The organism is Streptomyces sp. PH9007, from assembly GCF_059813725.1.
On the sequence record NZ_CM187440.1, the window covers coordinates 6,249,102 to 6,306,772 of the forward strand.

Here is a 57,671-nt window from a genome sequence, read left to right on the forward strand (position 1 = left end):
TCGGCTTCACCCACGCGATCGACGGGGTGATCGCCGGGCTGTACGCGAAGTCGCGCTGGCCCGACATCATCGAGGGAATCCGTGAGATCGGGGACGGGCGCGGTGACACCCTGATAGGGCTCTACGACGGCTATTACGAGCGGGACGCCGATGGCAGCTACAGCAACTCCATCGAAGCCACCCAGGCCATCAACTGCCTGGACGAGGACCGGCACACCGCCGAACAGGAGACGGCGCTCCTGCGAGCGACCCTCGCCGCCGCCCCCTTCCTCGACCCAGGCCTGCCGGTCGCCGAGACGCGGAACATGTGTGAGGCGTGGCCCGTCGAGCCGACCCTCGGCTACCCCTACGCCATCGAGGTCGAGGGGCTGCCCGACACCCTGACGGTCACCGTCACCGGCGACCCGGTGACCCCGTACGAGGGCGGCACCCGCCTGGCCGAAGCGCTGGGCGGCAGCCTGCTCACCGTCGAGGGCGAGCAGCACGGCGTGGCCCTGATCGCGGGCAACGCGTGCGTCGACGACATCGTCGCCGACTACCTCATCAACCTCACCTCCCCGCCCGCCGACGCCCGGTGCACGCTGGAGTGACCCACGGGACATGAGCCGCCGGGCCCTCCTCCCTCGCACCCCGCACCCGGGCGAACATGCCCGAGGTGCGGGGCGCGAGCGGTCGTGAACGGCGTGCGTACCCGCCGGCCCACGGCACCGGCGCGGGGCCACGTCCCACCCCCGCCCGCACCCCCGAGACCTGACCGCCCTGAAGGCGCCGCATTACCGTGGGGCGGGAACGAGCGGCGGACAAGGACACGGGAGGGGACACCCATGAGGGCCGACACGGGGCGGCGAGGGGGAACGTGGTGGTGGCTGGCGCCCAGTCTGCTGCTGCTCGGCGGCATGCTGGCGTGGGGGCTGCTGCGCTACCCGGAGATACCCGACCGGGTCCCGCAGCACGTCGGACCGGGCGGCGTGGACGCGTGGTCCGACAAGAGCGTGGGCAGCGTCTTCCTGCCGGTGTTCCTCTACGCGGGGCTGACCGCGGTCATGGCCGGCTGCGCGGCCGCTGTCGTACGCAGCACGCCGCTCGACGCGCTGCCCGCACCGCGGGACCAGTGGGCACGGGCAGCGGCCACGACGAGTGGCCGCCCGGCCACCGCCGCTTCCGCCCGCCAACTGGCCAGGGCGCTGCTGATGACGAACGCTCTCCTCGGTGTCGCCCTGCTGCCGCTGTGCTGGGTGCAGTGGCGCGCCGTGCAGACTACGGAGGTCGCCGCCTGGACCTGGATCGTGGCGCTGGTCGCCTTCCTGCTGTCCCTGGTGCCTTCGGGCCTGGCGTGGTGGTCGGACGCGCGGGAGCGGAAGACGGCCCCTCGGACTTCCTGACCGGCCTCGCGAGCGACTGCGCACGGCGGGGCGCCGCACCGTGAACGGCGACGCCCCGGCCCCGGCTCCGGTTTCGGCTCATGATCGCCCCGGGCCAGGTGGCGGACGGGGAGACCCGTCCGCCACCGTGTCACCGAGCAGCGGCGCTGACGCGCCCCGCGGGTGCGCCCGGGTGGGCCACCCCGGCCACTCGCCGCCGAGCGGGCCAACCCCTAGTCACTGGTGCGCTGTTGCAGCTTCCACAGCGACTGGAAGAGGCCGGGTTCCCGGGTGAGCCGGTCGTACGTTCCCTCCTGAACGACGCGACCCTCGTCCAGGACGACGATCCGGTCCGCGACGGCCACGTTGGCCAGCCGGTGGGTGATGAGCAGCACCCCCCTGTCCTTGGCCAGCTCCCGCAACCCGGTGAAGACGCGGTGCTCGGCACGGGCGTCGAGCGCGGCGGTCGGCTCGTCCATCACCAGCAGCGACGTCCGGCGATAGAAGGCCCGGGTGAGGACGATGCGCTGCCACTGCCCGCCGGACAACTGCTGCCCGCCGAACCACTCGGAGGTCAGCAGCGTGTCCAGCCCGGACCGCAGCTGGGGGAGCATGCCGTCCGCGCCGGACGCCTCGCACGCCGCGAGCACGGCGGCGTCGCTCGCGTCACCCTGACCGAAGGTGACGTTGTCCCGCATGCTCAGCGGCAGGCAGGTGAACCGCTGCGGCACCAGCGCCACGTGCTTCCACGCCTCCCACGGATCCAGCGCGGTGGTGGCGGTGCGGTCCCACGCGACGGTTCCCGACGTCGGCAGCAGCAGACCGCACACCAGCCGGGAGAGCGTGCTCTTGCCGGATCCGTTCTCCCCCACCAGTGCGACAATCTCGCCCTTGCGTACCTGGAGGGACACGCCGCGAAGGCTGTCCCGGGACGCACCGTCGTACCGGTAGGTGACATCGCGCACCTCGAACCGCTCCGGAGCCGCAGGCAGGACGGCTGTGCCACGGGAAGCGGTCATCGCCTGGCCGTGGGCGTTGTCCAGAAAACGCTGCCAGTCCTGCACGTACCAGCCGGTGCGCACCAGCCGTGCCCCGCCCTGGATGACGCCACGCACCGAACCCGTCGCCGTCTGGAGAGCGAGGACCGCGCCGCCCCCGGACGCCAGGTCCATCCGGCCCGTCGACAGCAGCCACAGCAACGCTCCCCACACGGTGGCCGAAGCGACGCCGCCGGCCGCCGCACCGCCCAGCCTCATCCACGCACCGGTGTCGGCGGCACGGCGCTCGGAGGCGTTGACGGAGGCGGCGAGCCGCCGGTAGCGGCCGGTGAGGAAGGGCCCGGCCAGACAAGCACGCATCTCCTCGCTCGATTCCATGTAGGCCATGTGCCAGCGCAGCTTGGCCAGCATCCGGCGCCGGCCGGAGGTCTCCAGACCTGCCAGGTACAGCACGCGCGCGGCCCGTACGTACGCGGCGGCCTGGGGCAGGCAGGCCAGCAGCAGAAGGGGCAGGAGCACGGGGTGGAGGATGGTCAGGACGGCCGCACCGGCGGCGAGCGTCGCCGTGGAGGCCAGGACGTCCTGGGCCTCCTCGATCAGGTCGGGGGTGACCTGGGCGCCCCGGTCGGCGATGTCGTAGGCGTCGTTGTAACCGGGCCGGTTGTTCGCCGCGAACTCGGCGCCGAGGGCGGCCTCGATCATGGTCAGCTCCGCGGCCCGGGCGAGCACCGGCCGCAGGCGCCCGGTCAGCCAGGTGACCGCGACACCCAGCAGCGCGCGCAGCCCCGCCGCCGTGGCGATCACCGCCAACTGGGGCGCCGCCTCCCACAGTCGGTCGGTGATGTCCCCCGAGGAGATCAGCGCGGTGATCGTCCCGGTCACCGCCAGCAGCCCCATCGCCGCCAGCACCCCCGTGCCCACCTGACAGACCAGCAGCCCGGCCGCGGCCACCCGGTCCACCTCCCACGCCATCCTCAAGGACCGCAGCACCAGCGCGGGAAGGCGCCGCGCCATCGTGCCGGTGGTCAGTTGAGCGCCCGCCCGGAGCCGGGACTCGTCCCGGTACAGAAACTCCTCCTCCGGCACCGTGCCCGCGTGCGCCGCGGGTACGGCGGTGGCCGGGGCGGAGGGTTCTCCTTCAGGATTCTTCGCTGTCCTTGCCGAGGTCACATCAGCCTCCCGTTCGTCGGTCGTGAGGCTCAACGACATGCCCCGACTTTCGAACGCCTGTGTTTGAGTCGGACTCGCTGTCCGCGCCGCCCCGGACATCGGAGGGCGACGTCCGGCTGCTCCCTTGCGGGACAAGGGCGCGGCGGCCCGGCCGAGATGGCCGAAAGGCAGACCTTCGGGGTCATGACCCGCCATGTCGCATGGAGGCATGACAACGCCTGCCCCCCACAGGCCGCGCCGGTCAGGCCGCGTGGGCGAAGAGGAGTCCCAGCCAGAGCCAGCCGGTGACGATGACGACGCGTTGCACGAGACCGGTGCGGGGGTGATCGTCCTCCCACGCCTGCCCGAACAGACCCGCTCCGACCAGGACGACCAGCGCCGTGAGGACCGAGTACCCCTTCCACCCGGCACCCGGCAGGACGAACACGGCGATGATCACGGCGAGGGGCAGCAGCCCGAAGACCGCCGCGCCGGCCCAGTCGTGCCGCTGGTGTGCCGTTGACGTGTGGTCGGGGGTTCCCTCCGCCGTACCGGGGGGATATCCGCGCATCGCGTCCATGGGATAGATCCCGGACGCCACCAGCGCCACCCCGAACAGGGCGATGACCAGGGCGAGCAGAACGCTGTCGACGGCCCCCGCGAGTGCCACCGCGCCCGCTGTGACGGTCACGCCGCAGACGATGAAGTTGGCGTTCTGGATCCAGCCCCGGTCACCCAGCGCCAGCGCGCTCACCGCATGCCGCACGGGCCGGTACCCGGGACGGGTCCAGCCGTCGACGAGAAAGGTGACGACGAACAGCCAGCACCCGAGGGCGCCGAGCCACAACAGGAAGGTCACAGGGTTCCTCACCCACGGACGGCGGACAGCCGCCCGCGGTGTCGACGGCGGAGCGCGGCGGCCCGGGACGGTGCGGCGGCATCTTCCCGGTGCGCGGTGGGGGCAAGCGGTCGAGGAGCGGGCCGGACCGCCCGAGCGATCCCGAGAACCTCCCCCGGATCACGGCCATCACAGCGCACTGCCCGACACGGACCGCCGTCCGCGCCGCTGCCGAGCGCACGCTCAGCCACCCATGCCGTAGCCCAACTCCTCGGCGGCGACACACCAGAAGGAATTCTCGTCGGCGACCGCCGCCGCGTCCAGTGCCGCGAACCGTTCCAGCAGCGCGTCGGTGAGGGCGTCAGCGGCCTGCTCGGCCAACTCCTCCCCCTCCTCGCCGTCTTCGTCGGGGCCCTCGTACGCGTCGGCCTCGGCAGCGGCCTCCTCGTAGGCCCGGGTGAAGGCGACGAACGCCTCCACGCCGGAGTTGACCAGATGGGGCACGCCCTCCTCCGGCAGGCCCCACAGCGAACCGTCGGACCGCCGTACGCCCAGCGCGCTCAGCCCCGGATCGAGCGCGACCACGCCGTAGCGCACGCCGCCGACCGTACGCTCCGCGAAGGGGGAGCCCTGCCACGTACCCGGGTACGGGCAACTGACGCACCCGGCCAGGGCCGTGGCCATCTCCGTGTCATCCATGCCGGAAACCTAGCTCCCGCCACTGACAGCGCCGCCCGCGCCCGCACCGCAGGTCGCACGCCTGTCGGGAAAAGGGGCGGACGGAGCGGGGGAGGGGCCGGCCGCGCGCCCTTCGCGGCCCCCTCCCTCGCCCCCTCACCCCCCGGCCGTCACCGGCCGCGCGCGAGGCCCCGAGGCCCTGCGCCTACAACGGCAACGCCCGGATGGTGTCCCCGACATGGACGTAGAGGCGATCCTCCGTCACCACGGCGCTCACCTCGGAGGAGTACCCGTCACTCTCCATCAACTGCCAGCGGAGCTCGCCCGTCTCCCCGTCGAGCGCGACCAGGGTGAGAGCGCCGGAGATCGTCGGGAAGACCAGACCCCCCGCGGACACCGGCCCCGCGGGCGGCGGCTCCATCCGCTCCCGGTCGGATTCAGGTACCCAGGTCCAGCTGGTGCCGTACGTGGTCAGGTCGATGGCGTGAACCGCGCCCATCTGGTTGAGGTAGGCGGTTTCGCCCACCACACACGGAGTCCCGTACCGCGCCCGGTCCGCATACCCGTACCGCTCGGCGGCCTCCGCCAGGTCGGGGTCCTCGTCCGGGACCAGCGACCAGCGGGAGTCACCGGTCGCGGCGTCGAGGTGGAGCAGCCCCCGGCCCGCGATCAGCACACTGTCGTCGGGCAGGGCCGTGATCCTGCGGTCCGGCGGCTCACTGTAGAACCGGTCCCCGCCGGCCATGTGGTCCACCAGGCCCGCGCCCAGGTCGCGTTCCCACCCGAGACGGCCGTCGGACACGGCGAAGGCGTGCACCCGGTCCCAGCCCAGCAGGATGAAGTGGCCGCCGGCCGCGACGCCTTCCACCCATCCCTCGCTGATCATCGGTACCTCGGCCCGCCACAGCACGGAATCGCTGTCGAGGTCGTAGGCCACCACCGGCTGCGGACGCAGCCGGGCCTCGTCCTTGTCCGCGGCGTCCGGGTCGTGCCCCACGACACAGACCGTGCGCCCGGAGACCGCGACGACCGGTGTCCGGTTCATGAAGAACGTGTTGATATCCAGACCGGTCGACACCCGGGTGCTCCCCGTCCGCGCGTCGACCAGCCCGAGCCCTCCTCCGGCCCCGGGCAGCCGCTGCACGATGACGGTCTCCCCGTCGGGGGTGACCACCGGCTGGTCACCGCCGACATCCGTCACCGTCCACCGCACCGAGCCGTCGTCGGTGGCCAGCCCGTACATCTCCCTGCTGAAGATGCCGGGGGCGGTGACCAGCGTGCCGTCGGCCGGCACCGGCCGTCCCCAGGTGTCCAACCGCCCCCGGTGGGTCCACAGCGGCGCGGGAGCGGCCCACTTGCTGTCGGCGGAGGAGGGCGAGGGGGACGGGGCACCGGGACCGGCGCCCGCCGCCGTTTCTCCGGTACCCCGGGTGAGCCGCCCGGCGGCGTACGCGACGGCCGTGCTCCCCGCCGAGACTCCCAGGACACCGGCGGCCCCCAGCAGCACGGAACGCCGTGACGGGCCGCCGCCCCCGTCCGGGACGACCGTCGCGTTCTCCTCCACCCGCAACGGCCGGGGCAGGAGCGCGTCATGAGTGGCCCGCAGCCTGATGTCCGTCAGGACGGGCGGCGGCAGGCAGTCGGCGAACGTCATGGCGCCCGGCCCGCCGGACAGTTCCCGCCCCAGCTCGCCGGCGGTGGGTCGGCCTTCGGCGGCCGGGGCCAGGCACCGTGCCAGCAGGGACCGTACGGCGTCGTCGTCGATGCCGTCGAGACGGGGGGCCTCGTGCCGGGCCCGGAAGATCAGTTCCTCCGGCCGGCCCTCCCCGAAGGGCCCGCTGCCCGTCGCGGCGAAGACGAGCACCCCCGCCAGGGCGAAGACATCGCCGGCCGGGGTCGCGGGCCCGCCCTCGGCCTGTTCCGGCGCCAGGTACCCGGGGGAACCCAGCGCCTGCCCGGTATCGGTGTGCCGCTGTTCGCCGGCGAACGCGGAGATACCGAAATCGATGAGCCGGGGTCCGTCCAGCGCGGCGAGCACATTGGACGGCTTGATGTCCCGGTGCACGAGACCGGCCCGGTGAACGGTCAGGAGTGCGTCGGCCAGCTCAGCGCCCAGGATCCGCACCGCCGGGAGCGGCCACCGGCCATGCCGTTCCACCGCTTCCCGCAGCGTGGGAGCCGGTACGTACGCGGTGGCCAGCCAGGGCCGCTCACTTTCGGTGTCCGCGTCGATCACCGCGGCGAAACGGCGCGAACCCGGCGCCGATCCCTGGAGATCACGCATCGCCCGTACCTCGGAGCGGAACCGCTCCCGCGCCTGTGGCCGCGCGGCGTGCGCCGGGTGGACGGCCTTCAGCGCGGCCGTGCGCCCCTGGGGCGAGCGGGCCAGATAGACCGTGCCCATGCCGCCCGCGCCGAGCCGGGCCAGCAACCGCCACGGGCCCAGCCGCTCGGGGTCGGTGGACAGCGGCAGCAGCCGCCCCGCGGTACGTGTGTGGTGAGTCGTCATGGTCCGTCCCCTCACCGCACCGGCAGCCCGAGGGCCACCCAGCCGTTCCAGGCCACCGACATGTCCTCGGCGGGAAGTGTCTGCCACACGGCACCCGTCGGGGCCGGCGAGGTGACCCCGAAGCGCCACCGCGGTGCGCCCGTCAAGGTGTCGAAGGCGAGGATCTCGGACGTGAGACCGACCAGCAGCGTGGAGCCGGAGGCGCTCGCGTGCAGGTGCGGAACGCCGGGCTCCGTCTCCGGCGCGGCGACGGGGTGCACTTCGGTGCGCCACAGTTCCCCGGGATCGTCCAGGTCGAAGCCGAACACCGTCCGGTCCTCGTGCGTCAGCAGCAGGATCTCCCGGGTCCCGCCGTCCTCCTGGTCGACCAGGATGGAGCGGTGCATGCGTGGCAGGACGTCGTCCGCGCCCAGCCGGTGCGCCCACAGCTCCTCGCCACCGTCCAGGTCATGGGCGCGCAGTTCGTTGCCCAGCAACGTCAGGATCCAGCGGCGTGCCGCGTGGACGGAGAACGTGTCGAAGTCCGGGAAGTCCGGGAAGGTCCGCTCGCTCTCGAGTTCCCCGTCAGCGACCCGGTGCACGTTCACCTGGAACTCGCCGGTGAGCATGCTGAGCACCACGACCATGTCGCCGACGATGCGGAACTGGGTCTGCCCTGCCGTCCCCCGCAGGACCAGGTGCCAGCGTTCCGCCCGCTCGGCGACGTCGTACCCGGCCAGTCCATGCGTCTCCCCGCTCCCGTCCCCGTCGGTGACGACGAGCAGCAGCGTGCCCTCCTCGTGGGCGCTGTGGAGCGACCGTACGCGGTGTCCGTAGAAGCCTTCCGAGGCATCCGCGTAACGGTCCTCCGCCCAGCGGGGGCTGCCGGTCGCGGGATCGAAGACCGTGATCCGCTGATCGCCGCCGACGGTCGCGATCACACCGTCCGCGACCTCCACCAGGTGGGTGTCCGCCACCAGGGACTGTGCCGCACCGAGGTCGTCGCGGCTCCACAACTCCTCACCGGTGCGCAGATCCACCCCCGACACGACGGAGGTCCCGGCGAACACGGCGACACCGCTGTCGTGGATCAGCGGATCGGTGGAGGTGTCGGCCGCGCTGCCGTCGTAGCGCCACAGCGCCCCCGGGGCCGTGCCCTCCGGCGGCTCGGCCACCACCGGGGCGTCGCCGTCGACCGGGTAGGGGTCGGTGAGCGCCCGCATTCCGCCGCCGCGCCCGACGACCCAGCCCGCCACCGTACCGGCGCCGGCCAGCAGACCCGCGGCGGCGGCCGCCGCGAGTACGCCCCGCCGGGTCCGGCCCCGCTGCCCGGCGCCCCCATGGCCGGCCGGCCCTGGTACCGCAGTTCCCTGTCCGTCAGTGGTCGTACCGTCAGTTGTCGTACTGTCGGCGGTCGTACCGCCGGCCGCCGGTCCGTCCGTGTCCGGACCGGCCGCGCGGGGTGCCTGACGCGGGGGCGCCAGCTCGTAGGACGTCACGTCGGCCGGGGCCTCCTCCGGCGCTCCACCGGAATGCGGCGCCCCCTCGTTCAGGGTCCGCTCCGCATGCTCCGTCAGCAGGGAGACGACCGCCGGAGGCAGGGGCACCGGCGCCCCGACCTCCTGGTGCCGGGCCGCGAGTGCCGAGCGGAACTCCGCCAGATCCGGGCGGGACGCGGGCTCTTCCCGCAGAGAGCGGGAAACCAGGGCGCCCAGGGGCGGCGGCAGCGTCTCCGGCGTCGTACCGCCGGTGGCGGCGAAGACGAGGAGCAGCCCGAGATCGCGGATGTCGTCGGCGGTGTTCCGCTCGGCCCCCGCCGCGCTCAGCCCCGTGAGCCGTGGACCGTCGGCGGCGAGCGCGACCGTCGAAGGGCTCAGGATGCCCAGGCCCAGGCCGGCGCCGTGCAGCGGGGCCAGCGCGTCGGCCAGTGCCACGCCGAGGGCGGCGGCGGTGCTCGCCGGAAGGGGCCCGTCGGCGTCGACCACCTCGCGCAGCGGCAGAGCGGCGGCCGGATGGCACGCCACCCAGGGGACGTCCGCGTCGAGATCGCTCGCCACGATTCCCGCCACCCAGGGGGAGGCGTTCGCGGTCAGGGTGATCAGTTCCGCCTCGCGGCGCAGCAGATCACGGGTGTTTCGCTCCCCGTCACCGCCGGGTGCGGCGGTGAGGAGCGTGACCCGGTGCCCGTCCCGCCGGGACACGGCGAGGTGGCGCCGCACTCCCTCGACGGGCAGCGGATCGTCGGCCAGGATCCGGTACCCGCCCGGCGTTGCTGGCGATCCCGGCGTCCCGGGGGGTCCTGCCGCGGGCGCCGCCGTGCCCCCGTTCCCCCGGCCGTCGTTCTGTGATGCCTCCGTGGTCATCCATTCCCCCTACGTGTGACGCGCCGAGCGCGTTTCTCATCTCCCGGGCCACGTCGGGATGGTCGGTCCCCCCGCGGCACGGTGTCTTGTGGCGGTTCCCCGCCCGGTCACAGCACCGGCATCGCCATCAGGGTGCCGTCGTGCAACAGGAACACCCGGTTGTCCGCCCCGGACATCCGCCACTCGCCCGCCCCCGGGCGGGCGAGCGACCAGGCGTTCATGCCGTCGCTCAGCCTGGCCGCCGTGACGCCCGCTCCGTCCGTCGGGTCCCACACCGCCCACACGCTGTTGTGCTGCACCGTCGGAGCCTGCGGTTCCGGACCGTGGAAACCGATGGCGAGGACCCACAGCTCGCCGCCGTCCTCCCGGCGACGGCAGGTCAGTTCGGCACCGTGCCCGGCGTACAGGCGGTCGTTCGTCACCGTCGCCGAACCCCACGACTGTTCCCCGCGCGCCGCGTGGGACCACTGTTCCGATCCGTCGGCGAGCGCGACCGCTGTCAGGGCGGAGCCGGCGAGATAGGCCGTTCCCCCGTGCACCGCCGGAACGGGCACGGCACCGGAGACCGCGTCCGGCCGGCTCCACACCGCCCGGCCGGTCCCCGTCGCGAGCGCGGAAACCCCCGAGACCCCCGACACCAGCAGCATGCCGTCCCCGGCCACGGCCGCCAGGTTCTCCGCGTCCCAGTCGCCGGGGGCCGCCGACGCGAGCGGTACCGTCCACAGCACCTCCCGCGTCGCGAGCTCCACCGCCCGCAACTGCCCCGACCCGCTCAGGCAGTAGACGGCGGTGCCGTCCACCGCGAGCAGGCTCTGTGCCCCGGTGTCCGCCGTCCAGGCCCGCTCCCCGGTGGCGCCGGCGAGCGCGATCAGGGCACCTTGCCCGTCCGTCGCCAGCAGCAGCGGCCCGCCTTCTCGCTCCGCGTCCCCCACGACGAGCAGCCCGGCGGCGGGGTCGGCGCCCGGCTCCGTCCACGCCTGCTCTCCGGCACCCTGGACCCGGTAGGCCGCGAGCCCTCCGCCGGGCGCGGCCACCGCCACCACATCGTGCACCGGGACGGGCGCAGGTGAGGCGGTGTCAGCCGCCTCCGGCAGCGTCCAGTACGGATCGGGGGGACTGCCCGTCGCGCCCTCACCCAGCGGCTCGGCCCGCCACGGCGGTCCGGCCGGCCCGCCGGCACCCGTGCCGTCCCCGCGCGTCAGCCACCACGCGGCGGCCCCTGCCGCGACCGCCCCACCGGCGGCCAGCGTGGTGAAACGGCGCCGGCTCAGGCCCTTGACGTCGGGTTCACCCCGTCCCGCACCGCTCTGCCGCACCGCCTCCGTGCGTGCGGCGATGTCGGCCGCCAGCGGTCCGGTCAGCCAGGGACGTGCGGCCCGGCGTGGGGGCGCGAGTTCCCGGATCAGCTCCGGCAGGCCGGGCCGACGGTCGGCGTCCTTGGACAGACACCGCTCCAGCACCGGGCGCAGCGCCTGCGGCACCCCCGTCAGATCCGGTTCGCCGTACACCACGTGGTACTGGATCGCCGCCACCTCCTCGCCGGTGAAGACCGGCCGGGCACTGGCGGCGAAGGCGAGGACGACCCCCAGGGAGAAGACGTCACCGGCCGGACCGGTCCGCCGGCCGAGCACCTGCTCGGGGGCGGCGTACCCCGGCGTCGCGGGAATCCGTCCGGCGACCGTGAGCGTCAGCCCGTACTCGGGTCGCGCGATGCCGAAATCGATGACCCGCGGGCCCTCGGAGGTCATCACGATGTTGGCGGGCTTGAGATCACGGTGCACCAGGTTCGCCCGGTGGATGTCGCGCAGGGTGGCGGCGAGGTCCGCGCCCAGCCTGCGTACCGCTGCCTCGTCGAACGCGCCGTGCCGCACCACCGCCTCACCGAGCGTCGGCCCGGCCAGGAACTCGGTGGCCATCCAGACCCGGCCGTCCGCGCCGGTCCCCGAGTCGAGGACCCGTCCCACGCCGCGACTGCGGACCGCCCGGGCCGCCCATGCCTCGCGCTGGAAGCGCCGTGCCGCGCTCTCCTCCTGGGCCAGTTCGGGCAGCAGCACCTTCACCGCCACGGGGCGGTCCGAGCCGTCCCGGCCCAGATAGACCTTGCCCATGCCGCCGGCCCCGAGCACCCCGACCATCCGGTACGGCCCGAGCTGCCGCGGGTCATCGTCTCCCAGCGCCGGAACATCACGATCCATCAGGTCATCATAGGAAGCGCGGAGCTGGCTTCTCCCACCCCTCGACCTTCGCTCCACCGGGCTGCCCCGCAGGCCCGCCCTCCCCGTCCCGCCGTGCACCGGCGGGCAGCGGTCAGAAGGCGAGGACCGGCGACGGTGCCCGCGTAGATCACGATCAGCAGCACCCCGTCGAAGCCCAGCCGCCACCAGCCCCGCTCCTGCCGCACCAGCAACCCGCCGAGCAGCACGGTGGTCATCACCAGCGCACTGGCCGTCAGAAACAGCTCGTCCGGCTGCGCCGTGTGGAAGAGCGAACCACCCCGGTACGCGATGTCGCCGATCACCAGGTTGAGAACGGCGAGGCAATTGCCGCCGATGACCGCCGCAATTCACCATCGCGCCATCACGCCACACCGATTGACGGCATGGGGCCCCTTCACTATGTTCCGGACATCGCCGTGGAAGCGCTCCCACGCAGGTGGTGACCCACCCCGCCGCGCACCCTCGGCCGGATGCTCCGCCACACTCCCAGGTCTTCGGCGCGCTCAGGAATTGAAAGGATTCACCTCCCATGGTCGCTCCCGCCGTGCACCTCTCGGACCATCCCCCCGGCCGCGCCGCCCCCCGCCGGCGGCTGGCGCACCTGCTGGCCGCCGGACTGCTCCTCGTGACCGCCCTGCTCACCGGCGCTCTCCCCGCCGCGGCCACGCCCTCGGCGGCCGCCGTCCCCTCGGACGGCGGGGTCTACCGGCTCGTCGCCTCGCACAGCGGACGCTGCGTCGACGTCCCCGGCGCCTCCCGGGACAGCGGTGCTCCCCTCCAGCAGTGGAACTGCACGGAGAACTCCACCTGGCAGCAGTTCACCCTGACCCCCGCCGGCTCGGGGCGGTACCAGCTCGTCAACGTCAACTCCGGGATGTGCGTGGACGTCACGGGCGGTTCGACGGCGGCCGGCACCCGGCTGCAGCAGTGGGGCTGCGGCGCGGGCCAGACCAACCAGCAGTGGACACTGACCGCGACGGGCGGGGACACCTACCGGATCGCCTCCGTCCGCAGTGGCCTGTGCCTGAGCGCGACGGGCTCCGCCGCCGCCAACGGGACCGCGATCACCCAGGAATCCTGCACCTCCGACGCGGCCCGCCGGTGGACCTTCCTGCCCGTCGCGAGCGCCTGGCCGGACCGGCCGGAGGGGTTCGCCTCGACCAATGGTGGAACGACCGGGGGCGCGGCCGGCAGCACCGTCACGGTCACCACCTTCGCCGACCTCAACCGGTACGCCACCGCCTCGGAGCCGTACGTGATCCGGGTGGCCGCGCCGATCACGGTGACTCCGTACGGGCACGAGATCCGGGTGGCGTCCAACAAGACCGTCATCGGCGTCGGAACCCAGGGCCACATCGTGAACGGCGGTTTCTTCCTGGGCACCGGCGTCAGCAACGTCATCATCCGCAACCTCACGATCCGGGACACGCGGATGCCCGACGACGACCCGGGCGACGACCTCTACGACTACGACGGCATCCAGATGGACACCGCCGATCGGATCTGGATCGACCACAACCGGATCGAGCGGATGAACGACGGGCTGATCGACAGCCGCAAGGACACCACGAACCTGACCGTGTCCTGGAACATCCTCAGCGAGGGCAACAAGTCCTTCGGGATCGGCTGGACCGACAACGTGAGCGCCCGCATCACCATCCACCACAACTGGATCCGCGGCACCAACTCGCGCAACCCGAGCATCGACAACGTCGCGTACGCCCACCTCTACAACAACTACATGCAGAACGTGACCGGCTACGGAAACTACTCGCGGGGCGCCTCGCGCACGGTCATCGAGAACGGGTACTTCGAGAACGTCAAGGACCCCTACTACCGGGACGCGACCGCCTCCCTCACCCAGACCGGCAGCATCCTGGTGAACTGCACGGGCAAGCAGCAGACCGGCGGGACCACGTTCCGGCCCGGTGACCACTACTCCTACACCCTCGACCCGGCGTCCGAGGTCCCGGCACTGGTCCGCGCGGGCGCGGGCCCGCAGAGCACGATCGGCACCTGACGGCACGGCGCCGGGATCCGGGACACCACTCCGGATCCCGGCATGCCGCACCGCATCCCGGCACGCGGAGATCCGCACGGCGGCCGGCACACCGCACCCCCGTCCGACGGACGGACACCACACGGCCGGTCTCCGGGACGAAGAGCCCCGTTCGGGTTCCCACCTGCCGGGTAGCCATTAGGGTGGAGGGAGACTTCAGGTCGAAGGGAGCGCGGGCGTGGACATTTCCAGGACTCCGGATCCGACGGTGGCCGAGGTGATCGCCATGCAGGATCCGGGCGACCGCGAGGCCTGCCGATCCGAGCTGGAGGCAGCCACCCCGGCCACCTTCTCCAAGATCTACCGTCGCTGGTGGGCGTACGGGCTGCTCGCCCAGCGGGACGGACGCGTCGAGCGGTACGTCCAGGCCCACCGGGGCGGCGGCGACTGGCGCGAGATCAGCGCCGCGTGACCGCACGCTGGGACATCTACACCGACCCAGAACTCGAACGGCAACTGGCGAAGGAGTCCGGCCCCGCGTGGGCCGCTCTGCGCGCCCTGGTCACCGAACTGGAATGGCGGGCCGAACACGTCGGCCGCCCCCTCGGCTATCCCTGGCCCCAGGAGATCCGGCGCGCCCCGATAGAGGACGACACCATGGTCTTCGGTGCCATCGAGTACGTCCTGGAATCCCGCAGCCGCCGCATCGCCCGCATCCTCGACATCCGCTGGCTGCCCACCGTCCCGTGATCCGTGGCCGGACCGCCCGGCCCCACCACGGCGTCCACGCCGTCCGCCGACCTCCGCAATCGGCCGGAACGTGACCTCGCCCAGGCGGCCCGGACCCCACCGATCCGCTGACAAGCGGCCCCCGCGCGCTGTTGGCACACCCCGGAAACGGCCCGCCGTGACGGGGACCCTCCCCGGCTCCTGTGTCCTCCTCATCACCCCGGAGCCCCGTACGAGCCGGACACCCCCAGGGGCACGAGCACCGTCCCGGCTGCGTCGCGATCACGAGCTGACCGAGCCGGGGGAGCGCCGGTCCCAGGACCGCCGCGACAGCCGGCGATCCCGGCATCGCCCGCGCGACGCCCCTGTCGTTTCCGTCCAAGACGACCGGCGCGAGCGCGAGCTAGCGTGAACGCACCAGCTCACCCGATCATGAGGAGTCCGCACCATGCGTCGCCTGGTCTACACCGGTTTCATGTCCCTCGACGGCGTCGTGGACTCGCCCGGCGGCGGGCCGGGGGAGGGGCACCGCAGCGGCGGCTGGGTGGTGAACGACCTCACGTTCGTTCCCGAAGCCTGGTCGCTGAAGGGCGAGGAACTCGCCGACACGACCGCGCTGATGTTCGGCCGCCGCAGCTACGAGGCGTTCGCCCCGGTCTGGCCCGGCTCGGCCGACCACGCCGACTACAAGGAACTGCCCAAGTACGTGGTGTCGACCACGCTGTCCGACGACGCCCTGGTCGACGGGTGGGGGCCGACGACGATCCTGCGCTCGACCGAGGACATCGCCGCGCTCAAGCAGAGCGAGGGCGGCGCGATTTTCGTCCACGGGAGCGCGGAACTGGCCGCACGGCTGTCGGACGCGGCCTGATCGACCAGTACAACCTGCTCGTCTTCCCGGTTCTGCTCGGTGCGGGCAAGAGCCTGTTCGGCCGGGCCGACCGCGACAAGCAACTGCTGACCCTGCGGGAGTCCGAGAGCTACGCCAACGGGATCCTGAAGCTGGTCTACGACGTCAGGCGCTGATCCAGGTCGAGAGCGATCGCACCACCGGCCCCTTCGCGCAACTGCCTGCCGGTACGCCCGACATACGTGCGCAACGCCCGGGCCAGGTGCGGCTCGTCGAAGTAGCCGAGCCGGGCGACGACATCGGCGGCCGGCGTGCCGGCGGCCAGCAGCTCCGCCGCCGAGCGGACCCGCTCGATCTGCCGCACCGCTCCCCGAGTCAGCCCGGTGACGGCACGGAACCGGCGTTCGACCGTGCGCCCCGACATGGCCGGACGGTCCCCCCGCAGCACGTCGGCGACCAGCGGGTCACGCCCCACGACACCGGCCCGTACGAGACGCCCGACCAGGGCCTCGGCGTCGTCGGGGCCGGGCGTCTCCCAGCTTGCGCCGTCCCACCGGAACGCCCGCCGCGTCGTGTCGGGGAGCTCGATGCCGCCATCGACAAGCGCCGGCGTGGGCACGGCGCGCAACGCGGTGCCCACGGCGAAGTCGATGCCCGTGAAGGTCGCGCCCTCCGGCACCGGCGCCGTGCCGGCCCGGGTCTCGGGACCGGTGATGCCCGCGTGGGCTCGCCCGTTCCGTTCCCAGAACACCAGGCCCCAGCGCACCCCGGCGACGGACGTCATCGCCGTGACCCGGTCGCTGGTGCAGGTCCACACGGAGTCGACCCACGGCGAGTCGGACCCGCGCGTTTCGAATCGCAGCTCCACGGGCGGCAGACTACGCGGCGCCGGGAGGCCGCCGGAGCTCACCGCTTCAGCCGGCCCCCGCCCGATCCGCCGGCGTACCCACACCGGAGCACCGGAGCCCATGCCCCGTCCGCCGTTGTGCACGCCCCGGGCAGGACTGAGAGTCCCCACCCCCACCAGGGCGAGAACCGGCCACGGTCGACGCGGGCGCACCTAGGCCGGTGTGTGGCTACCAGCCGCCACCGGAAAGCGCGGGCCCGGCCAACATATAGCCCCCGTACGGCGGATTGCCCACCTGGCCCGGCGCGCGCTGGAGTGATGACCCCACCCGCCGGACCTCCCGGCCGGGGCCGGTGAAGGAGGACGCGATGCACTGTTTCGAGACGGGCCGGACCGTCGTACGGCGTGAGGTGCACCGTTCCGGACGGCTGTGGAACGAGCAGGCTCTGCGCGTCATCGAGGACACCGGCGAGGCACTGGTGACGGCCTGCACGCCGGGGGCCGAAGCCCGGTGGCCCGCGCTGTATCTCAAGGCCCGCAGCGACGGCGACCGTTCGGTCCGCACGGAGGCATTCGACGCGATGGCCACCGGTACATGGGATCTCGCGCCCGCGGCGTGGCAGGACACCGACCTGCTGCTGTGGAAACCGCCCGGGGCCTGGTTCAGCGTCAACGCCTTCTACCGTTCCGACGGCCACGGCCGGCGGCTGCGCAACTGGTACGTCAACTTCGAGCGGCCCACCGTCCGTACCGCGTCCGGGTTCGACACCTTCGACCTCACCGTGGATCTGCTCATCGCCCCCGATCTCACCAGCTGGACGTGGAAGGACGAGGACGAGTACGCCCACGTGCGGCGGCTCGGCATCGTCTCGGACGCCGAACACCGGGCCGTGGACGCCGCCCGCGCCGAGGTCCTCGCGATGCTCGCCGCACGCACCGGTGTCTTCGCACACGCACAGCAATGGGCCCGGTGGCGGTGGCAGCCGCGGTGGCCCACACCGCGCCTGCCGCAGCGCGCCGCGGCCGGTGAGACAGCGGTACCCGAAAGCCGCTGAGACACGGCGGAACGATCGCACCGACCCGCAGCGGACGCCCCCGGTTCGGACGCCCATCAGGGAACGGGGGGCGCCGGAGTCACGGGGCGCCGACGTCAGGAGTGGCGCGCGGCAGGCGACCCCACCGTACGTTCGCGGGCGGAGGACGCGCCGGACCCACCGTCCGGGGACCGGTACGCGAAGACGGGGACGAGGTCGGCGCCCGTGCGCACGTTGAGGAGCGCGGTCCCGGACACCCGGCAGATCACGCCGGCCGCACGCTGGTCGTAGAGATACGGATCGGTGCTCTCGCCACACGCGCTCAACCGCATCCGTCCATCGCTGAGCCGGGGGTAGAGGGCGGTGGGCAGGGGGACGCGTTCCTGCAGCACATACGGACTCGCCACCGCGCGCTCCAGGGCGTCGTCCCACTCCTCCCCGGCGGTACGCCATCCGCAGACCACCCCCGTGCCGCCGTAATCGTCATTGGGTTTGAGAACGAGTTCCTCCCGGTGACGGCGGGCGAAGGGCAGGAGGTCGACTTCACGGTCGCGAAAGGTGGTGATGCCCGGCTCGACCCGTCGCGTCCACGGAACGTACGCACGCGCCACGGCCACCTGCCCCGGGTCGATGAGGCCGGCGGTGCGCGGATCGCTCAGCAGGGCGAGGACGGACTTCTTGTGCGCGAGCAGACTCGCGAGAGGATTGACCATCACACACACTCCCGCCGCCCAGCCACGCACGAGCGGGTGATCGGTGAACGGCGCCGGGCCGCGGGCCAGCAGATCGGCGGTCACCGCACGCCGGTGGACGACGGTGATCCGCCACGGCCTGCCCGCCCGGTCGCGCGTGTGCAGTCCGTGCCCGGTGTCGTGGCGCAGGTCATCGGGCGAGCACACCACCACCGGCACACGCTGCCGCCGCAGTTCGGCGGCCAGCGAGCGGAACTCCCATGCCAGGCCGTCCTCCCAGTCGACGATCGCCACGCGGGGCACCCCGCCGGGCCGGCCGCCCCGCTCCCAGGCATCGATCAGGCTGGACGCCATGGTCCGGTGGGTGGGCTCGGCGCGGACCGGATGGTCCTGGACGAATGCGCGCATCGCCGGCGAGCCCAGGTGGATGCCGGCCAGCGTTTCCTGCGAGAGGACGCCGCCGGGGCTGTGGGCGTTCAGCTCGACGAACACCGGGGCCCCGCCGGTGAGAAAGCCGTCCAGGCGGGCGTGAGGACTGAGCACACCGGTGACCCCGTGCCGCGCGGTCATCTCCACCAACTCCCGCTCCGCCGGGGTCAGCATCAGGATGTCGCGCACCACCCGCCCCTCCCGGCCGGGCTGCAAGGCGATCGCGGCCAGACCCTCCAGGGCCCCGGCCACCACCGACGCCGCGACGCCGGTCCGCCGCACCGTGGCCGCGTCGACAAGTCGCGGTCGCAGAAGCCGCGACAACGGCCGCCCCCGGGTGTGGAGCCCCGCCGCCCGCTGGGCACCGACCAGGTGCCGGTGCGTGGCCCGCGCGAGACCTGCGTCCCCGAGCAGCTCATGGAACCGGTCCACGAGCGCGTGCCCCGTGGGAACGGCGGAATCCTCGGGCACGGACACGGAAGCTTCCCCCTCCACCGAGCAACTCCGGGCTGTGCGGGCACGGCAGTCGCTGACAGCACGGCCCTGTGCAGCGTGCACGTCGCTCGCCTCCCGGGACGGAAGACCTTCCCGACCGCACCCGAAAGGGTGAACCGGACGTTGTCGTCACCCCGTTCCCCGAAGTCCGCGTCCAGGATCGCGACGCGTCCGTGAACCAGAGGCCCCCGCCACACAGGAGTTGACCGCCCCATTGACACGAACAGTGGTCTGGACCAACCTGAGGACCCATCGGTGGCCACCGTTCCTCCCGTATCCCCCACACTCGTTACGGAGGCAGGAGTGGACAACACCCGTACCGTCGGCGCTCGCCCCACGCGTCGCCGACCGCTCTCCCTGGTCCTGGGTGCCGGCGCGTTCGCCGGTGTCCTGGTCACCACCGCGCTGAGCGCCGGAGCCGGCGCCACGGAGCCGGCCGGGCAGTCCCCGGGTGCCCAGCAGGTGCCCGGGCACGCGGTGACCGGCTACTGGCACAACTTCGACAACGGCTCGGTGCTCCAGCGGCTGGCCGACGTGCCCGACGACTTCGACATCATCGCGGTGTCCTTCGCCGAATCCACCGCCGTCCCCGGCGAGATCGAGTTCCATCTCGATCCGGTGCTTGGCTACGCCTCCGACCAGGAGTTCAAGGACGAGATCGCCTCGAAGCAGGCCGACGGGAAGTCGGTCATCATCTCGGTGGGCGGCGAACTCGGGAACGTGGCCGTCAACGACCCGGCCTCCGCCGACGCGTTCACCCGCAGCACGCTCGCCCTGATGGACGAGTACGGCTTCGACGGCGTGGACATCGACCTGGAACACGGCATCAACGCCACCTACCTGACCCAGGCCATGGAGGGCATCCACGCGGCCACCGGCGACAGCCTCGTGTACACCATGGCGCCGCAGACCCTGGACATGCAGTCCACCGGCTCCCAGTACTTCCAGCTGGCGCTGAACACCAAGGACTTCCTGACGGTGGTCAACACCCAGTACTACAACAGCGGCACCATGCTGGGCTGCGACGGCCAGGTGTACGCCGCGGGCACGGTGGACTTCCTCACCGCCCTGGCGTGCATTCAGCTGGAGAGCGGGCTCGACGCCTCCCAGGTCGGGCTCGGCGTCCCCGCCTCGCCGAACGCGGCGGGCTCCGGCTACGTCGCCCCCGGGGTCGTCACCGACGCACTGGACTGCCTCACCCAGGGCGTCAACTGCGGAAACTTCGTGCCGGACCGGACCTACCCCGGCCTGCGCGGAGCGATGACCTGGTCCACCAACTGGGACGCCCACAGCGGCTACGCCTGGTCCTCCGTCGTCGGACCGCACGTCCGGGGCCTGCCCTGAGCTGACCCGGTCCGACCACCGCCCGCCGAAAGCGTCCGACATTGGTGTGGACCTGTAGGCGGGCGGTGCTCGGATCACGTGCCATCACCACTGCCGCCACCGAGGTGCTCCCCGCGCGACGAAGGTCGTGTGCGGTGACGCCGACCAGGAGTCCCGCGAGCCGCGATGAGTTCGGCGGCGTCCGCCGGTCATACTGTCGACCCCGTGACCGAGGAGGACTTCTGGTGCGCAGCGTGACCTACTCGATGAGCGTCTCACTCGACGGCTACATCGTCGGACCGGACGGCGGCTTCGACTGGACGACACCCGACGAGGAGATCTTCCGCTTCTGGATCGACGAGATCCGGGACGTCGGCGTGCATCTGATGGGCCGCCGGTTGTACGAGACGATGCTGTACTGGGAGACCGCCGACCAGGATCTGTCGCTGGACGCGGCGTCCCTGGAGTGGACCGCGTTGTGGAAGCCGCTTCCCAAGGTCGTGTTCTCCAGGACGCTGTCGGAGGTGCGGGGCACGGCCCGGCTGGCCTCGGCCGGCCCGGCGGAGGAGATCGAGCGGCTGCGCGCCGAGCCGGGGACCGGCGACATCGCGATCGGCGGCGCGACCCTCGCCGCCGAGGTCGCCGACGCGGGCCTGATCGACGAGTACCGGGCCATGGTGCACCCGGTGCTGGTCGGCGGCGGCGTTCCGTTCTTCCCCCACCACGAGCGCCGGGTCGATCTCGAACTCGTCGAGACCCGCACCTTCAGCTCGAAAGTCGTCTACCTCCGCTACCGCGTGGCGCGGTGACCGCTCATCGTCCGTTCCCGCGGTCGCATCGCCGGCTTCCGTGCTACTCGGTTTCTCCGGACCGCTGTTGTGCGGCGAGGTCGTCCTGGAGGAGCGGATGGTGCCCCGTCTGCTGGGTGCGGTAGGCGACCCGGGCGACCAGGTGGGCGGCGACGGGGCTGGTGAGGAGCTGGAAGAAGACGACGAGGGCGAGGGTGGCGGCGTCGGTCCACGAGCGGAGCCTGAGCGCGACACCGGCCGTGAGAAGGAGGATGCCGAGTGTCTGGGGGTTGGTCGCGGCGCTGGAGCGGGTGAGGACGTCGGGCAGGCGGAGGAGTCCGATGACGCCCGACAGGGCGACGAGGGCGCCGGCGAGGAGCAGGAGCGAGCCGATCAGGTCGGCCACCTGGTGCCAGGTGTTCACGGTGCCTTCTTGGTCTGCGGGCGGTCGCGTACCGCGATGAAACGGGCGATGCCGACGGAGCTGGTGAAGCCGAGGAACGCGATGACGAGCATGATCGACAAGTAGTAGCGGGTGCGGGTGGACGCGGCGTTGATGCCGATGCCGGCGACGATCAGCGCGGCGGCGACATCGATGGAGATGGCCCGGTCGAGCATGGAGGGGCCGCGCCAGATACGGATGAGGAGGAGCGCGCCGGCGAGCAGGATCACGCCGAGGGCGGTGTTGAGGAGGATGTCACTGGCCTGGGTCATGGGCGGGGTTCCTTGTGCTGTGGGGGGTCGGTGCGGATCCGTTCGATTTCGGCGCGGGTGCCGAAGGCGCGTACGACGAGCGCCTCCAGGCGCCACACGTTGCGGCGGGAGCGTTCGATCCTGCCGGGCTGATCGGCGTCGGAGATGTGCAGGAACAGGGTCGCGGTGGTGCCGTTGACCTCGACCAGGGCACCACCGGGCACACAGGACACCGATACGGCGCAGGCGGCGATCATGAGATCGGTCCGGCAGCGCAGGGGCACCGCGATGACCGCGGCCGGGCGCAGCCGCCGGCTTCCGGCGAGGGACTGCCGCGTGACGGTGACGCTGGAGACCGCCATGTCGTACAGGAGGTATCCGGCGAGTTTCACGATGCCGATCGCTCGCAGCCGCAGATCGAGTTCGACCGCGGGCAGCGGGAACACGAGGCACAGCAGAACGGAGACGAGGACGCCGCTGATGAGATTGCCCCAGGTGGGCCCGGACCACAGCAGCATCCAGATGACCGTGAGCCAGGCGATCAGCGGGAGGTCCAGCCGCCGGTGGCGGGGGGCGGGCGGCACGGGGGGAATCACGGGTTGAGGACCGCCTCGATGTAGGGGGAACGGGACAGGAGTTCGCCGGCCGCCCGGTCGGCGACCGCGGTCAGGGGGGTGGCCAGGAGTGTGTAGGCCAGTCCCAGTGCCACGGCGCCCGCTGTGGCGCTCGTCATGATGAGCGGTACGCGGGAGGTGGTGCGGATGCAGGCGCCGGTGGGCGTCGCGCCGCTGCCGGCCGGGCCGGTGGGACCGGCGGGGCCGATCGGGATGTGGGGGCGTTCCTCGTCCTCCTCGGTGTCCTCCAGGACGACCCCCTCTGCGGGCAGGGGAGCGGGTTCGGCACGCCAGAAGGCGAGGTTCCACACCTTGGCCATCACGTACAGGGTGAGGACGCTGGTGACGGCGATGGCGCCGAGCAGGATGTAGGCGTCGGCGCCGCCGTCCGCCGCGCCGGCCCGCATGAGGCCGAGTTTGCCGAGGAACCCCGACAGCGGGGGGATCCCGGCGAGGTTCATGGCGGGGATGAACCACAGCACGGCCAGCAGCGGTGCGGTGCGTGCGGCGCCGCCCAGGCGGGTCAGTTCAGTGGTGCCGTAGCGCCGCTCCAGCAGTCCCGCCGCCAGGAACAGCGTGGTCTGCACGGTGATGTGGTGGGCGGTGTAGACGATGGCGCCGCCGATGCCCGCGCGGGTCCCCAGGGCGAGTCCGAAGAGCATGAAGCCGATGTGGCTGACGAGGGTGAAGGACAGCAGCCGTTTGAGGTCGGTCTGGGCGACCGCGCCGAGAATGCCGACGAGCATCGACGCGAACGCGATGGCCATGAGGACGAGCGTGAGGTGGTTGCCCGGGAACAGGAGCGTCTCGGCGCGGATCATGGAGTACACGCCGACCTTGGTCAGCAGTCCCGCGAAAACGGCGGTGATCGGCGCGGGCGCGGTGGGATAGGAGTCGGGCAGCCAGGCGGCGACGGGAAAGACCGCGGCCTTGACGCCGAAGACGGTCAGCAGCAGCACCTCGATCAGCATCCGCACGCCCTCGGGTACTTCGGCGAGCCGTACGGACAACTGGGCGAAGTTGACGGTGCCCGCCGCGGCGTAGGCGACGGCGATCGCGGCGAGGAAGACCAGGGAGGACACGAGGGAGACGACGACGTACGTCGACCCCGCGCGCAGCCGTGGCTCGGTGCCGCCCACGGTGAGCAGCACGAAGCTGGCCATGAGCATGATCTCGAAGCCGACGTACAGGTTGACGAGGTCGCCGGCGAGGAACGTGCAGGAGACCCCGGCGACCAGGACGAGGTAGGCCGGGTGGAAGACGGGAATCGGGGCCCGCTCCTCGCGGTCGGCCATGTCCTGGCCCAGCGCGTAGATGAGGACGATGAGGGTGACGGCGCCGGAGACGGTGAGCATCAGGGCGGAGAGCCGGTCGGCGACGAGGGTGACGCCCAGCGGCGGGGCGAAGTCCCCGAGGTGCACGGCGAGCGGCCCGGAGCGGTCCGCCTCGAACAGCAGGATGACGTCGACGGCGAGCACGATGGTGAGGACCGCGATACTGATCAGACGGTGCAGCGAGCGCAGCCTCGGACCGATGAACAGGCTGAGGCCGCAGGCGGTCAGGGGCAGGACCACGGGCAGCGGGACGAGGGCGTTCACCGGGTGTCGTTCTCCTGCCGGGAGGCGGGCTGGGGCGGAGGCGGGGGCGGGTCGGCGCCGAGGATGTCGTCCCACAGGTCACCGGAGGCGTCACGCGCCCGGGCCTGGAACGCGCGGTCGGCCCGCAGCCGGCGGCGGTGCTCGCGACGCTGGTCTCGCCGGGCCCGCCGGCTCGGTTGCCCGTGCTGCTCGCGCAGTTCGGCGCGTTCGGCGGAGATCACCGCACGCAGCACGATGCGCCGGTCCTCGACGTCGTCGGGGACGAAGTCCGAACCGGTCAGCTGACCACTGCGGTAGGCCATCGCGAGAACGAACGCCGTGGTGGCCAGCGTGATGACCACGGCGGTCAGCACGATCGCCTGCGGCAGCGGGTCGGTGACCCGGGAGTGGGAGACGCCCGGGTACAGCAGCGGGGGCAGTCCGGCGCGCCCGGTGGCGGACAGGACGAACAGGTTGATGCCGTTCCCGCACACGATGATCCCGATCAGAACGCGGGTCAGGGCCCTGGTGTGGATGAGGACCACCCCGACGGAGGTCAGTACCACGGCGCAGATCAACAGGGTCGCGCTGACGGTCATGGTTTTTTCGCCTCTCCGTGCAGGGCCAGCCGGGCCGCGTGTTCGGTGTTCTGGTCGATCTTCGATCCCAGGGCCCGTACGACATCCAGGACCGCGCCCAGCACCAGCAGATACACCCCCAGGTCGAACAGGACCGCCGTACCGGCGTGGAAGTCGCCGATGCCCGGCAGGTGCCCGTGCCAGGTCCAGGCGTGCAGCACCGTGCCGTCGATCAGCCCGATCAGCGCGATGCCGGTGAGCACGGTCAGCCCGATGCCGGTGAAGAAACCCGGGTGGACGGGTGCGGCGGCCGCCAACTCGTAGCGCCCGCCCGCCAGGTAACGGATCATCAGGGCCACCCCGGCGACCAGACCGCCCACGAAGCCGCCACCGGGCAGGTTCTCCGCGCACAGCAGCAGATACACCGACAGGATCAGAATGGGGTGGAACACCAGCCGCGCGATCACCTCGAACACCACCGAACGGTGCTCGGGCGCCAGGGTGTTGCCGGCGGCCAGCCAGCTGCGCCCGGGGGCGCCCTGACCGTACCTGCCGCCGGTGGGGCCGGCCAGCGACCAGGCGGTCACCCCACCGGGCAGGGTCGGCGGCGAACCGGGTGCCGGGCCGGGCGCCGGGCCCTGGCGGCGATGCACGTACAGCAGGCTGGTGACCCCCAGGACCGCGACCGCGAGCACCGCGGATTCGCCCATCGTGTCCCAGGCCCGGAAGTCCACCAGGATCGTCGCCACCACGTCCTTGAGACCGTGGTGGGCGGTCTCCTCGGTCAGCGCGTCCCCGGCCGGCGCCTCACGGCGGGCGGCCGCCGCCAGCCACACCGCGCAGGCGACGGCGGCCCCGCTGCTGAGCCCCAGGAACCAGCTCGCCACCCGCCGCGAGTTCGGCATGGTCTCCCCGAAATACACCGGCAGCCCGCGCAGCACGAGCACCAGCACCACCGTCGCCACCGTCTCCACACCGAACTGCGTGAGCGCCAGGTCCGGAGCACCGTGCACGACGTACAGCAACGCCGTGCCGTACCCGGTCAGCCCCGCGAGCACGGCGGCCTTCATCCGCCGCCGCACCACCAGACACATCAGGGCACACGCGCAGGTCAGCGCGGCCACCGCGGCCTGCCACGGCGAGTCCCACACCCTCGGCCCCGGCACCCCGTCCCACGGCTGCCGGATCGCCAGCACCGCCAGCAGACCGGCGAGCATGACACCGAGCACCGTGGCGACATAGGCGGGCAGCGAACCCTTCTGCACGACACCGGTCACCTGCAGCGCCGAACGTTCCAGGCCCAGCACACCGCGCCCGAACATCTCGTCCGCCTTGGGCCAGGCCAGGCGCCGCCCCAGCAGCACCGTGCGGGAGCGCAGCACGAACAGCGCCGCACCACCCGCCCAGGCCAGCACCGACAACCCCAGCGCCGCGCCGAAACCGTGCCACAGCGCGAGGTGGTAGGGGTGCGCGGGCACGGGGTACTGCTGCGCGTACGCCTCGAACAGCCCGGCCGTCCAGCCGACGCCAGGGCCCAACACCAGGCAGCCGGCGGCCAGCAGCGCCGGCGCCGCGAGGAACACCGGCCCCACCGGCCGCACCGCCGTGTCCTCCTGCCCCGGCTTGCGGACGAAAGCCCCCCACACAAAACGCAGCGTGTACGCGGTGGTCAGCGCGGAGCCGGCCACGATCAGACCCAGAACGACCCGCTCGGCCACGGTCCCGTGCAGCAGCGCGTCGAAAGCCGCTTCCTTCGCGGCGAATCCGAACAACGGCGGCAGCGCCGCCATCGACGCCCCGGCCACCACCGCCGTGACGCACACCCACGGCAGGCTCCGCCCCACCCCCGACAGGCGCCGCAGGTCCCGGGTGCCGGCGGCACGGTCCACGATCCCGATGACCAGGAACAGCGCCGCCTTGAACAGGCCGTGCGCCAGGATCATCGCGACAGCCGCCAGCGCGGCGCCGTAGGAACCCGCACCCGCCAGGACGATGAGGAAGCCCAGCTGACTGACGGTGCCGTAGGCGAGCACGAGCTTGAGATCGTGCAGCCGCAGCGCACGCCACCCGCCCAGCAGCATCGTGGCGGTGCCCAGCGCCAGCACCAGCGGCTTCCACGGCGCCACCTCCGCGAAGGCGGGCGCCAGGCGGGCCACCAGATACACCCCCGCCTTCACCATCGCCGCCGCGTGCAGGTAGGCGCTCACCGGTGTCGGCGCGGCCATGGCGTTGGGCAGCCACAGACTCAGCGGCCACACCGCCGACTTGGCGAACGCCCCGAACAGGATCAGCACCAGCGCCGCGCTGACCACCCCGCTGCCGGCGGGCGGTGCGTCCAGGATCTCGGAGATCCGGTACGTACCGGCGGCGTTGCCCAGCATCAGGAATCCGACGAACATCGCCAGCCCGCCGGACGCGGTCACCGTCAGCGCCTGCAGAGCGGCACGCCGGCTGCCGCGGTTCTCGCTGTCGTACCCGATCAGCAGGAACGACAACACCGTGGTCAGTTCCCAGAACACGTACAGCACCATCAGGTCATCGGCGAGCACCAGCCCCAGCATCGCCCCCGCGAAAGCCAGCAGATTCCCCCCGAACGCCCCCAACTGAGGCCCCCCGGAAACGAAATAGCGCGTGCAGTACCACAGCACCAGCGCGCCGATCCCGCCCGCGAGCAGCACCATCACCAGTGCCAGCGCGTCCAGCCGGAACGCCACGTGGACGTCGTAGGTACGGATCCACGTCCACACCTCAACGCGCGCCCCGCCACCGGCTGTCACCCCCCACTGGCACAACGCCCACACCATCGCCGCCGCGGGCGGCAGCGCGAGCACAGCGAAACCCCCCGCCCCGACACGCCGGATGAGCGGCGCGGCACAGAGCGCGAGCACGAAGTGAGCCAGGACCAGCACGGTCATGGACCCATGCTTATCGGCACCAAAGGCATATACGGGCGGGACGCGCCGATCCACCCTCAGGGACCACAGCACCCCCTCAGCCCCGGCACCGCCGCCCAGACCCTCCACACAAAGTGGTCACACCCTCGTCGCCCCGCCCGGCCGACCCCACCCCGGCACCGCCCCACAGCCACCACGAACGGCCCAACGAGCACGGCCCGCCGTCCTGGCCCGCTCCTCCCCGCGACCGGCCCCTGGCCTGTGGCGGCGGCAGGTTCAGCCCCGGGGCGTCAGCGCACGCAACCGGCTGTCGAGATCGCTGCGGTAGAAGTCGAGGAAGCCATCGGGGTCCGGCCCGGCGTTCTGCATCACCAGATGGTCGAACCCCGCGTCGACGAACGGCTGAGCCACCTCGGCATACCGCTCCGGGTCCGGGCCGCAGGCGAAGTGCTTCAGGACGTCCTCTTCCCGCACGGTGGCGGCAGCGGCGTCGAAGTTCACCGGGTTGGGCAGCTCACTCATCACCTTCCACCCGGTCAGTGCCCACCGGCTGGTCTTCAGCGCCGCCCGCACGGCCGAGGACTCGTCCGGCGCCCACGCCATGGGTACCTCGGCGTAGCGGGGGCCGTTGCCCCCGGCGTCCCGGTAGGCGCGTACCAGTTCTCCCCGGGGCTCGGTCGCGAACAGCCCGTCACCCAGCTCACCCGCCATCCGGGCGGCGTCCTCGCCCCCGGCCGCCACCGCCAGCACCGGCGGGCTCGGCGGGAGATCGAACACCCGCGCGTCCTCCAGCCGCAGGTACCGGCCCTCGTAGGAGCGGTAGCCGCCCCGCCACAGCAGCCGGATGATCTCCAGCGCTTCCCGGAGCATGTCCTGCCGTACCCGGACCGAGTCCGGGAACCCGCGGCCCACGACATGCTCGTTCAGTCTCTCCCCGGAACCGACGCCGAGCGTGAACCTGCCCTCGCTCAGCAGCGCCAGCGTGGCCGCCGCCTGCGCGATGACCGCCGGGTGGTAGCGGACGGTCGGACAGGTCACCCCGGTCGCCAGTCCGATGCGCTCGGTACGGGCCGCGATCGCGCCCAGCACCCCCCAGGCGAACGGGGAATGGCCCTGGTTGTCCAGCCAGGGGTGGAAGTGGTCGCTGATCTCGACGAAGTCGAACCCGGCCGCTTCGGCGGCCACGGCCTGCCGCACCAATTCGGTGGGACCGTACCCCTCCGCCGCCAGCTTGTACCCGATCTGCATCCGAACCCCTCACTCGCCCTGGCCCTGGCTCACCGTCCTGCGGCACGCTGCCAGAGACCGCACAAGGGTCCCGCCCCGACAGGCCGCCCGGACAGCCCGCTCCTCCCAACGGCCCACGCCGCCCACGACGCCTCCCGGGGCATGCTCCGGCCCGCCCCGTACACCACGGAAACCGGAGCGGACACATTCCCCTCCTACGAGGCGGCAGCGGCTCGCGCGGCCAATCGCCGGGTGGCGTGCGCCAGTTCAGACGGACCCTCGATCCGGTAGGGGAGGCCGACCGCGGCCAGCGCTCCCGCCAGCCACTCCCAGTCGTCCGCACCGGTGACGTACCGGCAGCGGTCGGCGCCGGCAGGCTCCAGCGTGCCGGCCCGCGCGGTCAGCCGCTCCGCCACCGTCTCGACCGGCGCCAGGAACAGCACGGCCCCCTCCGGCTCCCGGGGCGCAAACGGCTGGGTGTACTCCCTCGGGAGCGGACGAGGCGCGAACGTCGTGCCCGGCACCCGCAGCCGACCGATCCGGTCCACCCGGAAGCTGCGCCAGTCCGCCCGGTCCTCGTCCCACGCCAGCACGTACCAGCGGTGTCCCTGGAGCAGCAGACGGTGCGGCTCCGCCCGGCGCGGGCTGGCGGTTCCCTCCCGCGAGGTGTAGTGGAAACGCACCCGGGAGCGCAGGCGCGCGGCTGTGGCCAGTTGCTCCACGACGCCGAGATCACCCCCCTGCGACGGCGCGGACGGTACCGTGCTGGCGGCCGTCAGCGCCTCCACCGGGCGGCGCAGCCGAGCGGGTAGCGCGGCCTCCAGCTTGCGCAGGGCGGAATCCGCGGCGCCGGGCCCGTCCGCTCCGTACGTCGCGGCGGAGTGCCGCAGTCCCACCGCCGTTGCCACCGCCTCCTCCTGGGAGAGCAGCAGCGGCGGCAAGCCCTGCCCGGCCGGCAGCCGGTAGCAGCCACCGGTGCCGCGCGCCGACTCCACCCGGTAACCGAGCTGCCGGAGCCGCTCCACGTCTCTGCGCAGCGTGCGCGGTGACACACCGAGCCGCGCCGTCAGGTCTGCCCCGGTGCGCGGCACCCCGGTGGCCAAGAGCGACAGCAACTCCAGCATCCGCCCGCTCGGGTGATCCATGCGCCCACTCTCGCACCCTTGCGGCCAGGATCCGGCCACAAGGGCCATTACGGTGCACCGACTGCGCGGCAAACGACACCGAGGAGATCCATGACCATCGCCGTCACCACACCCACCGGCCACGTCGGATCCCGGGTGGTCCAGCTACTGCTCCAGGCGGGCGTGCGACCCCGAGTTCTGGTGCGCGACCCGGCCCGGCTCGAGCCGGGTGTCCGTGCGCGGGTGGACGCCCAGCGCGGTGACCTCACCGACGCCGGCTTCGTGCGCCAGGCCCTGGCGGGAGCCACCGCTGCCCTGGTGGTGGATCCGACCCCGCACACCGTCGAGGACCCGGTGGACACCTCACGACGCACCGGTGCCCACCTTGCCGCCGCCGTGCGGGACAACGGGGTACGGCGTGTGGTGTTCCTCAGCAGCGTCGGCGCGGAACTGCGGCACGGCGCCGGCCACATCGACGGCTTGGCCGCCATCGAGGAACAACTCGACGCCACCGGAGCGGATGTCCTGCACCTGCGCTGCGGCTACTTCTTCACCAACCTGATCCTCAGCCTCGACGACCTGGCAGCCGGCCGGCTCAGCGCCGCCGACGACCCCGACCGGCCCCTTCCCTGGGTCGACCCTCGCGACATCGGGGACATCGCTGCCGCGCGTCTGCTGAACGACGGCTGGCACGGCCGTGTCGTCCAGGGCGTCCACGGCCCCCAGGACTTGTCGTGGCGGCACGTCGCGCGGATCCTGTCCGCCGCGCTCGGCCGCGACATCCGGGTGCGCACGGTGTCCGACGGAGATGTCCGCGAGGCGCTGAGCGCGGCCGGGCTGCCGCCGGGCGCGGTCAACGGCATCGTCGGCATGACCTCGGGCACCCGCGAACTGACCCCGGAACAGCCGAGGGGCACGTTCACCACCACCCCCACCGCCCTCGCGGGCTGGGCCCACGCCCACCTGCGGCCCCTGCTGGCCGACTCCGCGCGGTGAGGCCGCTGTCCCCGGAGCCCGTCACCACGTCAGCGGGGGCCGTACCGGAGGCCCCTTTACACCGCCTGGCCGTCTTCATCGCCTCGTCCCACGGAGAAGATTCCGGGTACGGGCGGCTGGCCGCCGGCGTCGGAACGGAGCTGGCCCGACGCGGAATCGGCCTCGTCCACGGCGGCGGCCGTACAGGACTCATGGGGGTACTGGCGGACAGCGCGCTGAAGGCGGGTGGCGAGGTGATCGGCGTCATCCCGCGCGGCATGGTCCAGCGGGAGCGGGCGCACGAGGGGCTGACGGAGCTCCGCATCCGCGACTCGATGCACGAGCGCAAGGCGCTGATGGCCGGAGCACGCCGATGCCGACAGCGACGCCTCGCATGCCCGCGAAACGATCCCGCCGGCGCAGGGTGGCGCCGGCCCTGAACGGTCGGCACCAGGGCGGGGAAGGGACGGCCTGCACGGTGCCGCCGAACGCGGAGCGGAGGCACCGTGCGGAGCTCGAAGCCGAACCCCCTCGGCCGGACGCGGCGTGTCGAACAACGATCCCGGCGGGCTTGTGTCTCAAGCGGGTCGAGACCCCACAGTTGCACTGTGAACGACGAGAAGATGTACCCGATCGGAGACGTGGCACGCCGTACCGGCCTCAGCGTCAGCGCCATCCGTTACTACGCCGACGCCGGGGTGGTCCAGCCTTCCGCACTCACCACCGCCGGCTACCGGCTGTACGACGTCGAGGCCATCGCGCGCCTCGAACTGGTCCGCACACTGCGAGATCTGGACGCGGGCCTCGACGACATCCGGCGGTTGCTTGCCGGGCAGACGACGCTCCACGACCTCGCGACCGCCCACCTGGCGGTCGTGGAGCGCGAGGCGTCGCGGCTGCGCGCACGCCGTGCGGTGCTGCGGGCACTGGTCCGGCAGCACGGAACCGCCGAGCAGGCCGCGCTCCTGCACCGGCTGGTGTCCCTGTCGGACGAGGAACGGGAGCGGCTGATCGCGGAGTTCTGGGCCGACGTCAGCGAAGGGCTCAACGAGAACCCACGGTTCGTTGCCGAGCTCAACTCCGCTCCGCCCCGCCTGCCGGACGAGCCGACCCCCGAGCAACTGGACGCGTGGATCGAGTTGGCGGCGCTGGTCAGCGACCCGCAGGTGCGCAGCGCGGTGCGGGCGGACCTCAACGAGCGCTTCACCGACGGTCCCGGACAACTGCTGGTCTCCCCGGACGCGCTCAACGCCTACGAACGCGCCGCGCCACTCATCAAGGAAGCCGTCGCCGCGCAACAGGCGGGCCTCGCCCCTGACTCCCCGGAGGCCCAGGAACTGGGGAACCGCTATCTGAGCTGGCTGGGCGAGATGTTCGGGACCTCTTTCGACGACGCGGCGACACGACGGGAGCTCGCGGGAGGACTTCTGCTCATCGAGCCGCAAGTCCTCGCCGACCAGGAGCGCGAGGCGAACGGACCCCGGCCCACGGATCCGTACGAGCGGTACCAGCTCCTCGTGCAGGTGGTGAACGGAACCCTGGACGCGAACCATACCGAACTCGCGGGCTACGCCGCCGCGAACACCTGGCTCGCCGCTGTCCTGAACCCCACCGCCACCGCACCACCGGAGTGAGCGGCGGCCGGGGTGGGTGTGACGTCGTGATCAGTCCCGCCGATCCGGGTCCGCCTGGATGGCGGACCCGGAAGGAGGAAGGCGTGACGCGCGGACAACTCACTCATCAGCCCGTCGCGTACGGCGGCTCTTACACCTGTGCGTATCCACCGTCGGCGAAGAACTCCGCACCGTTGACGTAACTCGACGCGTCCGAGGCGAGGAACGTCGTCACCGCGGCGATCTCCCCGGGCTCGGCGAGGCGGCCCAGGGGGACGTCCTCTTCGGCCTGCTTGAGCACCTTGGCCGGGACCAGCTCCAGCAGACCCGGGGTGCGCGTCCCACCCGGCGATACGACGTTGACCCGGAAACCGCGTGCGCGCGAGCTGAGGGCCCAACCACGGGCAAGACTGCGCACCGCGGCCTTCGACGCCGCATAGACCTCAAGCCCGGGGTCGGGCCGCGTCGCGGCGGTCGAGCCCGTCAGGATCACCGAGGCACCCGCGTTGAGATGCGGCAGCGCCTGCTGGAAAGTGAAGATCGTTCCTTTGACGTTGGTGGCGAACAAGGAGTCGATCAGCTCCTCCGTCACCTCGCCGAGCGGAGCCGCGGTGCCGATGCCGGCGTTCGCGACCAACACGTCGATACCAGCGGCCTGTTCACGCACGGCCTCGTAGAACTTGTCGAGCTCCGCAGACACCGAGACATCGCACACCACGCCGGTCACGCCGTTGCCGAGTTCGGCGACCGCAGCGTCCAGCGCGTCCTTGCGGCGCCCGGTGATGAACACCTCGGCGCCTGCATCGCGAAACGCGCGTGCCGTCGCGAAGCCGATGCCGGTACTGCCTCCGGTGATCACAGCGACCTTGCCTGCCAAGACGGCCATGCCGCCCCTCCTCAAGAGTTATGGACCGTTGAGTCCATAACAATCCACGATATGGACCAAGCAGTCAAGAACGGGGTCCGGGAGGGGCGACTCGGCAGCCTGGGCCGAGCACGCCGCAGGGCGGACGGGAGCGCGGCCGGTGGGCTCCCTGCGCGAGAGGCGTGGTGAAGGCATACCTGACAGCACTCAGGCCCGTAAGGACTTGTGCCGGTTCCAGGCCGGCCGGCGGATGGCCGCTACTTCGGCGGGAGAGCGGGCAGGAGCCGCGCCAGAGCGGTCTGCGCCGCCGTGGTGAGGGTGTCGATGTCCATGCCGGTGCGTCCGAGCGCGATGAGGCCGAGCTGGGCGACGAGAACGGAGCGGGCGGTCTCGCCGGGGTCCGCGTCGGGGGAGAGGTCGCCCTCACGCCGGGCCCGCTCCAGCGCCTCGGTGAGGATGGCGGTGATCGCGTCGTAGCTGCGGCGGGCCTCGGCGGCAACTTCCGGAGTGCTGGTGGCGAGTTCGGCGTTGCTGTTGGCCAGCAGACACCCCCGACGCGCCACTGCCCCGGTGGGGTCGGCGGCCGGGCTGAGCACGAATGCGCGCACCAGGTCGATCCCTCGCGGCGCCGACTCCAGGCGCTCGCGCAGCATCGACAGGTTCGCGTTGTCGTAGTCGCGCAGCACCCGCAGGAACAGGTGGTGCTTGTCTCCGAACGCGCCGTACAGGCTGCCTTTGCCGAGCCCGCTGACGCGCAGCAGGTCCTCCAGGGACGTCGCCGCGTAGCCCTTGTCCCAGAACTCATCGCGGACAGCGAGAAGCACGCGATCTTCGTCGAACTTGCGAGGCCGGGCCATGTCCTCATGGTATGAGTTCTGGACTGTACGGGCCATAACGGGTTCGCCCCCGGCGGACCCGGGCGGGTGGCTTCATCGCGGACCCGGATGAATCGGACGGATTCGCAGACCGCGGAAACCTTCACCCAGGTCGAGCCACAGCAGTCGGCGCTCTACGAGGCGCGGAGCGCCGACCGCCCCATGACGGCCGGAAAAAACGACCCGGGCCCGGCCGGGGGAGGGGTCAGCCCGCTGCCAGCGCGGTGTTGATCGCGTCGGCCATCGGGGCGCTGGACGCCGGGTTCTGGCCGGTGAAGAGGTTGGCGTCCTGAAGGGTGAACGCCTGGTAGGGGTCACCGTGCTCATGCCGGGCGCCCATCTCGCGCAGTCGGCTCGCCAGCAGCCACGGAGCGTTGTCGGCGGTGCCGAACAGGCGCTCCTCCTCGTCGGTGAACGCGGCCATCCGCCGGCCGGAGAAGATCCACTCGCCCCGCTCGTCGACCGCGGACAGCAACGCGGCCGGGCCGTGGCAGACCGCACCGATGATCTTGCCGGCGCGGTCGGCCTCCACCAGCAGCCGGCCCAGGTACGCGTCCTGGAAGAGATCGACCACGGGGCCATGTCCGCCCGGCAGCACCACGGCATCGTAATCGGCGGCCGAAACCTCCTCCAGCTTCAGCAGCGGACCGAAGTCGCGCAGCGCCTTCCGGGCGTGGGCCACATGCCGCGCACAGTCCTCACCGGCGATCGCCGGGTCGGCGCTGTGCTGGTCCAGCGGCTGGAGCACGCCCCCGGGAGAGGCGAAGTCGACGGTGTGGCCGGCGCCGGCGAACGCCTCGTGCGGCGCGGCCAGCTCCTCCGCCCAGTAGCCCGTGGGGTACTGCGAGCCGTCGGTGCGCTCCCACACGGCGGTGGCGGACATGACGATCAGAACGCGGCTCATGACATCTTCCTCGGCTTCTCGTGATGACCCGGTCACCTGCGGGACGGGGACCGGGACCGCCGGACGCGGTGGAGCCGGCAGTGCCTCCACACTCACCCGCCCCGGCCGCCCGAGGCCGGCCATCCTCGGCCCTGACCTGCCTCGGTCAGCCCTGACCAGGACTGACAGTCCCTGTCCAGGCCCGCTGTGACCGCCGGGAATCGGCCACACTGGACGCATGGCCACCCCCAACCGCGAACTCGCCGATTTCCTGCGCAGGGCCCGCGCCCAGTGCGACCCGGCCCGCGCGGGGCTGCCGCCGGACGCCCGCGTACGCCGCGTCCCCGGCCTGCGGCGCGAAGAGGTGGCACGGCTGGCCGGGGTCTCCGCCGATTATTACGCGCGCCTCGAACAGGGACGCCGCATCACCCCCTCACCCGCGGTGATCGAGGCGCTGGCGCAGGCACTGGAACTCGACGCCGCGGGACGGGCACACCTCAACGACCTCATCGGCGTCGCGACCACCGTGGCCCCCCGGCGTCGGCGCCCGCCGACGGTTCAGCGCCTGCGTTCCGGCCTCCACCAGCTGCTGGACACCATGGAGAGCACCCCCGCCCTGGTTCTGGGACGCCGCGCCGACGTCCTGGGAGCCAACCGGATGGCCAAGGTGCTGTTCACGGACTTCGACGCCCTGCCGCCGGCTCGGCGCAACTACACACGGTGGATCCTCCTCGACCCGGCAGCCCGCTCCCTCTTCGTCGACTGGGAACTCCAGGCCCGCGCGGCTGTGGAGAACCTCCGCCTCGATGCCGGCCGTACGCCCGAGGACCGGGCCACCGAGGACCTCATCACCGAGTTGCAGGAGAACAGCGCGGAGTTCGGCCACTGGTGGCAGCAGCACCGCGTCCACCAGCGCACCCACGGATCCAAACGACTGCTCCACCCGCTGGTCGGTGAGATCACTGTCCAGTACGAAACGTTCACCCTCCCCGGGGAAACCGAAGCAGCCGTCTTTCTCTACAGCACCGAGGCCGGCTCGCCCTCCCGCCAGGCACTCGACCTCCTCATCTCCTGGACGCTCACCCCTTCCGTCCCGCGCCGGGAGTCCTGAACCCCGGCCGTCGGTCACCTGGCGTTCCCGCCCCGCCGGCGAACGGACGCCGTGCCCTGCCTCCCCTCACGATCCTGTCGGCCGCCGCGTGCCGGGCGGGCGCCGAAACGACGCCGGCCGGGCCGGTGGACCGGGATCAGCGGGATGCGGCGAAGAGGCCGTTGAGCTCCGGTACTCGATGGCGTGCCGGAGGAATGTGTACCCGCCGTGCCCGTACAGCTCGCGCGCCGAGCGCTGCACGGTGGTGTAGGCGGCCTGCGCCACGCCCGAGCCGAGACTGACGCGGGCCACGCCCAGGGAGCCCAGCTCGTTCACCGACGGCATCCCGGGACCCGCCATGACATTGAGGGGGACCGTGATCGCCGCTGCCACCTCCTTGATGACATCGGCGTCGTCGAGGCCGGGAAGGAAGATCCCGTCCGCTCCCGCGCCGACGTACAGGCGCGCCCGTTCTAGCGTCTCCCGCAACCGGGTCTCGTGGTCCTCGCCCCACCCGAGCAGATAGGTGTCGATACGGGCGTTGACGAACAGGTCGACACCCCCGCGCCGCGCCGCCCGGCGGGCGGCTTCGAGGCGCGCCGCGAGTTCGCGCGGCCCGCGCGTGCCGTCCTCGATGTTGATGCCCACCGCTCCGGTGTCGAGGAGCCGGGCGACGGTGTGCGCGACGTCCTGGGGGCTGTCTCCGTAGCCGCCCTCGATGTCGACGGTGACCGGGAGCGCCACGGCGGCCGTGATGCGGGCGACGGCATCCAGCACCAGGTCACGGGAGACGGAGTCACCGTCCGGCGCGCCGAGGGACCAGGCCACACCCGCGCTGGTGGTGGCGATCGCGGAGGCTCCCGCGGCCTCCACGATGCGGGCACCGGCAACGGGCATGACCGTGAGGCCGCCTGCGCGTGATCCGCACAGGGAGCAGGCCCTGACGCACGCGCCGGTCAGTCGTGACGGGCCGTTGCCCGCTCCCGCCGGCCGGCCAGGGCCGTTGAATCCCGGCGCGACATATCCCGGAATTTCACGGCGGAGGGCTAGTATCCGTTTCTCACGCGCGCCCGCGGCGACGATGAACGCCCTGGTCGGCACAGGGAAGCCGTGGCGACAGGAACCGGCGATCGAAAATGTGTCCGTGTCTGGCACTGGAATATGTCTCTTGGCGGGCAATGGGGCCCGTGTTAGCGTGGGTTGACGTTCGAAATCCAAGAAAATCGCCGATATGAAATGCGGGGAAACGGCCTCATCAGTCCGTGCCGGAGTTCCCGCGTGGCCGTAAATGCAAGACAGGCGAACGAGCACGTGCACATGAGCCGACTTTCTGGGTGCCCGGTGTTCTCCTCACGTTGACCGTTCCGGATTCCCGCTGCATCGCATGGATGATTCTCTGAAAAGCGTTGGCTGAAATTCCCCCGAGATGAAAACCTTTGAGGTCGATTCGAAGGGTATTCCGCGATGCCCCTGCGACAGCTGTCCACGTGAAGGCAGAATCCCCCCGGCGGTCAGGCGACGTCAGTGCTGGGAGTGTGTTAACACTGTGGGAAAATCTGTCGCACAAGGCAGCGCGCACACCGGAGCAGGGAAATCGACGTACTACCGCTGCGTCGGCATCGGGGTCGGCCCGGCCAATCTCAGTCTGGCGTCGCTGCTGCACGGCCGACCGGGGGTATCGAACCTCTTCCTCGACGAGAACGACCAGTTCGGCTGGCACGACGGCCAGCAGATGACCGGCGCGTCGCTGCAGGTCTCCCTCCTGAAGGACCTGGTCCTGCTGTCCGACCCCACGAACGGGTTCTCCTTCCTGTCCTACCTGCACGAACAGGGCAGGATCTACCACTTCATCAACGCGCAGTACGACGCGGTGCCGCGCATGGAGTTCCGGAACTATCTGGAGTGGGCCAGCCGGCGCAACAAGAACGTGGTCTTCGGCGAGAAGGTGCTCTCCGTGGAGTTCGACGGCCTGTTCATCGTCCGGACCAGCCGGCGCACCGTGCGGGCGGAGAACATCGTCGTGGGCGTCGGCACCCGGCCGTGGGTTCCGGAGACCTCCCTGGGAAAACTCGGCGAAACCCAGTTCCACGTCTCCGACTTCACCGTGGAATCACAGAACGTCGCCGGCAGGAGGGTCACGGTGGTCGGCGGAGGCCAGTCCGGCGCCGAGGCTTTCCTGGATCTGATATCGCGCCCACCGAAAGAATTGCCCCGGCGCGTGACGTGGGTGTCCCGCCGGGAGAACTATCTACCCCTCGACGACTCGCCGTTCACGAACGAGTACTACGTTCCTAGCTACTCGGACCACTTCTTCGGACTGGACCGCGAGACGCGGAACTCGCTCAACAGGAAGAACATCCTGACCAGCGACGGGATTTCCGCATCGACGCTGCGGGAGATCTACCAGCACTGTTACGAGCACCGCTTCATCCGCGGTGCCCAGGACCTCGTGACACTGCTGCCCAACCGGGACGTCACCGACGTGGCCAAGAACGAATCGGGAGCGTGGGCCATGAAGATGACCCACAACGACGAGCCGGGCGCCGTCGAGCACCTCGACACGGACATCATCGTGTGGGCCACCGGGTTCCGCCCGGCCCCGACGGACTTCCTCGCGCCCATCGCCGACCGGCTGGAGCGCGAGGGCAGCGAGTACCGCATCGACCAGGACTTCGCCGTCCAGTGGGACGGCCCGCGCGACCGCATGATCTTCATGCAGAACGCCGCCCGTGGCCAGCGCGGCCTGGCGGACCCCAATCTGAGCCTCACCGCCTGGCGCAGCCGCCGTATCCTCGACCGGATCATCGGCGGGGGCCCCGACACACAACTCCCGTCCTTCGTGGAGTGGTCCGCCAAACCCCGGGACGACGAACCGGGCGCTCCGTGATGGCGGAGAGGGCCGACATCGCCGTCGTCGGTGGCGGAATCGTCGGCTGTCTCATCGCCCGGCACATCACCGCCCGTGCACCCACCGCGTCCGTCGTGATCCTCGAACGCGAGACCGCCGGAAGCGGCGCGAGCCGGTACTCGGCCGGGCTGCACTGCCCGCGCGGTGCGACAGAACGCCTGCGGCGCATGGCCCGGTACAGCCAGGACTACTACGACGAACTCACCGACCTGGATCCGCGGCTGCCGATCCACCCGACCCCCCTGTCCGTCGTCGCCTCCCCGGTGACCGCCCCTCGTCTCGGCCGGACCTACCTCGACACCGCCCGGCTGACCCCGGACCGCCGGCCCACGGAAGGCTCGCTCGGTATCCGCCTCCCGCACGACAGCCGGGTGTTCAGCTGCGAGGGCGCTCAGTACGCCGACGTGTACGCCCTCGTCCAGGCGTTGGCACGCGACCTGCGCCACCGGGTGACCTTCCGCGAAGGCGTCGAGGTCGTGCGCGTGGAGCCCTCCGACGCCGACGCCGACGCCGACCACGACACCGATGCCGACGGCCGGACCCGGCCCGGCGACGGCGTGACGCTGCGGCTGCGCACCGGCGAGACCCTGACGGCGCGCCAGGCCGTCCTCGCCCCCGGACCCTGGCTCGCCGAGCCCGCCTGGCGCGACCTCGTCGCACCGCTCGCCGCCCGGGTCAAGAAGATCATCGCTCTGCACCTCGACCAGCCGCCGGCCGCCGGTGACCGCGCCCTCGTCTTCGAGGACGACGACGCCTTCCTGCTGCCCCTCAGACACCGCGGGCACTGGCTGTTCAGCTACACCTGCCAGGAATGGGACACCGATCCCGGCACGGCGGCGCGCGGACTGACCCCCCGGAACACCGCCGAAGCACGGGCATGCCTGCGCCAGTACCTGCCCCGGCTCGCCGAACGGGCCCTGTCCGGCAGGGCGTTCTGCGACGCCTACAGCACGACCGGGCAACCCGAGGTACGGGCCCTGGACCCCCACGGACGGATCGTCTTCGCCGGCGCCGCGGGCGGATCCGGCTACCGCCTCGCCCCGGCCATCGCCTCGGCCGCCGTGGACCTGCTGCGTCTGCCGGTGCACCGGCCCCGCCCGGCACCGAACCAAGGGAGCCACTCGTGAGGATCAGCCCCCACAGCGCCGCCGCCCCCCACCCCTCCGACGCCATCCACGTCACCTCCCTCGACACCGGCGCCGCGGCCCGCCTGGGTGTCGCCGCCGCCTGGGTGAGCGTGGAACCCGGCGCACGATCGGAGGCGCACCAGCACGACGAGACCGAGACGTGGGTGATCGTCTCGGGCAGCGGCGAGCTGACCGTCGACGCCGAACGCCACCCGGTGCGCGCCGCGACCGTCGTCCAGTTCGAGCCCTTCGAGACGCACTCGGTCACGAACACCGGAGACACCGAACTGCTGCTGCTCAGCCTCTACTGGCGCGACGCCGGCAGGGCAGCCGGGGCCGCGGCCGCCCCCGCGCACCGCCGCTTCGGCACCCGCCCCCTGTTCGTCTTCTCCTCCGCGCCGACCCCCAACGGAGACCTCCATCTGGGCCACCTGTCCGGCCCGTTCCTCGGCGCCGACGTCTTCGTCCGCTTCCAGCGCATGAACGGCGCCGACGCCTGGCACCTCACCGGCAGCGACGACTACCAGAACTACGTCGTGGCCGCCGCCCACCGGGAGGGACGCGAACCGGCGGCGACCGCCGCCCACTACAGCGCCGAGATCCTCGCCACCCTCCGCCTGATGGACATCGACGTCCACCAGTACACCGCGACCAGCCAGGACGACACCTATCCGGACGCCCTGCGGACGTTCTTCTCCCGCCTCACGGCCGACGGCACCGTGGCGCCCACCGCGGGCCCGGCCCTCTTCGACGCCGTGAGCGGCACGTACCTGTACGAGTCCGGGGTCACCGGACGCTGCCCCACCTGCGGCGAACCCTCCGGCGGGAACGTGTGCGAGACCTGCCTGGAACCCAACGTCTGCACCGACCTGACCGACGCGCAGGCCACCGCGTCGAACACCGCCCTGCGCGAGGGGACCCTCACCCGCTACACGGTGCCGCTGCACCGGCTGCTGAAGGACATCGCCGCCCACCACCGACTGGGCCGCGTCCCGCCCCCCGTGAAGGAACTGGCCGAACGCCTCTCCCGCCGCGAGAACCTCGACATCCCCGTCACCCACCCGGCGACCTGGGGCATCCGGCCGACCGGGACGGCCGTGGAGGGCCAGGTCATCTGGTCCTGGCTGGACTACGCCTTCAGCGTCCTGCACGGCATCGAGTCGCTCGGCCGCGGCCTCGGCCGCTCCTGGAAGGCGGACGCCCCCGAACAGGACTGGAAGATCGTCCACTTCCTCGGCTCGGACGGCAGCTTCTTCCACCCCGTGTTCGTCCCGGCGCTCTACCGGCTCGCCCACCCGCGGTGGACCCCGGACATCGACTACCACATCAACGAGTTCTACCTGCTCGACGACAGCAAGTTCTCCACCAGCCGTGGCCACGTCATCCGGGGCAAGGACATCCTCAACCCCCGCACGGTGGACGGCATCCGCGGCTACCTCGCGCTGACCCGCCCCGAAGGACGCCGCACCACCTTCGAACGCCGCGCCTACCAGAGGTACGTCCGGCAGACCCTCATCGGCACCTGGCAGGGCTGGTTGAACGGACTCGGCGACCGCGTCGAGCAGCGGTACGGCGGCACCGCCCCCGACGCCGGCACCTGGACGCCCGAGCACATGGCGCTGCTGGCCCGCCTGGAGAACCGGCGCGCGGCCGTGACCGGCAGCCTGGGGCAGGACGGATTCTCCCTCAACCGCGCGGCCCGCGAACTGAACGGCATCGTCGAGGACATCACCACCTTCGCCCAGGATCAGGCCCCCGCCGCGCACCTCGACAACTGCCGGGACGAGGCCCGCACCGCCATCGCCCTCGAACTCGCCGCCGCACGCCTGCTCGCCGACTGCGCGGCCCCCGTCATGCCACGGTTCGCGGCCCGGCTCGCCGCCGCCATCGGTGCGCCCCCGCCGCAGCGATGGCCCACCACAGTCGAGCTGGTGCCCGCCGGGACCCCCGTCGTCCTCGCCCGGCAGGAGTTCTTCGCCGACCCGGGGGAGCAGGTCCCCCCGCCGCGCTCCGCGCCCCCGGCCACCCCCTCGCAGGACGACGCGCCGCCGCTGCTCCCGTGGCTGAGCGACCTGGTCCGCCAGACCCTGCGCCTGCCCGTCGGCCAACCCGTGCGGGACACCTCGCTCGTCCAGCTGGGCATGGAATCGCTGCAGGCCATCGCCCTGCAGTACCAGATCACCGAACACCTCGGCGCCGACCTCCCCATGGAGGACCTGCTGGGCGCCCGCACCGTCGCCGAACTCGCCGCCCGCATCGCGGACGGAGCCGGCCCCGACGCCCTCGCGGCACACCGGGAGGCAACGGCATGAGCCACGTACAGGTGCTCCGCGAGATCGAGGCGCGCGGTCTCGCCCTCACCTCCACCGGCACCGACCTCAGACTCCAGGGCCCGCGCGACCGCATGGACACCGAACTCCTCGGCCTCATCAGGGCACACAAGGCCGAACTGATCGCCCACCTCGGCACCCCCGGGGGATTCCCGCTGACCGCCCTGCAACAGAGCTATCTCCTCGGGCGCGGAGAGCACGTCGAGATCGGCAACGTGGCCAGCCACGTCTACCACGAGATCGAGGGGGCCTGGGACCTCGACCGGCTGGAGAGCGCGCTGCGCACCGTCGTCGCCCGCCACCCGGCGCTGCGCACCCGCTTCACGCCCGACGGCAGGCAGGTGACGCAGAGCACCGTGGACGTACGCGTCGGGCGCTTCGACCTGCGCGGCCAGTCGGGCCACGCGCAGCGGGAGCACCGGCGCGCCCTGCGCGAGGAACGCTCGCACCGTGTCCTGCCCGCCGACAGACCGCCGCTGCTGGCCGCGGACGTCACGATCCTCGCCGACGACCGCATGGTCCTGCACATCGACCACGACGGACTGATCATGGACGCCACCGCCATGTTCGTGTTCTTCCGGGACTGGCGGACCGCCTACGACGAGGGCGACGCGGCCCCCCACGACACGGACGAGCCGTCGTTCGAGGCGTACGTGGCGGCGCTGGAAACCGCCCGTACCCGTGCCCCCGCCCGCCGTGCCCGCGCCCACTGGCTGGAGCGGATGGAGCACCTCGCCCCCCACCCCGACCTGCCCCTGCGCACCAGCCCGTCCTCGATCGCCACACCCCGCTTCACCGCGCGCTTCGCCCGCCTGGACGCACCGCAGTGGACCGCCCTCAAGGCCCGCGCCGCCGACCGCGGACTGACCCCCTCCGCGCTGCTGTTCGCGGTGTACGCCGACACCCTGGCCGCCTGGGGCGCCGGATCACGCTTCACGATCACCACCACCGTGGCCAACCGCCCCCCGATCCACCCGCGCATCCTCGACGCCGTCGGCAACTTCTGCGACACCATGCTGGTCGAGGTCGGCGTCGACCGGAGCACCACCTTCGCCGACCGGGCCCGGGCGCTGCAGACCCGGCTGCGCCGGGAGTTGGACAACCGGCACTTCAGCGGGATCGAGGTGCTGCGCGAACTGGCCCGGCGCGGATCCGCGGCGAGCCGGATGCCGTACACGTTCAACAGCGCCCTCGGACACGGGCACGCGGGCGTCGACGGTTCGGCGCTGGAGCTGTTCGGTCCCGAGGTGTACACCTCCAGCCAGACGCCCCAGGTCTGGCTGGACGTCTCCGCGTTCGAACAACACGGCGGCGTCGTCGTCCAGTTCGACAGCGTCGACGAGCTGTTCCCCGACGGCCTGATCGAGGCCGTGACCGCCGGCTACCAGCGGCTCCTGCACGCCCTCCGCACCGACGACGCGTGGGGCGCGACCACCTTCGACCTGCTCCCCGACGACCAGCGCCACCGCCGCCGGGCCGCCAACGACACGGCGACCCCGCAGCCCGCGCCGGGTCTGCTGACCGACGCCTTCCTCACCCACGTCCGACGAGCCCCCGACGCGCCGGCCATCATGACCGGCACGGCAACGTGGAGTTACGCCGCCCTGTACACACACGCCGCGCACGCCGCCGCCTGGCTGCGCGAGCGGAACACGGCCCCCGACGAACTCGTCGGCCTCGTCATGAACCGGGGCCCCGAACAACTGATCGGCATCCTCGCCACCCTCCTCGCCGGCGCCGCCTATCTGCCCATCGACGCCACCCTGCCCACGGCCCGGCGCGCGTACATGCTGACCGACGGCCGGGTGCGCCACGTCCTGACCAACACGGGCCAACCACCGGAGCTGGACGGCTACGACGTCCTGTCTCTCGACGCGACCCGGCCGCCGCCCGGCCCGCCACCCGATCCGCGCACGGACCTGCGGGCGCACGACGACCGGCTCGCGTACGTCCTGTACACCTCCGGCACAACGGGGCAGCCCAAGGGCGTCATGGTCGGCCGCGCGAGCGTCGCCAACGTCGTCGCCGACTGCACCGCCCGCTTCCGCATCGGACCCACGGACCGGCTCTTCGGCGTCAGCGCCTTCCACTTCGACCTGTCCGTCTTCGACATCCTCGGCGCCCTGAGCACCGGAGCCGCGGTCGTCCTGCCCGACGCGGACAAGGCCACCGACCCCGAGCACTGGCTGCGGCTGGCCACCGACACCGGCGTGACCGTCTGGAACTCCGTCCCCGCCATCGTCTCCCTCCTCCACGACCGGGCCGTGGCCGGGGGCGCCGGGGAGCCCGGGGCACTGCCCGCGCTCCGGCTGGTGATGATGAGCGGCGACCGCATCCCCCCGAAGCTGCCCGCGGCCCTGCGCGCGCTCAAGCCCGATCTGGAGATCGTCTCGCTGGGCGGACCGACGGAGACCACCATCTGGAACATCCTGCACGCGATCGGCCCGGACGAGGACGGCTCGCGCAGCATCCCGTACGGCAGGCCCACCGCGAACAACCGGGCGTACATCCTGGACGAGCACCTGCGCGACGTGCCCGACTGGGTGACCGGCGACATCTGGGCCGCCGGAACCGGCCTCGCCCGCGGCTACTGGGGCGACGCCGCGCGTACGGCCGAACGCTTCGTCCACGACCCCGTACGCGGTGAACGGCTCTACCGGACCGGCGACCTGGGCCGCTATCTGCCCAACGGCGAGATCGACATCCTCGGCCGCGGCGACTTCCAGCTCAAGGTGAACGGCCACCGCATCGAGGCCGGAGAAGTGGAGACCCGGCTGACGGCACTGGAGGGCGTGGCACGCGCCGTGGTGCTCCGGCAGGAGCACGGACACCGCGGCGCACTCGTCGCCCACCTGGTGCCGGACGGCGCGCACCGCCCCTCGCGGGAGACGATCCGGGCGGCCCTGCGGGAGCATCTGCCGTACTACATGATCCCCGCCGCCGTACGCTGGCACGACAGCCTCCCCTTGACGGGCAACGGCAAGGTCGACCGCGCCCGGCTGGCGGCCCACGGCGAGGAAGCCGATCCCGCCGCCGGCGTCGCCGCGCCCGACACGGAACGGGAACGCCAGGTCGCCGACGTGTGGGCGAAGGTGCTCAAGATCGCGGCCACGGACCTGGACGTCACCCGTGCCCTGTACGACCTCGGCGGGGACTCCCTGGCCGCCGCGCGCATCTTCGCCGCGGTCCGCAAGCGGTTCGGCCGCACCCTCACCATGGACCGGCTGCCCGAGGTCGACACCGTACGGACCATGGCGCACTGGCTCGGCGCGTCCCCCGCCGGGAAGGCGGGGAGGGCGACATGAGCGAGCCCTCGGTGATCAACCACATCGTCGCCGTGCCCCCCGCAGCCGGACACCGGATCTCCTTCTTCCGGCTCGGTGGCGTCGAGAGCATGGACCTCGCCGACCTGTACGACCGCGCCGGACGGCTCGCGCTGTACCTGCGCGACCTCGGCATCGCCCGCGGCGACCGGATCGGTGTCCTCGCCGCGAACTGCCTGGAATGGATGGTGCTCGACCTCGCCGCCCTCCGGATCGGCGCGGTCACCGTCGGCTTCGACCCGGCGAAGTTCACCCGGGCCGACCCCGCCCTCCTGGAGCAGTACCGGCTCTCCCTGCTGGTCACCGACCGCCCGGGCGCCGGCGGCACCGACGGGTCCCCGATCAGGGCACTCGCCGACACCGTCCGCACGGCTGCCACGCGGACGACCACCGGCCGGCAGGTACCGCCCCTGCGGTACGCGCCCGAGGACGTGACCTCGCTCAAACTCACCTCCGGAAGCACCGGCGAGCCCAAGACGCTCACGGCCGGCGTCGGCAGCATCGACGACGACCTGCACGCCGTCCAAGAGATGTTCCAACACGGCCCGGACGACAACCTCTTCGTCTTCCTCCCCCTGTCGGTGCTGCAACAGCGCTACTGGACGTACTCCGCGCTCCGGTTCGGCCACGACGTCACCATCAGCACCTACGAGGCGGCCTTCCCCGCCCTGCGGCAGGTCCGGCCGACGGTGGTGATGGGCGTACCCGGCTTCTTCGAGGCGGCCAGGAAACACCTCCAGGCACAGGCGGGCGGCCCGGTGACCGGCGGCGAACCGGCTGCGCGGGCCGCCGCCCGGCACCTGTTCGGCGACCGCGTCCGCTACCTGTGGACCGGCTCGGCACCGGCGAGCGCCGCGACCCTGCGGTTCTTCGACGCCCTCGGGCTGCCGCTCTTCGAGGGCTACGGGCTCAACGAGACCTGCATCGTCGCCAAGAACCACCCCGGGGCCCACCGCGTGGGCAGCGTCGGACGCGTGCTCCCCGGCAAGCAGGTCCTGCTGGACGCCGACGGAGTGATCCACGTACGTGCCGACCACCCCGTGTGCCGGGGCTACGAGCAGGCGCCACCGGGCGTGTCGGAACGCGTCTTCGCCGCGGACGGAACGGTGCGCACCAACGACATCGGCCACCTCGACGAGGACGGCTTTCTCTACGTGCTGGGCCGCGCCGACGATGTCATCGTGCGGGACAACGGCCGGAAGATCGTCGTACGCCCGATCGAGGAGCACCTGAGAGCGAGCCCGGCCATCGAGGAATGCGTGGTGTTCTGCCTCCCACCGGCGCATCTGGTCGCCGTCGTCTCACCCGCCTCGGACACCGTCGGACCACCGGAGGAGAAAGCCATCGCCGAGCAACTCGCCCGCACGAACGCGGCGTTCGGCGCGGACGAGCAGATCCGCGAGGTCGTGGTGGCGCGCGGCCGGTTCACCGTCGACAACGGGCTGCTCACCTCTCAGCTCAAGCCCCGGCGCGGCCGGATCCTCGACACCTACCACCCGCACATCAACGGCACCCGAGGAGGCGTCCATGCGGCCTGACACCGAATCCACGATCGAGTCCGTGGCGAGACGGCACCTCGCCCTGGCCCTGGAATCCGACCTCGCCCCCGATGCCCTTGACCTCGATGCGGACATGGCCGGCGACTACGGGCTGACCTCACTCAACAAGGTCCTGTTCCTCATGTCCGCCTGCGACGAGGCAGCGGTGAGCCTGGCGCGTTTCACCGAACCGGACGTCGCCGCAATGGCTACGCTGCGCGATGTGACCACGGCGCTGGCGCGCCACGTCGGAGAGGTGGACTGACATGACCTGGGCACAGATCGCCGCCACGCCCCTGGAGAACGACCACGTCCTGCTCCGTCCCATCGACCCCGGGGACCGCGAAGCGCTGCGCGAGCCGGCCATGGACCCGCGGATCTGGCGCTACTTCGTCCAGCGGATCGAGACGGACGCCGACTTCGACGCCTTCTTCGACGCGGCGCTCACCGACCAGAACGCCGGCCGGCGCGTCGTCCACCACATCATCGACAAATCGACCGGCCGCACGGCGGGCAGCATGAGCTTCTGCAACATGGCCGAGGCGGACGGACGGCTGGAGATCGGCTGGTCCTGGGTCGGCACCCGGTTCCAGGGGAAGGGAGTCAACCGCTGGTCGAAGTTCCTCATGCTGGAGCACGCCTTCACCCGGCTCGCGGCCGAGCGCGTCGAATTCAAGACCGACGTGCTCAACCTCCAGGCACGCCGGGGCCTGCGCAACATCGGCGCCACCGAGGAGGGCACCCTGCGCAGCTTCAACCCGATGCCCGGCGGCCGCCGCCGTGACGCCGTCTACTACAGCGTGCTGCGGGGCGAATGGCCCCGGCTCCGCGAGCAACTGCTGCTCCGGCCCAAGGTGATCCACCAGCCGGAGTCCGTATGACACAGACGCCGACCGGCGACACGGCGGGGCCCGGGCCGGACCCGCACGTTCCCCTGATCCGGGCGCACGGCACCCCCCACGCACGCGGCCACCACCACGGCACGGCGCTCGGCGCGCAGCTGCGCGCCTTCGTCGGCGACGGCCTGGCCCGCCTCGCCCACATCGTCCCCGGGCCGCTCTCCCTGGAGTCGCTGCGGCCCCTGCTCGCGGCCCACCGCGCCGAGATCGAGACCCAGACCCCACGGCTCATGGCGGAGATCCGCGGCCTGGCGGCCGGGGCCGGACTGAGCGAGGAGGAAGCCCTGCTGCTCCAACTGCGCCGGGAGATCATGGGCTACCGCCGGATTCCGACGACGGGTGACTGCACGACGTACGCCCGCGCCGGCGGCGATGCCGCGCCCGTGCTGGCGCAGACCGTCGATCTCAACGGCGACCTCGACGACCAGATCAGCGTGCTGCGCGTCGCCCCCGCCGGATCACCCCGGCACTCCCTCGTCCTCAGCTTCGGTGGCCTGCTCGGCTACCTCGGGATCAACAGCGACGGACTCGCCGTGGGGCTGAACCTCGTGCTCGGCGGCACCTGGCGCCCCGGCCTCCCGCCGTACCTCGCCATCCGGCACCTGCTGGACACCACCTCAGGCGTCGACGAGGCGGTGCGGGAACTGCGCGGCCTGCGGCTGAGCAGCTCCCGCACCCTCGTCCTGTGCGACACGCGCAAGACGGCCTGGGTGGAGATCCTCGGGGACGACCTGCGCGTCGCCGAGGCCGCCGTCACCACCCACACCAATCACTTCCTGCACCCGGACTTCGCTCCGCACGACGCGCTCAACGTCTTCGCGCAAAACTTCTCCCGGCTGCGGCTGGAGACCTGCCGCCGGGAGCTGGCCGCGCTGCCGCCCGAGGCCGGCGTCGAGGACCACTTCGCCGTGCTGTCCCGGGCCCCCCTCCGCGTCGAGGGCAACGGCGACATCCGGCGGGAACGCACGGTCGCCGCGGTCGTGCTGCGGCCCGGCCTCGGAGAGCTGCACGTACGACCCGGCGACCCCGCACGCTCCCGCACCCGCTCCTTCCGGCTCCACCCGGCGGAGGTGACACCCGCATGACCACACCCGCACACCCCGGCGGCTGGTTCGTCACCCGAGGCCCCGACGCCCCCCGGACGCCCCGTGTCTACGTCTTCGCCCACGCCGGGGGAGACCCCCGCTCGTTCCTCGCCTGGCAGTCCGCCCTCGGGACGGAGGCACAGATCGCCGCCGTGTGCCCGCCGGGCCGCGGTCACCGGGCGGCCGAACCCCACCCCACACTCGAGGAGTTCGCCGACGGCGCCGCCACGGCGATCCGGGCCGCGGAGCGGGACACCGGGGCCACGGCCGGCCGTCCCGTCCAGCTGTTCGGACACAGCCTCGGCGGCCTGGTCGCGTTCGAGACCGCCCGCCGGCTGCGCGACCTGCCCACCCTGCAGCACCTGTGCGTCTCCGGGATCTCCGCCCCCGTACGGGCCCCGTCACCGCGGGTACGGGAGCTCGCCGCCCTGGAGGGCAGGGAATTCGCCGAGCGGCTGAACTTCTTCGAGGGACTCCCCCCGGAGGTCATGGCCCATGACGAGCTCATGGACCTGCTGCTGCCCGCCGTGATCGCGGACTTCCGCATGGCCGCCGGCTACCGGTACCGCCCGGCCGCCCCCCTGGAGGTGCCGGTCAGCGTCATCGCCGGCCGGCAGGACGCCTACCTGCACCCCGACAGGATGTGGGAGTGGAAGGACGAATGCCGCACCCCGCCCGCCGTGCACTGGGTCGACGGCGGGCACTTCTACTTCCGCGACACAAGCCCCCGGGCGGCCACCGATCTGTTCCTCGCCGCCGTCCGGGCCGACCGGCACACCGAAGTCATCTGACACCACCCTCCGGAGGAAGAACGCCGTGCAGCTCAACCCCGAAGACCAGCACCGCCGGGCCGTCGACTTCGCCCAACTGCACCAGGGCGAAGCGCCCTTCGTCATGGCGAACGCGTGGGACGCCGGAAGCGCCCGCCTGCTGTCCCAGCTCGGGTTCCCGGCGCTCGGGACGACCAGCGCGGGCCTGGCCTTCTCACTGGGCCGGACGGACGGCGTGAACCTGGTGCGGCGCGAGGAGGCGCTGGAGAACGCGCGGTCGATCGTGGCCGCCACCCCCGCACCGGTCAGCGGCGACCTGGAGAGCTGCTACGCCGACTCCACCGACGAGATCGCCCACACCATCCGGCTCGCCGCCGAGGCCGGACTGGTCGGCGCCTCCATCGAGGACGCGACCGGCGACCCCGCCGAGCCCCTCCACCCGGTGAGCACCGCCGTCGAACGCGTGGCCGCCGCCGTCGAGGCCGCCAGGGCACTGCCGTTCCCGTTCACCCTGACCGCCCGGGCCGAGAACTTTCTGTACGGGCGCCCCGACCTCGCGGACACCATCGCCCGGCTCCGCGCCTACGAAGCGGCGGGCGCGGACGTCCTCTACGCCCCCTTCCTGCCCGACACCGACGCGATCCGCGCCGTCCGCGCCGCCGTCGGCAAGCCACTGAACGTCCTCGCCGGGCCCACGCTGTCGGTGGACGAACTGTCCGCCTGCGGCGCCGACCGCATCAGCATCGGATCCGGCTTCGCACGGGCCGCACTCGGCGGATTCCTCGCCGCGGCACTGGAGGTCCGCGACCGGGGGACGTTCTCCTTCGGCCGGCAGGCCCTCGGCTACGGCGAGGCCAACGACCGCATGTCGGCCCCACCACCGGCCTGATCCCGGACCGGGGCCCGCCCCGGGCGAGACAGCAGAGGAACCGCCATGAGCACAACTCACCCGTGGCTGCACGGACCTCAGTACGTCCTGGGCGAAACCGAGGTGCACCACACCGAGATCACCGACCTGCTCACCCGCGCCGCGGAACTCCGCATGCCGCCGACACCCGAGCTGTGGGGCTGGGGAAGCGTCCGCCGTACCCGCCGGAGCCTGGCGTCCATGGCGGCAGACAGCGCCGCCGCCACCCTGCGCGTGGCCGGCGCCGACCCGACCTCGGTCGACGCGGTCCTCCTGTGCTCCACCCGGATACCGGGACCCTCGCAGGACCACGGCCGGTTCATGGAGACCTTCCTCACCGCGGCCGGCCTCGGCGACATCCCCTTCTACGGCCAGAACATGAATCGCTGCGTGAACCTGCTCGCGGCGATCGACACGGCCACCGCCTTCGTGACCGCCGGACGCCACCGCAGAGTCCTGGTCGTCACCACCGACAGCGCCGCCCACGAGGCGGACCGCATGGCCGGCTACGCACTCTTCAGCGACGGAGCGGCCGGCTGCCTCGTCACCGCGGCCGACGCGAGGACCGACCTCACCGACGGCGGCTACGAGATCCTCGGCTGCGCCGCCGCCCAGAACACCCGGACCCTCGACCACGCGCACGAGATCAGCTCCGACCTCGCCCGCACGGTCAACGAGCGCCTCCTCACCCCCCTCGGCAAGCAACTCGACGACGTCGCCGCCCTGATGCACGCCAACATCTTCAAGCCCGTCGTCCTGATGAAGGAACGCCAGGCGGGCTTCACCACCCGCCAGCTCCACACCGACAACATCACCCGGGTGGGGCACTGCTTCTCCGCCGACCCCCTGATCAACCTCGTCGACCGGGCCGCCCTGGGCCACCTCGGACCCGGCAGCCTGTGCCTGCTCGCGGCCGCGGTCCCCGGACAGCGCGTCGGCGTCCTGCTCCGGACGCCCGGGAACCCCGAGAGCACCGAGATCCCCGAGCGGGAGGGACCACGGGAATGACCACCGCACCGGACGCGCACCCACCGCGCCGCGAACGTCCCTTCATCCCCTTCGTCCTGCCCGACACCATCGCCGCACTGCCCCGCCGGCCGTTCGCGTTCAGCCGGTCGGGCCGGGACGCCGCGGCGGCAGCCTCCCGCGAACCCGGCGCCCTGTACCGGCTGCTGCTGCGGGAACAGGAATCAGAGGCGCCGCTGCTTCTCGCCCGCCGGATCCTGGACGCCTTCCTGCACCCCGACGGGCACCACGACAGCGGACCACAGGGAGCACCCGGCATCGAGGACATCGCCACCGAGGTCGCCGAAGCACGCCGTCAACTGGCCGCGACCACCCACTCCCTCCGGGACCTCGACCCCGAGCCGCGCCGGGCCGTCCTGCTCCAGCGCGCCCCCGTGGCCCTACTGGCAGGGTGCTGGCTCGCCACCGTCTCCCAGCCCGCGACCCAGCCCTCCGTCATCGTCAACCGGCTCTTCACCCACCACCTGACCCTGCGCGGAAACGGCGAGACCCGGCGCGGTCTGACCCACCTGCGCCGGCGCGCACTGGAGACCGAGGGCATCCACCTGCCCCCGATCGCCGCCGTCGGCTTCCTCGACCAGGCCCGGGCACGCCCGCTCACGGCACTGCACGGCTGCTTCCACCTCGCCCTCTCCCGGCTGCCCGCCAACTTCCTGCCCGAAGTCGTCGGCGTGCACTACGCCTTCCACACGCTCGGCACCGACGACCTGCTGACCGTCACCCCACCGCTGCTGTCCGAGGACGAACTGCACCGGACCCTCGCCACCTACCTGGAGCTGGCCGGCCCGGACGAACGGCGGCGCCTGCACCACGCCGTACGGCTCACGCTGGACCTGGAACGGGAGCACCTCACCCTGCTCACCGAACTCGCCTCCCGGCAGGCCGGCCTCACCCTGGAGGCGAAGGTCGCCGAGATCATCTCCCGGCACGCCCCGATGGCCGGCACCCAGCACGGCGGCGTGCGCGTCGGGGACCGGCTGCTGTCGGACATCTTCCGCTCCCGCAGCCATCCCCGGGAGGACACCGCACCCCCCGACCTCGCCGCGTTCCTCACCGACCTGCGCGAGTCCCCGTACCTGCGGCCCACCGGGCCCGGTCACGGCGATTGCCGCTTCACCGACGCCACGAAATTCGGCGGACCGATGTTCGGGATCTTCGACGAACGGGAGGTGGCGACCTTGCGGGCCTGGGCGGCACGAGTCCACGCCGGTGAACGCCCCGTGATCGAGATCCCGCCCGACACCGTGGGACGGGAACAGGCCGAACGGCGCAGCACCGCCATCGCCCGCTCCGCCCCGGCCGACATCGTCGTGGCGGAGGCCGAACCCCGCGACCACCGCGAGCTGTTCCACCGACTGGTCAACATCGAGAACTTCCCCCACACCCTCCCGCTCGCCGCAGAACGCGCCGAACGGTGCTTCCAGGACGCGGAGATCCTCTTCGTCCACGGAAGCGGCGGCAGGTACACCGACGCCAGCTGGTTCGATTACAGCCCCCAGGCACTGTACGAACGGGCCGAGCGGATCTACTGGGAGAAGCTCATCGAGCCCTACCGGCCGCTGAAGGACATACCCGACCGCGACGAAGTGCTCTTCCGGCAGAGCACCTTCTACCTCACGTACCTCATCGACGGTGCCTGGCTCCACCGGCTCGCCCGCCCCGGCCACGACGAGCGCGACAGCGACGCGATGCTCTTCGCGATCTACGCGGACGAGATGGGCAACGGCGATCTGCGCAAGAATCACATCACCCTGACACACCGGGTCCTGGCCAGCGCCGGGATCGAACTCCCGCACATCCGCGACGAGGCATTCATGGAGCAGGACGAACTCCCCGACGACCTGTACGGATTCGCGATCCAGCAGTTGTGCATGTGCCTGTTCCCCGACCGGTTCTACAACGAGATCATCGGCTACAACCTCGCCATCGAGATGTTCGGATCCGGCGAGATGCGCCTTCACGAGATCCAGAAGCTGCGCCACCACGGCATCGACACCTGTTACGAGCAGGCCCACCTGACGATCGACAACTTCTCCGCCGGGCACGCCAAGCAGGCCGCCGACATCATCGTCTCCCACCTGGACGGCGTCCGGCGGATCCTCGGTGAGGCGGCCGTGGCGGGGGAGTGGCGCCGGGTCTGGCGCGGCTACGCCTCCTTCGCGTACTTCCTCGAACAGCCGCTGCTGAAGAAGCTCACCGAGGACCCGCCGGACGAAGCCCTCACCGAACTGCTCATCTGACCTCGACCGCCCCGCGGACGGGACGTTCCAGGCACCCGGGCCGGCACCGAGAACCAGGAGATCACCCCGACATGACCGCATCCGCATCCGCCCCAGGCAGCCCCGGTGGCCAGGCCGAGGCGTTCATCCTGACCGGCTCCTTCCCCGTGATCCGCCGCAACCCGCTCTACCTGACCGAACTCTCCCGGCGCGGCCTGAAGATCCTGGTCATCACCGCCGACTCCTACCGGGAACAGGCCACCCAGGCCATGGCCGACACCTCCAACCCCGCCTCGCACATCACCGACATCGCCTACGTCACCGGGGACTTCACCGTCCAGGGAGCCTTCGTCGCCGGCGCCGTCGCCCGGACCGCCGCCTGGCGCGACATCTACACGATCGTCGGCGCGTACGCCGTCGGCGACTACCTCGCCGAGCCGACCGGTCTGCTCGCCGACGGCCTCGGCGTGCGGTCACCCGGCCTGCGGGCCAGCCGTGCCGGCCGCGCCAAGTTCCTGCAACGCTGGTACCTCCCCGGCCTCAGCCCCGCCTCCCTGACGATCCCGGCCGGCGAACGCCACACGGCCGACCTGAGCCCCGTGGTCTTCCCGGCCGTGGTCAAACCCGCCTCCCGCGCCTCCAGTTCCGGCGTCCGCACCGTCACCGACCGGGAGGAACTGCTCAGCCGGCTCGCCACCTACCCCGACCACGAAGTCATCCTCGTCGAACAGAAGATCAACGGCCCGGAGTTCTCCGTCGAGTCCCTCGTCCAGGACGGCCGGGTGATCTTCGCCTCGGTCACCGGCAAGAACACCACAAACAGCCACGCACAGACCTTCGTCGAACTCGCCCACAGCGTCCCCAGCGCCGACGGGAGCCTCAGCGACACCCTGCTGGACGCCAACCGGCGACTGCTGGAAGAGCTCGCCTTCCAGGACGGCATCACCCACTCCGAATGGCGGGTCGACGAACACGGCAGACCCTTCCTGATGGAGGTCGCGGCCCGCACCCCGGGCGACGGCCTGCTGGTGCTCTACCAACTCGCCACCGGCCGCCCCCTGGAACCGGAGATCCTCCGCATCGCGCTCGGCGAACCCGCCGCCTACCCGCGACCGCGCCGCTGGACGCGACAGATCTACGTCGAGCACACCCCCGGGACCCTGGAGGACGTCCTCCTCGACTGGCCGGGAGTACAGCCCGAGTGGATCAGCGGCAGCGGAGTCTGGCCCGACATCAAGCCCGGCGCCGCGGACGACCCGCCCACCCTGCGCGCCGTACTGGTTCTCCAACAACGCGGCAGCCGACTGCAGCCGCTCTCCAGCTCCGACGACCGATCCGTCACCTTCTTCATCGACGCGCCCACCCCCGAAGCACTGGACGCCCTGGAACAGCGCGTCCGCGCCCGCATCCGGATCACCACCCGCACCTGAGCGCCGCCACGGCGGCCCACCGTGACGTACCCGGCCGCCACCACCCGAGAGAACCCCACCACAGACCCCGAGGGAGCAGTGGCCATGGCCGTCCGGACAACACCGGCACGCGCAGACGACGAGGGGCGGGCGCTGCTCGCGGTCGGGGTCACCGTGCTGCTGTGGGCCTCGGCGTTCATCGTCATCCGCGACGCGGCGCCGCACTTCTCACCGGGCGCGCTCGCTCTCGGCCGGCTGCTGATCGGTGCCGCGGTGCTCGCCGTCCTCCTGGCCGCCCGGCGGGAGGGATTCCCGCCGCGTGCCGCGTGGCCGGGCGTCATCGGCTCCGGAGTGCTGTGGTTCGGCGTGTACTTCGTCGCTCTGAACTGGGGCGAGCAGTGGGTGGACGCGGGCACTGCCTCCCTCGTGGTGAACGTCGGCCCGATCCTCGTCGCGCTGCTCAGCGGCTGGCTGCTGGGCGAGGGATTCCCCGGGCGGCTGCTCACCGGGGTGGCCCTGGCCTTCGCGGGCGCCGCCGTGGTCGGCCTGGCCGGCTCCGGCCCGGGCCAGGCATCGCTGCCCGGCGTACTGCTGTGCCTGCTCGCCGCCGTCGGTTGTGCCACCGGGATCCTGGCCCAGAAACCCGCTCTCGGACACGCCTCCGCACTTCAGGTCACCACGTTCGGCTGCGCGGTCGGCGCGGTGGCGTGCCTGCCGTTCGCCGCCGTCCTGGCCCAGGAACTGACGACGGCTCCGCCCCGTGCGGTGCTCGGCGTGGTCTACCTGGGGGTGTTCCCGACGGCGCTGGCCTTCTCCACCTGGGCCTACGCGCTGGCCCGCACCAGCGCGGGAAAGACCGCCGCGACGACCTACCTGGTGCCCGCGGTCGTCGTGCTGCTGTCGTGGCTGCTGCTCGGTGAGGTGCCCACACCATGGGCGCTGGGCGGAGGACTGCTCTGCCTGGCCGGCGTCGCGGTCTCGCGGCGCACCGCCCGTGCGGAACGTATGCCCGCACGCACACAGGCGATGGCTGCCGAACCGGCCGCCGACACCTCACCCCAGTGATGTTCACACAGAGGAGAACTCCGGTGACCCACGTCCTTGAGGAGTCAGGAATGCTGTCCGGTCTGCCGCGGTGGGAGACGGGGTTCTTCGGACGCTCGGCCGAACGCGCAGCCGTCCGTGTGGCGTTGGAATCGTCCCGGCTGGTATCGCTCACCGGCCCCGCCGGCGTGGGCAAGACCCGGCTCGCCGCGGCCGTCGCTTCCCGGGCGGTCGAGGAGTTCTCCTCGGGCGGTGGCTTCGTCGAACTCGCCCCGGGACGCGAGGACGTCCTCGCCCAGGCCGTGGCGGCCGCGCTGGGCGTGCGGGAACGGCCGGGGCAGCCCCTCGAACAGGCGCTCCAGGAACGGCTCGTCCGGGGCCGCTGCCTGCTGGTCGTCGACGGCTGCGAACAGGCTCCTGGCACGATCAGCGGCCTGATCGCCCGGCTCCTCGACGGCTGCCCCGAACTCTCCGTCCTGACCACCGGCCACCGCCCCCTCGGGACGGCCGGGGAGCACGTACGGGAGGTGGAACCCCTGCCCGTGGCCCCGGAGTCGGCGACCGGGGCGGTCGCGCTCTTCCTGGACCGTGCCCGCGACCGTGGACACGAGCGGCCCCACGCCGAGCGGGTGTGCTCCCAGTGGAACGGAGTACCCCTGGCCCTCGAACTGGCGGCCACCTGGGCCCAGGAGCCCGTACCACCGCCGAACGGCCGCCCACCGCACGGCGAGACGGCACGGCGCGCCGTCGAGTGGAGCTACGGACTGCTCGACACCGACGAGCGCCGGCTGCTGAGACATC

Annotated in this window: 47 protein-coding genes and 2 pseudogenes (2 of these 49 cut by a window edge); 28 read left to right on the top strand and 21 right to left on the bottom strand. The window is 72.0% G+C overall.

Going from position 1 to position 57,671, the window contains the following annotated elements; translation table 11 throughout:
• Positions 1-590, top strand: partial view of an alpha/beta hydrolase gene (locus ACTFAP_RS28505; RefSeq protein WP_500467816.1) — the end only. Its footprint begins 982 nt before the window's first position; only the last 590 of its 1,572 coding nucleotides appear in the window; its start codon lies beyond the left edge, outside the window; its stop codon occupies positions 588-590.
• Positions 591-824: 234 nt separating this feature from the next.
• Positions 825-1,382, top strand: a complete 558-nt coding sequence (locus ACTFAP_RS28510) for a DUF1648 domain-containing protein (RefSeq protein ID WP_500467817.1) — start codon at positions 825-827, stop codon at positions 1,380-1,382.
• A 212-nt stretch (positions 1,383-1,594) separates the two neighbouring features.
• Here ACTFAP_RS28510 and ACTFAP_RS28515 read toward each other — a convergent pair whose 3' ends face one another.
• The 7 genes and pseudogenes from ACTFAP_RS28515 to ACTFAP_RS28545 all read right to left on the bottom strand — a co-directional run.
• Positions 1,595-3,568, bottom strand: coding sequence for an ATP-binding cassette domain-containing protein (locus ACTFAP_RS28515; RefSeq protein ID WP_500467818.1), 1,974 nt, complete (start codon positions 3,566-3,568; stop codon positions 1,595-1,597).
• A 202-nt stretch (positions 3,569-3,770) separates the two neighbouring features.
• Positions 3,771-4,367 (bottom strand): DUF998 domain-containing protein, encoded by a 597-nt coding sequence (locus ACTFAP_RS28520; RefSeq protein WP_495682972.1) that lies wholly within the window; start codon positions 4,365-4,367, stop codon positions 3,771-3,773.
• A gap of 222 nt (positions 4,368-4,589) precedes the next feature.
• Positions 4,590-5,045 (bottom strand): SUKH-4 family immunity protein, encoded by a 456-nt coding sequence (locus ACTFAP_RS28525; RefSeq protein ID WP_500467819.1) that lies wholly within the window; start codon positions 5,043-5,045, stop codon positions 4,590-4,592.
• A 184-nt stretch (positions 5,046-5,229) separates the two neighbouring features.
• A complete protein-coding gene (locus ACTFAP_RS28530) occupies positions 5,230-7,533 on the bottom strand; it encodes a protein kinase domain-containing protein (RefSeq protein WP_500467820.1) in 2,304 nt (767 codons plus the stop codon).
• Between the two features lie 11 nt (positions 7,534-7,544).
• Entirely contained in the window at positions 7,545-9,875 is a 2,331-nt protein-coding gene (locus ACTFAP_RS28535; RefSeq protein ID WP_500467821.1) for an outer membrane protein assembly factor BamB family protein, read from the bottom strand.
• A gap of 107 nt (positions 9,876-9,982) precedes the next feature.
• Entirely contained in the window at positions 9,983-12,070 is a 2,088-nt protein-coding gene (locus ACTFAP_RS28540; protein WP_500467822.1) for a serine/threonine-protein kinase, read from the bottom strand.
• Between the two features lie 131 nt (positions 12,071-12,201).
• Positions 12,202-12,435: pseudogene (locus tag ACTFAP_RS28545) on the bottom strand (cation transporter); the annotation flags it as partial.
• A gap of 185 nt (positions 12,436-12,620) precedes the next feature.
• Between ACTFAP_RS28545 and ACTFAP_RS28550 the strand changes: the two are divergent.
• The 4 genes and pseudogenes from ACTFAP_RS28550 to ACTFAP_RS28565 all read left to right on the top strand — a co-directional run bounded on the left by ACTFAP_RS28550 (position 12,621) and on the right by ACTFAP_RS28565 (position 15,845).
• Positions 12,621-14,111, top strand: coding sequence for an RICIN domain-containing protein (locus ACTFAP_RS28550; RefSeq protein WP_495682977.1), 1,491 nt, complete (start codon positions 12,621-12,623; stop codon positions 14,109-14,111).
• Between the two features lie 217 nt (positions 14,112-14,328).
• Positions 14,329-14,562: a hypothetical protein gene (locus ACTFAP_RS28555; RefSeq protein ID WP_400009104.1), complete on the top strand. Its 234-nt coding sequence runs from the start codon at positions 14,329-14,331 to the stop codon at positions 14,560-14,562.
• The gene (locus ACTFAP_RS28560) at positions 14,559-14,840 is read left to right on the top strand and encodes a hypothetical protein (RefSeq protein ID WP_495682978.1); all 282 of its coding nucleotides are present in this window, start codon (positions 14,559-14,561) and stop codon (positions 14,838-14,840) included. Before ACTFAP_RS28555 ends, ACTFAP_RS28560 begins: the two co-directional genes overlap by 4 nt.
• Before the next feature lie 427 nt (positions 14,841-15,267).
• Positions 15,268-15,845, top strand: a pseudogene (locus ACTFAP_RS28565) (dihydrofolate reductase family protein).
• Here the strand turns inward: ACTFAP_RS28565 and ACTFAP_RS28570 are convergent.
• Positions 15,827-16,537, bottom strand: a complete 711-nt coding sequence (locus ACTFAP_RS28570; RefSeq protein WP_500467823.1) for a helix-turn-helix domain-containing protein — start codon at positions 16,535-16,537, stop codon at positions 15,827-15,829. The pseudogene ACTFAP_RS28565 and the gene ACTFAP_RS28570 overlap by 19 nt on opposite strands.
• A gap of 347 nt (positions 16,538-16,884) precedes the next feature.
• On the opposite strand from ACTFAP_RS28570, the gene ACTFAP_RS28575 reads away from it, so the two are divergent.
• A complete protein-coding gene (locus ACTFAP_RS28575; protein ID WP_500467824.1) occupies positions 16,885-17,571 on the top strand; it encodes a ribonuclease FAU-1 family protein in 687 nt (228 codons plus the stop codon).
• 95 nt (positions 17,572-17,666) lie between these two features.
• On the opposite strand, the gene ACTFAP_RS28580 is transcribed toward ACTFAP_RS28575, so the two are convergent.
• Positions 17,667-19,148, bottom strand: coding sequence for an ATP-grasp domain-containing protein (locus tag ACTFAP_RS28580; RefSeq protein ID WP_500467825.1), 1,482 nt, complete (start codon positions 19,146-19,148; stop codon positions 17,667-17,669).
• A gap of 321 nt (positions 19,149-19,469) precedes the next feature.
• On the opposite strand from ACTFAP_RS28580, the gene ACTFAP_RS28585 reads away from it, so the two are divergent.
• Both ACTFAP_RS28585 and ACTFAP_RS28590 read left to right on the top strand, forming a co-directional pair.
• Positions 19,470-20,510, top strand: coding sequence for a chitinase (locus ACTFAP_RS28585; protein ID WP_400009112.1), 1,041 nt, complete (start codon positions 19,470-19,472; stop codon positions 20,508-20,510).
• 224 nt (positions 20,511-20,734) lie between these two features.
• Positions 20,735-21,298: a dihydrofolate reductase family protein gene (locus tag ACTFAP_RS28590; RefSeq protein ID WP_500467826.1), complete on the top strand. Its 564-nt coding sequence runs from the start codon at positions 20,735-20,737 to the stop codon at positions 21,296-21,298.
• A gap of 43 nt (positions 21,299-21,341) precedes the next feature.
• On the opposite strand, the gene mnhG is transcribed toward ACTFAP_RS28590, so the two are convergent.
• The 8 genes from mnhG to ACTFAP_RS28630 form a co-directional block, all read right to left on the bottom strand.
• Positions 21,342-21,701: a monovalent cation/H(+) antiporter subunit G gene (mnhG, locus tag ACTFAP_RS28595; protein WP_390124510.1), complete on the bottom strand. Its 360-nt coding sequence runs from the start codon at positions 21,699-21,701 to the stop codon at positions 21,342-21,344.
• Positions 21,698-21,991: an MrpF/PhaF family protein gene (locus ACTFAP_RS28600; RefSeq protein WP_390124512.1), complete on the bottom strand. Its 294-nt coding sequence runs from the start codon at positions 21,989-21,991 to the stop codon at positions 21,698-21,700. The genes mnhG and ACTFAP_RS28600 overlap by 4 nt, the downstream gene beginning before the upstream one ends.
• Positions 21,988-22,563: a Na+/H+ antiporter subunit E gene (locus ACTFAP_RS28605; RefSeq protein WP_390124593.1), complete on the bottom strand. Its 576-nt coding sequence runs from the start codon at positions 22,561-22,563 to the stop codon at positions 21,988-21,990. The genes ACTFAP_RS28600 and ACTFAP_RS28605 overlap by 4 nt, the downstream gene beginning before the upstream one ends.
• Entirely contained in the window at positions 22,563-24,182 is a 1,620-nt protein-coding gene (locus ACTFAP_RS28610) for a Na+/H+ antiporter subunit D (RefSeq protein ID WP_436977368.1), read from the bottom strand. Before ACTFAP_RS28610 ends, ACTFAP_RS28605 begins: the two co-directional genes overlap by 1 nt.
• Entirely contained in the window at positions 24,179-24,760 is a 582-nt protein-coding gene (locus ACTFAP_RS28615; protein WP_390124518.1) for a Na(+)/H(+) antiporter subunit C, read from the bottom strand. Before ACTFAP_RS28615 ends, ACTFAP_RS28610 begins: the two co-directional genes overlap by 4 nt.
• A complete protein-coding gene (locus ACTFAP_RS28620) occupies positions 24,757-27,654 on the bottom strand; it encodes a Na+/H+ antiporter subunit A (protein WP_500467827.1) in 2,898 nt (965 codons plus the stop codon). Before ACTFAP_RS28620 ends, ACTFAP_RS28615 begins: the two co-directional genes overlap by 4 nt.
• Before the next feature lie 255 nt (positions 27,655-27,909).
• Positions 27,910-28,881: a TIGR03557 family F420-dependent LLM class oxidoreductase gene (locus ACTFAP_RS28625; RefSeq protein ID WP_500467828.1), complete on the bottom strand. Its 972-nt coding sequence runs from the start codon at positions 28,879-28,881 to the stop codon at positions 27,910-27,912.
• A gap of 194 nt (positions 28,882-29,075) precedes the next feature.
• Entirely contained in the window at positions 29,076-30,005 is a 930-nt protein-coding gene (locus tag ACTFAP_RS28630) for a helix-turn-helix transcriptional regulator (RefSeq protein WP_500467829.1), read from the bottom strand.
• A 90-nt stretch (positions 30,006-30,095) separates the two neighbouring features.
• On the opposite strand from ACTFAP_RS28630, the gene ACTFAP_RS28635 reads away from it, so the two are divergent.
• From ACTFAP_RS28635 to ACTFAP_RS28645, 3 genes are all read left to right on the top strand, one after another.
• Complete coding sequence (locus ACTFAP_RS28635; RefSeq protein ID WP_500467830.1) at positions 30,096-30,980, top strand: NmrA family NAD(P)-binding protein; 885 nt, start codon at positions 30,096-30,098, stop codon at positions 30,978-30,980.
• Positions 30,977-31,399: an LOG family protein gene (locus ACTFAP_RS28640; RefSeq protein ID WP_500467831.1), complete on the top strand. Its 423-nt coding sequence runs from the start codon at positions 30,977-30,979 to the stop codon at positions 31,397-31,399. Before ACTFAP_RS28635 ends, ACTFAP_RS28640 begins: the two co-directional genes overlap by 4 nt.
• A gap of 168 nt (positions 31,400-31,567) precedes the next feature.
• Positions 31,568-32,593 (top strand): MerR family transcriptional regulator, encoded by a 1,026-nt coding sequence (locus tag ACTFAP_RS28645; RefSeq protein ID WP_500467832.1) that lies wholly within the window; start codon positions 31,568-31,570, stop codon positions 32,591-32,593.
• Between the two features lie 130 nt (positions 32,594-32,723).
• Here the strand turns inward: ACTFAP_RS28645 and ACTFAP_RS28650 are convergent, their stop codons facing one another.
• The 3 genes from ACTFAP_RS28650 to ACTFAP_RS28660 form a co-directional block, all read right to left on the bottom strand.
• Positions 32,724-33,458, bottom strand: a complete 735-nt coding sequence (locus tag ACTFAP_RS28650; RefSeq protein ID WP_500467833.1) for an SDR family NAD(P)-dependent oxidoreductase — start codon at positions 33,456-33,458, stop codon at positions 32,724-32,726.
• A 236-nt stretch (positions 33,459-33,694) separates the two neighbouring features.
• On the bottom strand, positions 33,695-34,294 hold the full coding sequence (locus tag ACTFAP_RS28655) for a TetR/AcrR family transcriptional regulator (protein ID WP_500467834.1): 600 nt from the start codon (positions 34,292-34,294) through the stop codon (positions 33,695-33,697).
• 223 nt (positions 34,295-34,517) lie between these two features.
• Entirely contained in the window at positions 34,518-35,216 is a 699-nt protein-coding gene (locus ACTFAP_RS28660) for a type 1 glutamine amidotransferase domain-containing protein (protein ID WP_500467835.1), read from the bottom strand.
• 217 nt (positions 35,217-35,433) lie between these two features.
• Here ACTFAP_RS28660 and ACTFAP_RS28665 point away from each other — a divergent pair, with 217 nt between their 5' ends.
• Positions 35,434-36,306 carry a helix-turn-helix transcriptional regulator gene (locus ACTFAP_RS28665; protein ID WP_500467836.1) on the top strand — a complete coding sequence of 291 codons (873 nt, stop codon included), beginning with the start codon at positions 35,434-35,436 and terminating at the stop codon, positions 36,304-36,306.
• A 66-nt stretch (positions 36,307-36,372) separates the two neighbouring features.
• On the opposite strand, the gene ACTFAP_RS28670 is transcribed toward ACTFAP_RS28665, so the two are convergent.
• Entirely contained in the window at positions 36,373-37,182 is an 810-nt protein-coding gene (locus ACTFAP_RS28670; protein WP_500467837.1) for an isocitrate lyase/PEP mutase family protein, read from the bottom strand.
• 649 nt (positions 37,183-37,831) lie between these two features.
• Between ACTFAP_RS28670 and ACTFAP_RS28675 the strand changes: the two genes are divergently transcribed.
• The 15 genes from ACTFAP_RS28675 to ACTFAP_RS28745 all read left to right on the top strand — a co-directional run.
• On the top strand, positions 37,832-39,172 hold the full coding sequence (locus tag ACTFAP_RS28675; protein WP_500467838.1) for a lysine N(6)-hydroxylase/L-ornithine N(5)-oxygenase family protein: 1,341 nt from the start codon (positions 37,832-37,834) through the stop codon (positions 39,170-39,172).
• Positions 39,172-40,320, top strand: a complete 1,149-nt coding sequence (locus ACTFAP_RS28680) for an NAD(P)/FAD-dependent oxidoreductase (protein ID WP_500469588.1) — start codon at positions 39,172-39,174, stop codon at positions 40,318-40,320. The genes ACTFAP_RS28675 and ACTFAP_RS28680 overlap by 1 nt, the downstream gene beginning before the upstream one ends.
• Entirely contained in the window at positions 40,317-42,632 is a 2,316-nt protein-coding gene (locus tag ACTFAP_RS28685) for a class I tRNA ligase family protein (protein WP_500467839.1), read from the top strand. The genes ACTFAP_RS28680 and ACTFAP_RS28685 overlap by 4 nt, the downstream gene beginning before the upstream one ends.
• Positions 42,629-45,955, top strand: coding sequence for a non-ribosomal peptide synthetase (locus tag ACTFAP_RS28690; RefSeq protein WP_500467840.1), 3,327 nt, complete (start codon positions 42,629-42,631; stop codon positions 45,953-45,955). Before ACTFAP_RS28685 ends, ACTFAP_RS28690 begins: the two co-directional genes overlap by 4 nt.
• Positions 45,952-47,511: an AMP-binding protein gene (locus ACTFAP_RS28695; RefSeq protein ID WP_451748453.1), complete on the top strand. Its 1,560-nt coding sequence runs from the start codon at positions 45,952-45,954 to the stop codon at positions 47,509-47,511. The genes ACTFAP_RS28690 and ACTFAP_RS28695 overlap by 4 nt, the downstream gene beginning before the upstream one ends.
• On the top strand, positions 47,501-47,776 hold the full coding sequence (locus ACTFAP_RS28700; protein WP_390124550.1) for an acyl carrier protein: 276 nt from the start codon (positions 47,501-47,503) through the stop codon (positions 47,774-47,776). Before ACTFAP_RS28695 ends, ACTFAP_RS28700 begins: the two co-directional genes overlap by 11 nt.
• Position 47,777: 1 nt before the next feature.
• Positions 47,778-48,392: a GNAT family N-acetyltransferase gene (locus ACTFAP_RS28705; RefSeq protein ID WP_451748457.1), complete on the top strand. Its 615-nt coding sequence runs from the start codon at positions 47,778-47,780 to the stop codon at positions 48,390-48,392.
• Entirely contained in the window at positions 48,389-49,495 is a 1,107-nt protein-coding gene (locus ACTFAP_RS28710) for a C45 family autoproteolytic acyltransferase/hydrolase (protein ID WP_451748459.1), read from the top strand. Before ACTFAP_RS28705 ends, ACTFAP_RS28710 begins: the two co-directional genes overlap by 4 nt.
• Positions 49,492-50,286 (top strand): thioesterase II family protein, encoded by a 795-nt coding sequence (locus ACTFAP_RS28715; protein WP_451748461.1) that lies wholly within the window; start codon positions 49,492-49,494, stop codon positions 50,284-50,286. The genes ACTFAP_RS28710 and ACTFAP_RS28715 overlap by 4 nt, the downstream gene beginning before the upstream one ends.
• Positions 50,287-50,311: 25 nt before the next feature.
• Positions 50,312-51,154: an isocitrate lyase/PEP mutase family protein gene (locus ACTFAP_RS28720; RefSeq protein ID WP_451748463.1), complete on the top strand. Its 843-nt coding sequence runs from the start codon at positions 50,312-50,314 to the stop codon at positions 51,152-51,154.
• A 45-nt stretch (positions 51,155-51,199) separates the two neighbouring features.
• The gene (locus tag ACTFAP_RS28725; RefSeq protein ID WP_451748464.1) at positions 51,200-52,180 is read left to right on the top strand and encodes a beta-ketoacyl-[acyl-carrier-protein] synthase family protein; all 981 of its coding nucleotides are present in this window, start codon (positions 51,200-51,202) and stop codon (positions 52,178-52,180) included.
• Positions 52,177-54,438, top strand: coding sequence for an iron-containing redox enzyme family protein (locus ACTFAP_RS28730; RefSeq protein WP_500467841.1), 2,262 nt, complete (start codon positions 52,177-52,179; stop codon positions 54,436-54,438). Before ACTFAP_RS28725 ends, ACTFAP_RS28730 begins: the two co-directional genes overlap by 4 nt.
• Positions 54,439-54,509: 71 nt before the next feature.
• Complete coding sequence (locus tag ACTFAP_RS28735) at positions 54,510-55,847, top strand: ATP-grasp domain-containing protein (protein WP_500467842.1); 1,338 nt, start codon at positions 54,510-54,512, stop codon at positions 55,845-55,847.
• A gap of 84 nt (positions 55,848-55,931) precedes the next feature.
• Complete coding sequence (locus ACTFAP_RS28740; protein ID WP_500467843.1) at positions 55,932-56,891, top strand: DMT family transporter; 960 nt, start codon at positions 55,932-55,934, stop codon at positions 56,889-56,891.
• A gap of 23 nt (positions 56,892-56,914) precedes the next feature.
• Positions 56,915-57,671 carry the start of an ATP-binding protein gene (locus ACTFAP_RS28745; protein ID WP_500467844.1) on the top strand. The gene runs 1,772 nt beyond the window's last position, so only the first 757 of its 2,529 coding nucleotides appear in the window; it begins with the start codon at positions 56,915-56,917; its stop codon lies beyond the right edge, outside the window.

Excerpts from the sequence above, each read along its gene's own strand:
- ACTFAP_RS28510 (WP_500467817.1), top strand. The coding sequence starts at position 825 with ATGAGGGCCGACACGGGGCGGCGAGGGGGAACGTGGTGGTGGCTGGCG.
- ACTFAP_RS28700 (WP_390124550.1), top strand. The coding sequence starts at position 47,501 with ATGCGGCCTGACACCGAATCCACGATCGAGTCCGTGGCGAGACGGCAC.
- ACTFAP_RS28530 (WP_500467820.1), bottom strand. The coding sequence starts at position 7,533 with ATGACGACTCACCACACACGTACCGCGGGGCGGCTGCTGCCGCTGTCC.
- ACTFAP_RS28550 (WP_495682977.1), top strand. The coding sequence starts at position 12,621 with ATGGTCGCTCCCGCCGTGCACCTCTCGGACCATCCCCCCGGCCGCGCC.
- ACTFAP_RS28725 (WP_451748464.1), top strand. The coding sequence starts at position 51,200 with ATGAGCACAACTCACCCGTGGCTGCACGGACCTCAGTACGTCCTGGGC.
- ACTFAP_RS28680 (WP_500469588.1), top strand. The coding sequence starts at position 39,172 with ATGGCGGAGAGGGCCGACATCGCCGTCGTCGGTGGCGGAATCGTCGGC.
- ACTFAP_RS28715 (WP_451748461.1), top strand. The coding sequence starts at position 49,492 with ATGACCACACCCGCACACCCCGGCGGCTGGTTCGTCACCCGAGGCCCC.
- ACTFAP_RS28615 (WP_390124518.1), bottom strand. The coding sequence starts at position 24,760 with ATGACCGTCAGCGCGACCCTGTTGATCTGCGCCGTGGTACTGACCTCC.
- ACTFAP_RS28740 (WP_500467843.1), top strand. The coding sequence starts at position 55,932 with ATGGCCGTCCGGACAACACCGGCACGCGCAGACGACGAGGGGCGGGCG.
- ACTFAP_RS28635 (WP_500467830.1), top strand. The coding sequence starts at position 30,096 with ATGACCATCGCCGTCACCACACCCACCGGCCACGTCGGATCCCGGGTG.
- ACTFAP_RS28735 (WP_500467842.1), top strand. The coding sequence starts at position 54,510 with ATGACCGCATCCGCATCCGCCCCAGGCAGCCCCGGTGGCCAGGCCGAG.
- ACTFAP_RS28655 (WP_500467834.1), bottom strand. The coding sequence starts at position 34,294 with ATGGCCCGGCCTCGCAAGTTCGACGAAGATCGCGTGCTTCTCGCTGTC.
- ACTFAP_RS28710 (WP_451748459.1), top strand. The coding sequence starts at position 48,389 with ATGACACAGACGCCGACCGGCGACACGGCGGGGCCCGGGCCGGACCCG.
- ACTFAP_RS28625 (WP_500467828.1), bottom strand. The coding sequence starts at position 28,881 with ATGCAGATCGGGTACAAGCTGGCGGCGGAGGGGTACGGTCCCACCGAA.
- ACTFAP_RS28670 (WP_500467837.1), bottom strand. The coding sequence starts at position 37,182 with ATGCCCGTTGCCGGTGCCCGCATCGTGGAGGCCGCGGGAGCCTCCGCG.
- ACTFAP_RS28695 (WP_451748453.1), top strand. The coding sequence starts at position 45,952 with ATGAGCGAGCCCTCGGTGATCAACCACATCGTCGCCGTGCCCCCCGCA.
- ACTFAP_RS28650 (WP_500467833.1), bottom strand. The coding sequence starts at position 33,458 with ATGGCCGTCTTGGCAGGCAAGGTCGCTGTGATCACCGGAGGCAGTACC.
- ACTFAP_RS28690 (WP_500467840.1), top strand. The coding sequence starts at position 42,629 with ATGAGCCACGTACAGGTGCTCCGCGAGATCGAGGCGCGCGGTCTCGCC.
- ACTFAP_RS28540 (WP_500467822.1), bottom strand. The coding sequence starts at position 12,070 with ATGGATCGTGATGTTCCGGCGCTGGGAGACGATGACCCGCGGCAGCTC.
- ACTFAP_RS28660 (WP_500467835.1), bottom strand. The coding sequence starts at position 35,216 with ATGAGCCGCGTTCTGATCGTCATGTCCGCCACCGCCGTGTGGGAGCGC.
- ACTFAP_RS28730 (WP_500467841.1), top strand. The coding sequence starts at position 52,177 with ATGACCACCGCACCGGACGCGCACCCACCGCGCCGCGAACGTCCCTTC.
- ACTFAP_RS28525 (WP_500467819.1), bottom strand. The coding sequence starts at position 5,045 with ATGGATGACACGGAGATGGCCACGGCCCTGGCCGGGTGCGTCAGTTGC.
- ACTFAP_RS28705 (WP_451748457.1), top strand. The coding sequence starts at position 47,778 with ATGACCTGGGCACAGATCGCCGCCACGCCCCTGGAGAACGACCACGTC.
- ACTFAP_RS28535 (WP_500467821.1), bottom strand. The coding sequence starts at position 9,875 with ATGACCACGGAGGCATCACAGAACGACGGCCGGGGGAACGGGGGCACG.
- ACTFAP_RS28575 (WP_500467824.1), top strand. The coding sequence starts at position 16,885 with ATGCACTGTTTCGAGACGGGCCGGACCGTCGTACGGCGTGAGGTGCAC.
- ACTFAP_RS28620 (WP_500467827.1), bottom strand. The coding sequence starts at position 27,654 with ATGACCGTGCTGGTCCTGGCTCACTTCGTGCTCGCGCTCTGTGCCGCG.
- ACTFAP_RS28600 (WP_390124512.1), bottom strand. The coding sequence starts at position 21,991 with ATGACCCAGGCCAGTGACATCCTCCTCAACACCGCCCTCGGCGTGATC.
- ACTFAP_RS28515 (WP_500467818.1), bottom strand. The coding sequence starts at position 3,568 with ATGTCGTTGAGCCTCACGACCGACGAACGGGAGGCTGATGTGACCTCG.
- ACTFAP_RS28665 (WP_500467836.1), top strand. The coding sequence starts at position 35,434 with ATGGCCACCCCCAACCGCGAACTCGCCGATTTCCTGCGCAGGGCCCGC.
- ACTFAP_RS28630 (WP_500467829.1), bottom strand. The coding sequence starts at position 30,005 with ATGGATCACCCGAGCGGGCGGATGCTGGAGTTGCTGTCGCTCTTGGCC.